The organism is Actinoplanes sp. NPDC051851, from assembly GCF_040681165.1.
In the GTDB taxonomy this organism is placed as follows: domain Bacteria; phylum Actinomycetota; class Actinomycetes; order Mycobacteriales; family Micromonosporaceae; genus Actinoplanes.
The window spans coordinates 110,726-168,396 of the sequence record NZ_JBFAYF010000006.1; the positions used below are offsets into that span (position 1 = coordinate 110,726).

Here is a 57,671-nt window from a genome sequence, read left to right on the forward strand (position 1 = left end):
GTGCCGGTGCTGCTGGCCGTGGTGAGTGGACTCATCCGGCCGCTGCACCGGCGTCAGCAGGAGTACCGGGTCCAGCAGGGACGGCTCACCGGTCAGGCGGCCGACCTGGTCGCCGGGCTGCGGGTGCTGCGCGGGGTGGGCGGCGAGGCGGTGATGGCCGAGCACTACCGCGCCGAGTCGCAGGAACTGCGGTGGGCGGGCGTACGCACCGCGTCGATCGAGTCGCTGCTGGAGGCGGCCCAGGTGCTGCTCCCCGGGGTCTTCCTGGTGCTGGTCACCTGGATCGGCGCCCGACTCGCCCTGCGGCACGAGATCAGCATCGGCGAGCTGGTCTCGTTCTACGCGTACGCGGCCTTCCTGGTCACCCCGGTGCGGCAGCTCACCGAGGCGATCGACAAGCTGACCCGGGGACACGTCTCGGCCCGGCGGGTGGTCGACATGCTCGGCGTCCCGGACGACCTGCCGGATCCGCCGGTGCCGCAGCCGGCGCCGCGCGGCGACCTGGCCGACCCGGAGACCGGTGTGGTGGTGACGCCCGGCCGGATCACCGCGATCGTGGCCACCGAGCCGGCCGAGGCCGCCCTGGTCGCCGAGCGCCTCGGCCGGTACGCCGAGGGCGCCACCCTGGGCGGCGTACCCCTCTGCGAACTGGCCCTCCCCGCGATCCGGGAACGGATCCTGGTCGCCGGTAACGAGGACCGGCTCTTCTCCGGCACGCTGCGCCGGGACCTGGACCCGGACGACCGCGGCACGCTCGGCGCGGCGCTGACCGCGGCCGCCGCCGACGAGATCGTGGCCGGTCTGCCGGACGGGACGGAGAGCACGGTCGCCGAGCGCGGCCGGTCCTTCTCCGGCGGCCAGCAGCAGCGGCTGCGCCTGGCCCGGGCACTGGTCGCCGACCCGGAGATCCTGGTGCTGGTGGAGCCGACGAACGCGGTCGACGCGCACACCGAGGCCCGGATCGCCGAGAGCCTGCGGAGCGCGCGCGCCGGGCGGACCACGGTGATCTGCACGACCAGCCCGCTCGTGCTGGACCGCGCCGATCGGGTGCTCTTCCTGGCGGAGGGCCGGGTCGCGGCCACCGGCACCCATCGCGAGCTGCTGGAGTCGGTACCGGGATACGCCCGGGTGGTCGTCCGCGGGGACCGGCCGTGAGCCTCCCCCTGCCGGTCGCGGGCCGCGCCCGGGCCTGGCGGTACGCCCGTGACCTGATCCACCGCTACCCCGGTCTGTTCCGGATCGCGGTCTGCCTGCACCTGCTCGCCGCGCTGACCGGGCTGGCCGGCCCCCGGCTGCTCGGTGACCTAATCCAGGTGATCCAGCTGGGACGGCCCGAGGGCGACCTGGACCGGCTCGCCGCGGCGCTCGCCGGGTGCGTGGTGCTGCAGGCGGCGCTGACCCGGTTCGCGTACCTCGCCTCGGCCCGGCTCGGCGAGCGGGTGCTGGCCGAGCTCCGCGAGGAGTTCGTCGAGCGGGTGTTCACGCTGCCGTTGAGCACGGTCGAGGCGGCGGGTACCGGGGACCTGCTCACGCGTACCACCCGGGACGTGGACGCGCTCTCCCGGTGCGTGCGGTTCGCCGTACCGGAGACGCTGATCGCGCTGCTGACCGCGGCCCTCGTGGTGATCGCACTGGTGGCGCTCGACCCGGCGCTGGCGGTGCCGCTGCTGGTCGGGGTGCCGCTGGCGACCGCGAGCACGCGCTGGTACCTGCGCCGCGCGCCGGAGGGCTACCTGCGGCAGAGCGCGGCCTGGGCGGTGGTGACCGACGGACTCACCGAGACCGTCGAGGGCGCCCGGACCGTCGAGGCGCTGGGCCGGCAGTCGCAGCGGGTGGAGCGGACCGACCGGGACCTGGACGAGTCGTGGGACGCCGAGTCGTACACGCTGAACCTGCGGACCGCCTGGTGGCCGGTGGTCGAGGTGAGCTACGTGGTGCCGATGGTGCTCACCCTGCTCGCCGGCGGCTGGCTCTACCTGCACGGCCGGGTGACGCTGGGGGAGACCACGGCCGCGCTGATCTACGTGCAGCAGCTGATCAACCCGCTCGACCGGCTCCTCTCCTGGCTGGACGAGCTGCAGGTGGGCGCCGCCTCACTGGCCCGCCTGGTCGGGGTGTCGGCCGGGCCGGAACCGCGCCGCGAGCCGCCGGAGAATCCGGAGGACACCCGGATCGAGGTACGCGGGGTGCACTTCGGCTACCGCCCGGATCGCGAGGTGCTGCACGGCGTCGACCTCGTCCTGGAGAAGGGGGAGCGGCTCGCGATCGTCGGCCCCTCCGGCGCCGGCAAGTCCACCCTGGGCCGCCTGCTCGCCGGGATCCACCAGCCCACCGCCGGGAGCGTCACGGTCGGCGGCGTGCCCCTCGGCGACCTCGCCCCGGACCGGCTCCGCGCCCATGTGGCCCTGGTCAGCCAGGAGCATCACGTCTTCATCGGCACGCTGCGGGACAACGTCGCGATGGCCCGGCCGGAGGCGCCGGACGCCGAGGTACGCAAGGCGCTGGCCGCCGTGTACGCCGCGGACTGGGTGGAGACCCTCCCGGAGGGCCTGGACACCGCGGTCGGCACCGGCGGGCTGACGCTCTCGGCCGCGCAGGCGCAGCAGGTGGCGCTGGCCCGGCTGGTGCTGGCCGGCCCGCACACCCTGGTGCTGGACGAGGCGACCGCGCTGCTCGACCCACGGACCGCCCGGGACCTGGAGCGCTCGCTGGCCGGGGTGGTGAACGGCCGGACCGTGGTGGCGATAGCGCACCGGCTCTTCTCGGCGCACGACGCCGACCGGGTGGCGGTGGTCGAGGACGGCCGGATCACCGAGCTCGGCTCGCACGAGGACCTGCTCGCGGCGAACGGAACGTACACCGCCCTCTGGCGGTCGTGGACGGGAAACTAGACGGGGGCGTGCTCTATCAAGAGCACGCCCCCGCCGTGGAAGACCGGATCAGAAGCCCGGGCCGTGCTGGTGGCCGTGGCCGTGACCGCCGTGGCTGTGACCGTGACCGCCCGCGGCGGCGGGAGCGGCCTCGGCCGGCTTCTCCACCACGAGGCTCTCGGTGGTCAGCAGCAGAGCGGCGATCGAGACGGCGTTGGAGACCGCGTTGCGGGTCACCTTGACCGGGTCGATGATGCCGGAGGCCGCCAGGTCCACGTACTCGTCGGTCGCGGCGTTGAGGCCGTGGCCCCAGCCGAGAGCGGCGACCTTGCCCACCACGACGTAGCCGTCGTGACCGGCGTTCTGCGCGATCCAGCGGAGCGGCTCCACCAGCGCCTTGCGGACGATCGAGACGCCGATCGCCTCCTCGCCGGTGAGGCCGAGGTCGCCGTCGAGCTCCTGGGAGACCTGCGCGAGGGCCGCGCCGCCACCGGGGACGGTGCCTTCCTCGACAGCCGCCTTGGTCGCCGCGATGGCGTCCTCGATGCGGTGCTTGCGCTCCTTCATCTCGACCTCGGTCGCGGCACCGACCTTGATCACCGCGATGCCGCCGGAGAGCTTGGCCAGCCGCTCCGAGAGCTTCTCACGGTCCCAGTCGGAGTCGGACGCCTCGATCTCCTTGCGGATCTGCGAGACCCGGTCGGCGATGTCGGCCGTCGTGCCGCCACCGTCGACGATGGTGGTGTTCTCCTTGTCGACGACGATGCGCCGGGCCTTGCCCAGCTGCTCGACGCCGACCTGGTCGAGCTTGTAGCCCAGCTCGGGGGCGATCAGCTCGCCGCCGGTCGCGATCGCGAGGTCCTGCAGGATCGCCTTGCGGCGGTCCCCGAAGCCGGGGGCCTTCACCGCGGCGACCTTGATGGTCTTGCGCAGCGCGTTGACCACCAGGGTGGAGAGCGCCTGGCCCTCCACGTCCTCCGCCACGATCAGCAGCGGCTTGCCGTTCTGCAGCACCTTCTCCAGCAGCGGGAGGAGCTCCTCGATGCTGGAGATCTTCTGGGTGGTGAGGAGGATGTACGCGTCCTCCAGCACCGCCTCCTGCGACTCGGCGTCGGTCACGAAGTTCGGCGAGATGAAGCCCTTGTCGAACTGGAGACCCTCGGTGACCTCGAGCTCGGTCTGCAGCGCCGAGCCCTCCTCGACGGTGATGACACCGTCGCGGCCGACCCGGTCCATCGCCTCGGCGATCAGCTCGCCGATGGTGGCGTCCTGGGCCGAGATGGTGGCCACGTTGGCGATCGCCTTGTGGTCGGCGACCTCGACGGCCTTGGCCAGCAGCGACTTGGAGACGGCCTCGGCGGCCTGGTCCATGCCCCGCTTGAGGCCGATCGGGTTGGCGCCCGCGGTCACGTTGCGCAGGCCCTCGCGGACCAGCGCCTGCGCGAGCACGGTCGCGGTGGTGGTCCCGTCGCCGGCGACGTCGTTGGTCTTGGTCGCCACCTCCTTGACCAGCTGCGCGCCAAGGTTCTCGTACGGGTCGGTGAGCTCGATCTCCTTGGCGATGGTGACACCGTCGTTGGTGATCGTGGGGGCGCCGAACTTCTTGTCCAGGACGACGTTGCGGCCGCGCGGGCCCAGGGTGACCTTGACCGTGTCGGCGAGCGTGTTGACGCCGTGCTCCAGCAGGTGCCGGGCGTCGTCGGAGAAACTCAGGATCTTCGCCATGAATGGTCCCTTCACGCACTACCGCCCCGGTCCGGTTACCCGGACCGAGGCGGTCGCACTGTCAGTAGGTCACTTCTCGATGACCGCGAGGACGTCGCGGGCGGAGAGCACCAGGTACTCCTCGCCGGCGTACTTGACCTCGGTGCCGCCGTACTTCGAGTAGAGGACCACGTCGCCGACCTTGACGTCGAGCGGAACGCGGTTGCCCTTGTCGTCGATCCGGCCGGGGCCGACGGCGAGGACGGTGCCCTCCTGCGGCTTCTCCTTGGCGGTGTCGGGGATCACGATGCCGGAAGCGGTCGTGGTCTCAGCCTCGTTCGCCTGGACCACGATGCGGTCCTCGAGCGGCTTGATCGCAACCTTGGTCGCGGTAGTCACGGGCATACCCTCCTGGGTACAGGTTTCGCCGGCCATGAAACAGGCCGGTCAGATGCCTCATGCCACCGGGCGGGGCCGTCGTCGCGGGTGCCGGTCCGCCTGGTGCCTAACCTCCCGGGCCGGGGCCCGGTCGGCTGGCACCCTCATGTTGAGAGTGCTAACCGGAGATTATGCCGGAACTAGCACTCCGTCAACCAGAGTGCCAACCTGTCACGCCGGGGAGAATGCCTGGTGTGACCCCTGAACTCCTCGCTCTGTTACAGACCCCGGAAGGGGCGGAAGCCCTGGCCGCGGCGGCCTCGATCGGCGACGGTGAGCCGCTCGCCGCGGCCTCGGCGCTGCGTTCCCGGGGCTTCGGCGCGGAGCTCGCCGCCGCCGCACTCACCCAGGCTAGTTTGCGCCGCCGGGCCGCGATGAAGTTCGGCGCGGACGCCGCCGGAATGTTCTTCACCCGGGCGGGTCTGGAGCAGGCGACCCGGGCGGTGGTGGCGGAGCGCCGGGCCGCCCGCCTCGCCGCCTCCGGCGTCTCGTCCCTGGCGGATCTGGGGTGCGGGCTGGGCTCCGACGCTCTCGCCGCGGCACGTCAGGGCATCTCCGTGTACGCCGTGGAGGCCGACCCGGTCACCGCGGAGGTGACCGCCGCGAACGCCCGGGCGCTGGGGCTGGCCGGGTCTCTCCGGGTGGCGTGCGCCGACGCGACCACGGTGCCGGTGGAGGAGTTCGACGCGGTCTTCGCCGACCCGGCGCGCCGGCAGGCCGGACGGGGCCGGGTGTTCGACCCGAAGGCGTACTCGCCGCCGTGGGACTTCATCGCCGGGCTGGCCGACCGGGTGCCCCGGACCGTGCTGAAGCTGGCGCCCGGGATCGACCACGGGCTGCTGCCGCCGGGCGCGGAGGGGGAGTGGGTGAGCGTCGGCGGCGACCTGGTCGAGGCGGCGTTCTGGTGCGGCCCGCTCGCCGCGGCGCCCCGGCGGGCGACCCTGATCCGCCCCGCGGGCGTGGTGGAGCTGACCGGCTCGGGGGAGGAGCGGGCGGGGACCGGTCCGGTCGGCGCCTACCTCTACGACCCGGATCCGGCCGTGGTCCGCTCGCACCTGGTCGCCGAGTTCGCGGCCGGGATCGGCGGGCGGCTGGCGGACCCGGAGATCGCGTACGTGTACACCGACGGCCCGGTGGAGACGCCGTACGCCCGGCGCCTGGCGGTCACCGACGTGCTGCCGTTCTCGTTGAAGCGGCTGCGGGCACTGCTGCGCGAGCGGGGCGTCGGCACGCTGGAGATCCGCAAGCGCGGGTCGGCCCTGGTGCCCGATCAGCTCCGTAAGGATCTCAAGCTCTCCGGGCCGAACGCCGCCGGGCTGGTGCTGACCAGGGTGGCGGGGGCGCCGACCGCCCTGCTGACGGCGTACTCCTGAAGGGTCGTGAAGAATTTGATCTTGAAAGGTGCGGCGAGGGGCCTGACGTCGTAACGGGACCGAAACGTCGCAACGGGTCCGAATCGGGCGCGAGTGAAGATCGTCACGGGAGTACCGTGCCGCGCATGCCGAAGAAAGCGGCCGGTACCCCGGCCACACTGCTGCTGGCCAAGGAACGGGTGCCGCACACGCTGTACCCGTACGACGTCTCGCCGGACGCACCGAACTACGGGGCCCTGGTCGCGCAGGCGCTCGGGGTCGCACCCGGGATCCTGTTCAAGACCCTGGTCGCAGAGGTGGACGGCGGGCTCGTGGTCGGGGTCGTGCCGGTCACCGGTGACCTCGACCTCAAGGCGCTGGCGCAGGCGGCAGGCGGGAAGCGCGCGATGCTCGCGGACCGAGCGGTGGCCGAGCGCAGCAGCGGGTACGTCCGGGGCGGAATCAGCCCGCTCGCCCAGCGCAGGACACTGCCCACCGTGGTGGACGACTCGGCGTCCGGCCTGGACCTGATGTACGTCTCCGCGGGCCGCCGCGGTCTCCAGGTCGCCCTCGCGCCGGCGGACTTGATCCGCTTGACGGCGGCGACCGTAGCAACCATCAGGACGTGATCATCAAGCCCGGCGGCGCTCGTGTGAGCCGCCGGGATGATGCCGACCGTCCTCGCGGTTTCCGCCCACTCGGCGATCACATCTTACTTAGCGTTACATCATGCGCGGTGAGAGGCGACTGAGTGCCCCGCTCAGAAGGCATTCGGGCACAACCGTGTTGCCGGATTGTTATCCCCGGTTACGAGATAGATCGTGAAGGGCGCTTGTGTTCTAGGCCACCGGCGGAATACGTTGCCGGGCACAACAAACCGGTTCCTGATCCATCGGCCCCACAGGGGAGCGACACTCCCAGGCACGCATCACCCCTGACAAATCCGAAAAAGGCCCCGGATTTACCCCCCGAAAGGACATAAGTAATGCGTAAGGGACTGTTCGCCCTTGCCGCGGTCGGCCTCGTGGCCACCGGAAGCATGGCAGCCTGTGGTGACAGCAGCGGTGACAGCGCGAGCTCCAGCAGCAGCGCCGGCACGTCCGCCGGCAAGGTCGGCGTCATCCTGCCGGACACCAAGAGCTCGGCCCGGTGGGCGACCGCCGACGTCAAGTACCTGACCGACGCCTTCAAGGCCGCCGGTGTCGAGGTCGACATCCAGAACGCCCAGGGTGACAAGACCCAGTTCCAGACGATCGCCGACGGCATGATCTCCAGCGGCGTCAAGGTCCTGGTCATCGCCAACCTGGACTCGGGCACCGGTGCGGCCGTGCTGACCAAGGCCAAGCAGGCCGGTATCGCGACGATCGACTACGACCGCCTCACCCTGAACGGCGGCGCGGACTACTACGTGTCGTTCGACAACGTGAAGGTCGGCGAGCTGCAGGGCCAGGGTCTGGTCGACTGCATCACCGCCAAGGGCTACACCAAGCCGGTCATCGCCGAGCTCAACGGCTCCCCGACCGACAACAACGCCACGCTGTTCAAGCAGGGCTACGACTCGATCCTGCAGCCGAAGTTCGACTCGGGCGAGTACGTCAAGGGCCCGGACAACGCGGTTCCGGACTGGGACAACGCGCAGGGCGGCACCATCTTCGAGCAGCAGCTGACCTCGAACAAGGACATCAAGGGTGTCCTCGCGGCCAACGACGGTCTCGGCAACGCCGCGATCGCCGTGCTGAAGAAGAACAAGCTGAACGGCCAGGTCCCGGTGACCGGCCAGGACGCGACCGTCCAGGGCCTGCAGAACATCCTCGCGGGTGACCAGTGCATGACGGTCTACAAGGCCATCAAGAAGGAGGCCGACGCGGCCGCCGAGCTGGCGATCGCGCTGGCCAAGGGCCAGACCCCGACCACGGCGACCGGCACCGTGACCGACACCGAGTCGAAGAAGGACGTCAAGTCCGTTCTGCTGACCCCGGAGGCGATCACCAAGGCCAACGTCAAGACCGTTGTCGACGACGGCTTCGTCACCAAGGACGAGCTCTGCACCACCGACTACGCCAAGGCCTGCACGGAGGCCGGCATCAGCTGAACCGGCTGATTCCACCCCCAACCGTTAACCACGGCTGAGGACGGCGCCGCCCACCCCGATCGGGTTGGGCGGCGCCGGAGTCGGTTGACAGCCTCTCAACGTGGAGGGGCGGCCAGCTGCGATGTAACCGGTCACCGAACGAAGGAGAACCATCCGTGGCCGCGACACCCCTCCTGGAACTGCGCGGGATCGACAAGAGCTTCGGTCCTGTCCAGGTCCTGCACGACGTCGGCCTCGACGTCTACCCCGGCGAGGTCACCGCCCTGGTCGGTGACAACGGCGCCGGTAAGTCCACGCTGGTCAAGTGCATCAGCGGTATCTACACGATCGACTCGGGCACGGTCACCTTCGAGGGCAAGCAGGTCGCGGTGCACAGCCCCCGTGACGCCGCCGCCCTCGGTATCGAGGTCGTCTATCAGGACCTCGCCCTCTGCGACAACCTGGACATCGTCCAGAACATGTTCCTCGGCCGTGAGAAGAAGCGCGGCATCGTCCTCGACGAGGCGACCATGGAGCAGATGGCCGGCGAGACGCTGGCCAGCCTCTCGGTCCGGACCGTCAAGTCGCTGCGGCAGCTGGTCTCCAGCCTCTCCGGCGGCCAGCGGCAGACCGTGGCGATCGCCAAGGCGGTGCTCTGGAACAGCAAGGTCGTCATCCTGGACGAGCCGACCGCCGCCCTCGGCGTCGCGCAGACCGCCCAGGTGCTCGAGCTGGTCCGCCGCCTGGCCGACAACGGCCTCGGCGTGGTGCTGATCTCGCACAACATGAACGACGTCTTCGCGGTCTCGGACCGCATCGCCGCGCTCTACCTGGGCCGGACGGCCGCCCAGGTCAAGTCCAGCGACGTTACCCACTCGCAGGTGGTCGAGCTGATCACCGCGGGCCGGAGCGGGAACCTCGGCCTGCCGCCCGAGAAGCCCGCCGACTTCGCCGACATCACGCCGGGAGACGCCCAGTGAGCACGACCACCCTCGAGAGCGCCGGCGGCGTCAAGGTCGTGAAGCCGACCGTCGCCAGCCACGTCCGCGACTACTGGGGACGGGTACGGGGCGGCGACCTCGGCACCCTCCCGGCCGTACTCGGCCTGATCGTCCTCTCCATCGTCTTCGGCGTGGCCCGGGACGAGACCTTCCTCTCCGGCCGTAACTTCGCGAACCTGTTCAACCAGAGCGCGCAGGTCGTCTTCATCGCGATGGGCCTGGTCTTCGTCCTGCTGCTGGGCGAGATCGACCTCTCCGCCGGCTTCGCCAGCGGCGTCTGCGGCGCGGTCACCGCGATCGCGCTGACCAACCACGGCTACTCCTGGTACGTCGCGCTGCCCGCCTCGATGCTGGCCGGCATCGTGATCGGCCTGCTGCTCGGTGTGCTGGTGGCGAAGATGGGCATCCCGTCCTTCGTCGTCACGCTGGCGGCCTTCCTGGCGTTCCAGGGTGTGCTGCTGAAGATGCTCGGCGAGGGCACCAACATCTCGATCCGCGACGAGTTCGTGGTCAAGCTGAACAACGGCACCCTCTCGCCCGGCCTGAGCTGGGGCCTCGCGGTCGCGGCGATCGTGATCTTCGCGGCGGTCCAGCTCAACCGGATCCGGTCGCGCTCCAAGCGCGGCCTGATCACCGAGCCGATCGGCATCGTGGGGCTGCGCATCGCCGGTCTCGCGGCGCTGCTGCTGATCACCACCGCGATCCTCAACCAGGAGCGGGCGATCAACCCGGCGATCAACTCGCTCAAGGGCGTGCCGATCGTCGTCCCGATCATCGGGGTGTTCCTGGTATTCTGGACCTTCATCCTGGGCCGCACCACGTACGGCCGGCACGTCTACGCCGTCGGTGGCAACACCGAGGCGGCCCGCCGCGCCGGTATCCCGGTCGACCGGATCCGCATCTCGGTCTTCGTGATCGGCTCGTTCATGGCCGCGATCGGCGGCGTCATGGCCGTCAGCCGGGCCACCTCGGTCGACCCGAACACCGGTGGCTCCAACATCCTGCTCTACTCGGTCGGTGCCGCGGTCATCGGCGGCACCAGCCTCTTCGGCGGCAAGGGCAAGATCATCAACGCGGTGATCGGTGGCGCGGTGATCGCGGTCATCGACAACGGCATGGGCCTGATGGGCTACCAGGCCGGTACGAAGTACATCTTCACCGGTCTGATCCTGCTGCTCGCCGCGAGCGTCGACGCGCTGGCCCGGCGCAGGGCAGCAGCCACGGGCAACAAGTGAGCCCGAGCCGGGGGCCGGGGACGGAGCGCTGATGCGTGCCGGCCCCAGCCAGGAAGAGGTTCGCCGGCACAATCTCGGGACGCTGCTGAGGTACGTACACGTCCACGGCGCCACCTCCCGGGCGGAACTCACCACCCGGCTCGGACTCAACCGCAGCACCATCGGGGCACTCACCGCCGAGCTGATCGGCGCAGGTCTGGTCAGCGAGGCGGTCCCCAGGGAGACCGGCCGGGCCGGGCGACCCTCACTGGTCGTCCGGCCCGAGTCGGCGAAGGTCTTCGCGTACGCCCTCAGCATCGAGGTGGACCGCCTGCGCGCGGCCCGGGTCGGTCTGGGCGGCGCGATCCTGGAGCAGTACGAGACCGAACGCCCGCCCGGGATGGGCGCCGAGGACGCGGTCCTGCCGCTCGCCCGCTTCGTCCGGGCCATGCACGACCAGGTGCCGGACGACGTGCGCTGCATCGGCAGCGGTCTCGCGGTGGCCGGCATGGTCCGCCGCGACGACGGCATGGTCCGCCTGGCGCCGACCATAGGGTGGGTCGAAGAACCGGTCGGCGAGGCGCTCCGCGCCGAGCTCGGCGAGTCCGGGCGGCTCAGCATCGGCAACCACGCGGACGTCTGCGCGCTCGCCGAGCACGCCCGGGGCGCCGCGATCGGCAGCGACAACGTCATCTACCTCTACGGCGACGCCGGTGTCGGCGCCGGGATCGTGGCCGGTGGCCGCCGGGTGACCGGGCACGGCGGGTACGGCGGTGAGGTCGGACACATGGTCGTCAACCCGTACGGCCGTCCCTGCGAGTGCGGTTCCCGGGGCTGCTGGGAGACCGAGATCGGCGAGCACGCCCTGCTCCGGCTCTCCGGCCGGGCCGACCGCTCCGGCCGCGAGGCGGTGTTCGAGGTGGTCGACGCCGCGGTGCGCGGGGACAGCCAGGCCCAGCACGCGCTCCGGCACGTCGGCGACTGGATCGGCTTCGGCGTCGGCAACCTGGTCAACATCTTCAACCCCGAGGTGGTCATCTTCGGGGGCACGCTGCGCGACGTGTACCTGGTCTCGGCGGCGCAGATCCGCAGCCGGCTGAACGCGGTCGGCCTGCCCGCCTGCCGGGAGCACGTCCGGTTGCGTACGCCCGAGCTCGGATCGGACGCGGCGCTGATCGGTGCCGCGGAGCTCGCGTTCGAGCATCTTCTGGACGATCCGCTGGTTTCGTGATCACCCGGCAGACGATGGTCATCGCGCGAGATCTATGCTGCCGCGCATGTTCCTGCGCCACCCGGGTCACCCGGATCTGGATCCGGCCGTCGCGTACCCGAAGGCCGCCCACCTGCGTACCGCCCTCACCGGCCGGGACTGGGCGGCCGGCCGGGAACTCCTCGACGACGCCGAACCGGTGGAGCGCACCTCGCTGATCCAGATCTGCGGCCGGACACCGGAGATAGCCGACCTGCTCCGCGGCGTGCTGCGCGAGAACCCGGCGGACGGTGCGGCCGGGGCGCTGCTCGGTACCCACCTGACCGCCGCGGCCTGGGCGCCCCGGCGCCGGGGGCGGGTCCGGGACCTCGCCGCCGGGCTGCGCGAGGCCGAGCGGGTGCTGATCGACGCGGCCGCGCGTACCCCCGCGGACCCGGCGGTCTGGACCGCCCGGCTGACCACCGCCCGCGGCCTGGAGCTCGGGCAGTCCGAGGCGCGCCGGCGCTACGACCGGGTCGCCGCCGTCGACCCGCACCACCTCCCCGCCCAGCGCCGGATGCTGCGGCAGCTCTGTCCGAAGTGGGGCGGATCCTGGGCGGCGGCCGAGGCGTTCGCCCACGAGGCATCCGCCGCGGCGCCGGCCGGCTCGCTGAGCCCGGTCCTCATCGTCGACGTCCACCTGGAACGGTGGCTGACCGAGAAGGCCCATCTCCGGGCCGACGCGGTCCGGACCGAGGTGTACGACGCCGCCCGCCGGTCGGTCTGGCACAGCGACTTCCGGCCCACACACGGCTGGGTCGAGGTGATGAACGCGTTCGCCGTGGCCTTCGGGCTGCTCGACGACCAGCCCGCGGCGGCGACGCTCTTCACCGTGCTCGGTGAGCTCGCCACCGAGTCGCCCTGGATCTACCTCGGTGACCCGGCCGGCACCTTCGTGAAGTACCGGGACCGTGCCCTGAGCTCGGTGGGAGGAGCCCGATGACCGAGCAGTTCGACGTCGGCGGCGTACCGGCGGTCTTCGCCCCGGCGGCCGGCCCGACCCACGCCGGCCTGGTCTTCCGGGTCGGCGTCGCGGACGAGCCGCTGCCGCACCGCGGCATCACCCGGCTGGTCGAGCACCTCGTGCCGGCCGGGCACGGCGCGACCGGGACCGAGCACACCTTCTTCCACGTCCACGGCACCGCCGACGAGGTGCGGGCCTTCCTCGCCGAGATCTGCGCCACCCTGCGCGACCCGTCGGCCGAGCGGATCGTGATCGCCAGGGAGCGGATGCGGTCCGGCCGTCCCGGCGCCGACCTGCTGCCGATGTGGCGGTACGGCGCCCGCGGCTTCGGCATGCCCAGCTACCCGGAGTTCGGCCTGGAGGGCGTCGGCGACGAGCGGCTGCGGGACTGGATCGGCCGGTACTTCACCCGGGGCAACGCCGCGCTCTGGGTGGCCGGCGACGCGATCCCGGACGGGCTGACCCTGGACCTGCCGGACGGCGAGCGCCGCCCCGCCCCCGCGCCGTCGTCCGCGCCGCTGGTCACGCCGGCCTGCTTCACCGGGCCGGGCGACGGCGTCGCGTGGGACACCGTGGTCCGCCGGGAGCCCCGTGCCGCGGTCTTCGCCAACGTGCTCGAACGCCGGATGCTCCAGGAGTTGCGGGACCGGGACGGGATCTCGTCCACGGTCACCACCGACTACGAGCCCCGGGCCGACGGGAGCGCGCGGATCACGGCGCACGCCGGTGCCCCGCCGGAGAAGCGGGACGCGCTGCTCGGCGGCATGGTCGACGTGCTGGCCGGGATGCGGGCCGGCCGGTTCGACGAAGAGGACGTGGCCGCGGTGGTCGCGCTGACCCGCGACGGCCTGCGCGACGCGGAGTCCCGCGGCGGCCGGCTGCCCGGTCAGGCGTTCAACCTGCTCGCCGGGCGCCCGGTGCAGAGCCTGGAGGAGGCGCTCGCCGAGCTGGACACGGTCACCCGGGACGGGGTGGCCGAGGTCGCCGGTGCGGCGTACGAGGCCGGCCTGCTGATGGCGCCGACCGGGACCGGCGCCGACTGGGCCGGGTACACCGAGGTGCCGGCCACCTCCGACTCCGTGGTCGAGGGCACGCCGCACCCGGCGATCAACCGGACCGACTGCCGCCTGGTGCACGGCGCCGAGGGGATCAGCGTGGTCTCCGGCGAGGACCGGGCGACCGTCCGGTACGCCGAGTGCGTCGCCCTGCTCGCCTGGGCGGACGGCGGCCGCCAGCTGATCGGGCCGGACGGGATCGCGGTCCGGGTCGAGCCGACGCTGTACGAGGACGTCGCGCCGGTGCTCCGGGACGTGGACGCCCGGCTCCCCGCCGAGCTGCGGGTCGACCTGCCGGCCCGGCCCGCCGACCGGATCCCGTCCCCACCGCCGTCTCCCGCCGAGCCCGTCGGTCGCCCCTGGTGGCGCCGGCTGCGGCGACGTCGGGCGAACGGCTGAGGTGCGATCCCCGATACGTCGGTTCTCCCGACCACCTATGCTGCGCCAGCCCGTGTTCCGGCTCCGAAACACGGGCTGGCTCGGAGGCGTTTGATGATCACCCAGGTCGAGGTCGGCGGGATACCGGCGGTGCTCGCGCCGACCACCGGGCCGATGCAGGCGGGACTCGCCTTCCGGGTGGGTGTCGCGGATGAGCCGTTAGCCAAACGGGGCATCACCCACCTGATCGAGCACCTTGCGCTGCACTCGTTCGGGCCGGTCGATCACCATCACAACGGCGCGACCGGGGTGGAGTACACGTACTTCCACACGCAGGGCACCGCCGAGGAGATCGTCGCCTTCCTGAACGGGGTCTGCGCCGGGCTCAGCGATCCGCCGATGCCCCGGCTCGCGGTGGAGAAGGAGATCCTCCGGACCGAGCAGAGCAGCCGTGGTGAGGGCCCGACCGACGCGCTGGCGATGTGGCGGCACGGCGCCCGTGACTACGGCGTGGCCACCTACCCCGAGTGGGGGTTGACCGGGATCGACGAGGACGACCTGCGCGACTGGATCGCGACGTACTTCACCAGGGAGAACGCCGCGCTCTGGATAGCCGGTCCGGAGGTTCCCGCCGGGCTCGAGCTTCGCCTGCCGTCCGGCGAGCGCCGATCGGTTCCGGTCGCTTCCTCCGCTCTTCCGGTACGCCCGGCGTACTTCCCCGGACCCTCCAACGTGGTCGCGTGGAATGCCGTGGTGCGACGGGAGGCGCGCGCCGCGGTCTTCGCCGGTGTGCTGGACCGTGCCCTCCTGCGCTCCCTGCGCCAGGAGAGCGGCCTCTCCTACACCGTGATGGCCGGATACGAGCCCCGGGCCGACGGCACCGGCGTGATCTCCGCGTTCGCCGACGCGCTCGCCGAGAAGCAGTCCGCGGTGCTCGACGGCTTCGTCGGCGTGCTGGCCGCGGCCCGGCTCGGCGAGGTCGGCCCGGCCGAGGTGACCACCGTGATCGAGGCCCGCTGCACCGAGCTGGCCCAGGCCGAGGAGACCGGCGGGCGGCTGGCCGGACAGGCGTTCAACCTGCTCGCCGGGCGCCCGGTGCAGAGCCTGGACGAGGCGGTCGCCGAGCTGCGCGCGGTCACCCCGGCGGACGTGGCCGAGGTCGCCGCGGCCGCCGTCGCGGACGGGCTGCTGATGACGCCCGGCCGGACCACCGCGGACACGGCCGGATACGTCCCTGCGCCGGACTCCTCGGAGAGCCTGGTCGAGGGCGCCGAGCACGCGTCGCTGCAGGAGCCGGGGCTGCGCCTGATCGCCGGGGCGGACGGGGTCAGCCTGGTGAACGAGTCGCAGGCCACGGTCCTCTTCGACCGGTGCGCCGCGGTGCTCGTCTGGCCGGACGGCGCCCGCCGCTTCGTCGGCGAGGACGGCATCCAGGTGCACCTGGAGCCGACGCTCTTCGGGGACGGCCACGCCGTGATCGCGGAGCTGGACACCCGGATCCGGCCCGAGACGCGTACGCCGATGCCACCCCGCGACCCGAAAGCTATACCCGTCCCGCCGGCTTCCGTCCCGCAGGCGAGGCGGGGCCGCCGGGCGCGGACCCCGCTGACCGGCGTGCGAAGGGTGCTGACCCTGCTCGTCCTGCTCCTGCAGATACCGGTGGCGCTGCTCTTCGGCGGCGGCGGGATCCTCCTCGAGACCCGCGCCTCGTCCGCGCCGTACGACCAGGACCTGGTCCTCGCCATGGCGGTGTTCTGCCTGGCGGTCGCCGTCGTGATGACCTTCGGCGCGATCGGCTCGATCCGCCGGCTCCGGGGCCTCCCCTAACGGATCGCGGCTCAAAGGGGGCTGTCCACCGGCTCAGGACACGCTGAGTCGTTCGCCGTTCCCGGCCAGGTTGTTCTCAGCAACCACGGGCAGGATGGCCCGGTGAGGACATCGATCCGGGCCGGGCTCTCCGGCGTCGCGGCCGCGGCGGTCGCCCTCGGCGTCGCCGAGCTGCTCGCGGTGGTCGCCGGGGACCGTTCGGCACCGCTGGTCGCGGTCGGCGGCGTGGTGATCGACCACGTGCCGGCGGCGGTCAAGGACGCGGGCATCGCGCTCTTCGGCACGCACGACAAGACCGCGTTGCTCACCGGTACGGCGCTGCTGCTGACGCTCTACGCGTACGGCGTCGGGGCGGTCGCCCGGCGGTCGTGGCCGGTCGCGATGGCCGGCGTCGCGCTCTTCGGCGCGATCGGGGTGGCGGCCGCCCTGACCCGCAGCGGCGCAACCCCGGCGGCCGCGCTGCCGTCGGTGGGGGGCGCCCTGCTGGCCGCCTTCGTCCTCCGCCACCTGCTCCGCCTGGCCGACGCCGCCAGTCCGATTCCGATCACCCCATCCGCGCCCGCGCCCGCCGCGCCCGCGCCCGCGTCCGCCGTGCCCGCGCCCGCGCCCGCCGCGCCCGCCATGCCCCCGGTCCCTCCTGGCTGGCGCCCAGGGGTGTCTCCGGACGTCTTGGACACCCCTGAGGACCAGCCACCGGCCGGAACCGAGCCGGAGAGCGCGGCCGAGCCGGAGAGCGTGGTTGAGCTGGAGAGCGTGGTTGAGCTGGAGAGTGCGGCCGAGCCGGAGGCTGCGGTCGTCCGGGTTCAGGATGCGTACCTCGAAGGCAGCCGGCGCCGATTCCTCCGGGATCTGGGGATCGTGGTCGGTCTCGCTGCGGTGGGTGGGGTGGCGGGCAGGTGGCTGACCGGCAGAAACACCGTCAGTGCCGCCCGTGAGACGCTCGCCCTGCCGGAGCCGTCACAGCCGGTGCCGACCGTGCCGGCGGGCGCCCAGGTCGAGGGAGCGGTGCCCTACGTGACGCCGATCGAGGACTTCTACCGGATCGACACCGCGCTGGTCACCCCGCAGCTGGACCCCTCCACCTGGACCTTGAAGATCCACGGGATGGTCCGGAACCCGATCACCATCACCTGGGCGGAGCTGCTGCAACGCCCGATGATGGAGCGGTACGTGACGATCGCCTGCGTCTCCAACGAGGTCGGCGGCGACCTGATCGGGAACGCGCTCTGGCTCGGCACCCCGATCAAGGCGCTGCTCGACGAGGCCGACCCGCTGCCCGAAGCTGATCAGGCCGTGCAGCGCTCCTCGGACGGCTGGACCTGCGGTACGCCGACCGCCGTGCTCCGCGACGGACGCGACGCGATGCTCGCCGTCGGGATGAACGGCGAGGCGCTCCCGGTCGAGCACGGCTTCCCGGTCCGAATGATCGTTCCCGGACTCTACGGCTACGTCTCCGCATGCAAGTGGATCACCGAGATCGAGCTGACGAGGTTCGCGGACTTCGACGCCTACTGGGTGCCGAGGGGGTGGGCGGCGCAGGCTCCGATCAAGACCGAGTCCCGGATCGACAGCCCGCGCGACGGCGCCTCGAAGAAGGCGGGCACCATCGCGGTGGCCGGTGTCGCCTGGGCACAGCATCGGGGCATCGCCAAGGTCGAAGTGCAGGTGGACGACGGTCCGTGGGAGACCGCGACGCTCGCCCCGGCGGTCTCCGCGGACACCTGGCGCCAGTGGACGCACCCGTGGCAGGCGACCGCGGGCGACCACGTCCTGCGGGTCCGGGCGACCGATCTGGACGGCGCGACCCAGACGGAGACGTACGCCGAACCGGCCCCCGACGGGGCCACCGGATGGCACGAGATAGCGGTCACTGTCGACTAGCCGGAAAGCGCACTTTCGGTCCGACTCGAAAACGCAAGTCGCTCATACGGTGGGTTGCATGTCCACCGATGCGGTTGAAGAACCGCTGAACCACTCGACACGGTCTTCCGGGGAGGACCGTGTCGCGAGCCGCGTGGTTATGCCGCGTGCCGGGCGCCGTCAGGCCGCCGGTGCCTGCCGCTGTGCGGGCACCGCGGACTTGTGGGGCAGGCCGAGGCGAGCCTCGAGCCGGACAAGGTCGACCCGTCCGTGACGATCGGCCAGATCCTCCCAGCCGACCGCGAGCAGCCGCAGCCGCTCCGATTCGCTGAACCCTCCCCACACCCCGTACGGCTCGCGCACCGCGAGGGCGTGGGCGGCGCATTCGGCCCGGACCGGGCACGCGCCGCACATGGTCTTGGCCTTGGCCTCGCGGCGGTTGCGGGACGACCCGCGCTCGCCGTCCGGGTGGAAGAACTGTGCGCTGTCCCGGCCACGGCAGAGTCCCAGCCTCTGCCAGTCCCAGAGATCAGCGATAGGCCCGGGCAGTCTGCGAACGTTCGACATATCAAAACCCTCCTCACCGCGCGGCACCGCGGAGCGTTCGTCATGGGGGGCCTGACACAGGCCTTGCGCGCATGTACCCCGGCACACGCCGGCTCACACGCCCCATGTCGATGTGTTCCCGGGTCGTGTGGCAAAGAGGCGGCAAGTCATACCTTTCTTTCCCGTTTTTTCCATCTAAAGCGCGTAATGCTGCGGCCCTCGCGTGATCTCCTCTGAGAGAGAAGGAGGATCACTGTGCGTACCGTCCTCGTGTGCGTCCGAACCCCGCTGGCGGCCCAGACCGTCGCGTCCACCGCGGCCCGGCTCGGCATGACCGGTGTCGTCCGGACCGCCGTCAGCGAGACCGAGGCCATGATCCGACTGGCGGAACGCCCCGCCGAAGTGGTCCTGGCCGACACCGCCGTGACCCGTCCGGACAGCGTCGGGTTCACCCGGCGGGTCCTGGCCCGCGCGCCCCAGGCGCAGGTGGTGCTCTTCGGTGCGGAGGACCCCCGGGTCGCCGCCGCCGCGGTCGCCGCCGGAGCCCGTGGTGTGATCCGCGGCGTCGAGCACGACCTGGTCAGCGTCGTTGCGAAGGCTCTGCTCCTACTGCTGTTGCCGGTACGCCCGCAGGGCATGCCGATCAACGGCGCCAACGCGCAGCCGGCCGGAGTGGCCGGTGGCGTCCGGAACAGCAACGCTCCCGGGACCCGTGGCCAGTACGGCATGGGCATGGGCCACCCGAACGCGGCCGCGGTCCCGGCCATGCTGCCCAACTCGCCGATGGTGCCGGCTCAGCGCGGCGACGCGCCGATCGACCCGGCGACCGGCCGGCCCATGGTGGCCTGGCCGGGCAATGAGGGCGTGCCCGACGCGGCTCCGGCCGGGCGCCGGTTGACGCTCACCGAGCGTGAGCTCCAGGTGCTGCGCGGGATGGCCGACGGCAAGAGCAACGCGGAGATCGGCCGTGAGCTCTTCGTCTCCGAGGACACCGTCAAGACGCACGCCCGGCGCCTCTTCCGCAAGCTCGGCGCCCGCGACCGCGCCCACGCGGTCGCCGCCGGCTTCCGCGCCGGCCTGGTCGCTTAATCAGGGTTGCGGGGGCGGGTCACTCACCTGCCCCCGCTTTTGCGGTACGCCAACGTGTGGTGAACAAGTCCAGCCCCGCCACCCGCAAAACGCCGCCGGTGAGGAGGCAAGTGATTTGTCGACGCCCGCGGGGTTTGCGGGTGGCGGGAAATCGCCTGCCTCCTCACCGGTTACAAGGCGTTTTGCCGCGGAGCGAAGCGCAGCAATCAGGCATCGTCGTCGGTGCCCTCGGTCAAGGTGTCGTGGACGCCGTCGGCGTAGCCGCGCGCGTATTCCCACGTGACGTAGTGATCGGGGTCCGGGTCGTAGGCGGGCTCGTGGACCCGTGGGCGGCCGCTGCTCAACAGGTGGCGCAGGTTGCCCCGGAGCAGGTCCCAGTCGAAGTAGTGCGGCTCGTGGCAGTCCTCGCACTCGATGACCAGCCCGCGGATGCCGGTCGGACTCAACAGGGCCTGGTAGATCTCCAGGTCGGAGAGGTCCTCCAGGACGTCCTGTCGCTCGTCCTCGGTCAGCGGTTCGCTCTCGGCGTCCTCATTGAGGTCGTCGAGTTCCGCGGCCGGGTCGGCGGGGTCGCCGTTGAACGGGTCGATGGGCTCTTCTTGCACCCCCATACCGTACTCACCTCCGGCCCAGGTGTGCTGGCCCGCACGTTCTGTCCGCCGCCCGGGTGCCCCGCTCTTGGTGGGTACGATGATGTACTCCGCCTCTTCTCTAGGGATGATTTGTGGAAACTGACAGCGCTCGCACTGTTCCTCTCGGTCTGACCTTCGACGACGTGCTGTTGCAGCCCGGTGAATCGGACGTCGTGCCCAGCCGGGTCAACACGGTCACCCGGTTGACGCGCAACGTCGAGCTCTCCATTCCGCTGCTCTCCGCGGGCATGGACACCGTGACCGAGGCACGGATGGCGATCGCCATGGCCCGCCAGGGTGGCATCGGCGTGCTGCACCGCAATCTCTCGGTGGAGGACCAGGCGGCCCAGGTCGACCTGGTGAAGCGCTCCGAGTCCGGCATGATCACCAACCCGATCACCTGCAGCCCGGACGACACCCTCGCGCAGGTCGACGCGCTCTGTGGGCGGTACCGGATCTCCGGCGCCCCGGTGGTCGACGCCCAGGGCTTACTCGTGGGCATCGTCACCAACCGCGACATGCGCTTCGAGAGCGACCACAACGCCAAGGTCCGCGACGTGATGACCAAGGCGCCGCTGATCACCGCGCGGGTCGGGGTGAGCAAGGACGAGGCGCTCACGCTGCTCGCCAAGCACAAGGTGGAGAAGCTGCCGCTGGTCGACGAGGCCGGCCACCTGCGCGGGCTGATCACCGTGAAGGATTTCACCAAGTCCGAGCAGTACCCGAACGCCGCGAAGGACCCGCAGGGCCGGCTCCGGGTGGCCGCCGCGGTCGGCGTCGGTGACGACTCCTACAAGCGGGCGCGGGCGCTCGTCGACGCCGGGGTGGACGTGGTCATCGTCGACACCGCGCACGGTCACCAGCGCGCCGTGCTGGAGATGGTCGCGCGGCTGAAGAAGGACGTCGCGATCGACATCGTGGGCGGCAACGTGGCGACCTACGCGGGCGCCAAGGCCCTGGTCGAGGCGGGTGCCGACGCGGTGAAGGTGGGCGTCGGTCCCGGCGCGATCTGCACCACCCGGATCGTCGCGGGCGTGGGCGTGCCGCAGATAACGGCGATCATGGAGGCCTCCCGGGCCTGCACCCCGGCCGGCGTGCCGGTGATCGCTGACGGCGGTGTTCAATACAGTGGCGACATCGCGAAGGCGATCGTGGCCGGCGCCAGCGCGGTGATGCTGGGCAGCCTGCTCGCAGGCTCCGAGGAGAGCCCCGGCGAGGATCTCAACGTGAACGGCAAACAGTACAAGTCGTACCGCGGAATGGGTTCTCTCGGGGCGATGCAGTCCCGTGGACAGGCCAAGTCCTACTCCAAGGACCGCTATTTCCAGCAGGATGTGAACGAGGACAAGCTGGTTCCCGAGGGGGTCGAGGGCATGGTGCCCTATCGTGGTCCCCTGTCCAGGGTGGCGCACCAGCTCATCGGCGGGCTGCGCGCGGCCATGGGCTACGTGGGTGCGGAGACCATTCCGGACCTGCAGGAGCGTGGACAGCTCATCCGGATCACCGCGGCGGGTCTCAAGGAGTCCCACCCGCACGACATCCAGATGACCGTCGAGGCTCCGAACTACCACTCCCGCTAAATGAGGATCTGAAACACCATGCGTGACGTAGTGGAGATCGGCCTCGGTAAGACCGCCCAGCGTGGTTACCACCTGGACGACATCGCGATCGTGCCGAGCCGTCGGACCCGGGACGTCGACGACGTCTCGACCGAGTGGAAGCTCGACGCCTACCCGTTCAAGATCCCCTGCGTCGCGCACCCGTCCGACGCGACCCAGAGCCCGGAATCGGTGATCGCCCTGGGCCGCCTCGGCGGCCTGGGCGTGCTGAACGCCGAGGGCCTCTGGACCCGCTACGAGGACCCCAGCAAGATCCTCGAAGAGCTCTCCGGGCTGGACGAGGAGGCGGACGCCACCAAGCGGCTGCAGGAGGTGTACGCCGAGCCGATCAAGCCGGAGCTGATCGCCGACCGGGTCCGGCAGATCCGCGACGGCGGCGTCACCGTGGCCGTCCGGGTGTCGCCGCAGCACACCCTGGCGCTCGCCCCGGTCATCCTGGACGCCGGCGTCGACCTGCTGGTCATCCAGGGCACCCTGGTCTCGGCGGAGCACGTGTCCACCACGGACGAGCCGCTGAACCTCAAGGAGTTCATCGCCGACCTGGACCTGCCGGTCATCGTCGGCGGCTGCACCGACTACAAGACCGCCCTGCACCTGATGCGGACCGGCGCGGCCGGCGTCATCGTCGGTGTCGGCGCGGACGAGTGGTCCACGACGGACACCGTCCTCGGCATCCGGGTGCCGATGGCCACCGCGATCGCCGACGCCGCGGCGGCCCGCCGTGACTACCTCGACGAGACCGGCGGGCGGTACGTCCACCTGATCGCCGACGGCGGGATCGCCACCTCCGGCGACATCGCCAAGGCGATCGGCTGCGGCGCGGACGCGGTCATGCTCGGCGAGCCGCTGTCACTGGCCGAGGGTGCCCCGGCCGGCGGCGCGTGGTGGCACTCGGCGGCGAGCCACCCGGCCCTGCCGCGCGGCGGCTTCTGCATCGCCGGCGAGCCGGACGGATCGCTGGAGCAGCTGCTCTACGGCCCGGCGAACCGCCCGGACGGCCAGCTGAACCTCTTCGGCGGCCTGCGGCGCGCGATGGCCAAGTGCGGCTACCGCGACGTCAAGGAGTTCCAGAAGGTCGCCCTGGTCCTCGATCACTGAGCTAGCTTGGCTTCGCTTCGCTCCGCGCACAAAACGCCTGGTAACCGGTGAGGAGGCAGGCGATTTCCCGCCGCCCGCAAACCCCGCGGCGTCGAGAAATCGGCTGCCTCCTCACCGGCGGCGTTTCGTGAGAAGCATGGGACTGCGGGGCCGCTGGGCTGGGGGTCATGGCTTTGCGGGGCGGGTGGGGTCGTACAGCCAAGCTTTGAAGAAGGTGGTGAGGTCTTTGCCGGAGACCCGTTCGGCGGTCGTGATGAACTCGCCGGTGCCGGCGTTGCCGTCCCGGTGGGTGCTGGTCCACTGCTTGAGCAGCCGGAAGAACGCGTCGTCGCCGATCGTGCGGCGCAGCGCGTGGACGGTCATCGCGCCCCGGTCGTAGACGGCCTCGCCGAACAGGCGCGCGGCACCCGGGTCGCCCGGCGTCTGCTGCCAGTCGAAGGCGGAGTACGACCTGTCGAACGCGGCCTGGGCCGTCTCGTCGCCCTCGTGCTCGGCCCAGAGCCACTCCGCGTACGTGGCGAAGCCCTCGTTCAGCCAGATGTCCTGCCAGCGCTCCAGTGCCACGCTGTCGCCGAACCACTGGTGCGCGATCTCGTGGGCGACCACACCGAGGTCCGTCCCGCCGGCGAAGAACGTGGCGCCGTAGACCGGACGGGACTGGGTCTCCAGGGCGTACCCGATCCGGTCGTCGTTGACCAGCACCCCGCCGTTCGCGTCGAACGGGTACGGCCCGAAGAGCGTGGCCAGGTAGTCGGTGACCTCGCCGGTCTCGTTCAGCGAGAGCACCGCCGGATCGTCGGCGGGCGTCGACTCGGGCACCGCGATGATCATGGGCTTGCCGTCGTGGGTGGTCGTGGCGATCCGGTACTGCCCGATCACCACGGTGGAGAGGTAACTCGCCATCGGGGCGGACTCGGCCCAGTGCCAGGTGGTCCAGCCATCGGCGGTCGTCCGCTCGCCGGGCACCCCGTTGCTGATCACCTCGAGCCCCGCGGGCACCGTCATCGCCAGCGCGAAGGTGGCCTTGTCCGAGGGGTGGTCGTTGACCGGGAACCAGGTGCTCGCCGCCTCAGGCTGACCGAGAGCGATGCCGCCGTCCGTGGTCTTGATCCAGCCGCCGTTGCCGAGCGACTTGTTCTCCAGTTCGCCGGGGGTGCCGCCGTACGTGACCACGACGGTGAACCTCCGGCCGTCGGTGATGCCGGTCGCGGGCGTGATCACGAGCTCGTTGCCGCTGGTGGCGATGGTCGCGGCGGTGCCGTCCACAGTGACCGTACCGGCGATGAGGTGCGCGAGGTCGAAGTCGAAGCGGGAGAGGTCCTGGGTGGCGGTGGCGGTGATCGTCGCGGTGCCGTTCAGCTTGCCGGTCGCGGGGTCGTACCGCAGGTCGAGGTCGTAGCCGGCGACGTCGTAGCCACCGTTGCCGTAGGTGGGGAAGTAGGGGTCGCCCGCGCCGCCTGCGCCGGGGCGGAACACGGGAGTGCTCGGTGCCGCTGACCGCTCCGGTTCAGGCCCGTCCGATGTGCACGCCCCGACCGTGGTGATCAGTAATACCGCCCCAACCGCCCGGATTCTCCGTCCTCGCATTCCCCGAGATTACGGACTCCCCGCCGCACCGTCCGTTTTGTCCCCCCACCACCCGGGTCGAAGTCCACCCGCTGTGTGACGTTGCGGCTCTCCTCACACCCGAACTCCCCGCACCGTGTCCGTGCCGAGCTGGCGATCCGGGCTGTCTCGGGATGGTGGGCTGGTGGTCCGGGGTGTCTCGGGCGGTCCGACAGGCCCGTGAACGCCGGCTAAGCCGGGAGAGCTGGCGGTCACGGGTCTCTCGAGGCCGCCGAGACACCCGTGACCGCCAGCCGAGAAGATCGCCCGCGGTCGATCATGAAATGTTGATCAATCCCGATGGGGCGGTCCGGGGAGGGCTACTTGTTGATCAGTTTGGGGTGGGCCTTCAGGTAGGCGGGGATCTTGTTCTTGGCGACGGCGGTGAGGAAGCCGCGGGCCTCGGAGTTGAGCTGCTCGCCGAGGTAGTTGCTGCCGCTGCCGACGCCGCCGCCCTCCAGCTCGACCATGGTGATCTTCGCGGAGGTGAGGTTGCGGAGGGCGTACGCGTAAGCAGCGGGTTGCTCGCCGCCGATGTAGACCAGCGTCTTGCCGAGCGCGTCGATGACCGACTGCAGCTTGGCCGGCTCGGTCAGGCCCTGGGCGAGCGCCTTGGTCAGGATGGCCTCGACGAGCTGGCGCTGATGACGCTGCCGGTCGTAGTCGCCGTTCGGCAGGCCGTAGCGCTGCCGGGCGTAGTCGATCGCCTGCCAGCCGACGAAGTGGTGCTTGCCGACGGTGTAGACGGCCTGCGCTCCGACGTAGTCGCCGCCGACCAGCTTGCGCATCTCGCCGTTGGGCTTGCGGTGCTTCGACGTGACCTTATGGTCGACCGTGATGTCGACGCCGCCGAGCTGATCGACCAGCTTCGACAGGCCGCCGAAGTTGAGGATGGCCCCGGCGGCGATGGTCTTGACGCCGGTGTAGTTGCTGATCGTCTTGGCCAGCAACTCGTAGCCGTTGGCGACGTTCGTGGTCGACGTGCCGGGTACGCGTGACCCGTACGCCATAGCCTCGGTGATCTTGTGTTTTCCGCCGGAGAAGCCCGCCTTGGCGAAGGCCGGGATCTGCACGCGGAGATCGCGGGGGAGCGAGTAGAGGTACGCCGAGTCGAGACCGGACTCGACGTGCAGCAGCATGATCGCGTCGGAGTGCGGCTGCCAGTCCGGGATGCTCACCCGGGTGTCGACGCCGAGCAGCAGCAGGTCGACCGGCCCCTCGAGGTCGGCGCCGGGCGAGGGCGCCGGTGACGCCGACGCGGACGGCGCGGCGAGAGAGGCCTGCGGAGCCGCCACCGGTGCCGAGGGGGAGGGGGACGGCGAGGAGCCCCGGCTGTAGGCGATCGCGATGCCCACCCCCGCGAGCAGGGCGACGACGACTCCAGCGACGACCGCCCATGTGATCTTGCTGCTCCGCATAGCCCGAACAGTAAATGAGCGGACGGCATCCCGGTAGATGAAAGGAGGATTGCAGGATTGAAGATCACCAGTACTCTGGCCGGGCGATTCGCCGGTCCGCGGCGGGTCGCCCACGGGGAGGCAACAGCTGATGAACCCAAGAATCCGGCGGCTGACCACTGGTCTCGTCGTCGCTGCCGTGGCGGCGGGACTGGGTGGCGCGGCCACCGGTAGCGCCGACGCGGCGGACTCGCTGCCGGTACGGCTGATCGTCGGGCTCAAGCCCGGTTTCGAGGCCACCACCCGGTTGTCCAGCCTGTCCCGGCTGGGCCTGTCCGGTGCCGAGGCACAGGGACAGGCGAGGCACGGTCTTCTCGCCGAACTCGGCGCGAAGTCCCTGAAGGTCCCGGCGAGCCGCGTGCAGACCACGCTCGCCGCGCTCCGGCAGGACCCGAGCGTCTCGTACGCGGCGGTGGACCTGCAGCGCAAGGCGACCGCGGTCTCGGTCGACGACCCGCTCTACACCGCCGGATACCAGCCGGAGCTCAGCCAGATCAAGGTGCCCACCGCCTGGGAGACCACGACCGGTTCCACGGTCAAGGTCGCCGTGGTGGACACCGGCGTCTCGGCGGTCGGTGACCTGGCGGGCAAGGTGCTGCAGGGCTACGACTTCTTCAACGGCGACAACGACCCCACCGACGACGCCGAGTTCCCGCACGGCACCGTGGTGTCGTCGCTGATCGCCGGCACCGGTGACAACGGGGCGGGCATCGCCGGCGTCTGCTGGCAGTGCCAGATCCTCCCGGTGAAGGTGCTCGACGACGAGGGCTCCGGGTACGACTCGGACATCGCCGACGGCATCGTCTACGCGGTGAAGAACGGCGCGCAGATCGTCAACCTGTCGCTGGGCGGCGCGGGCTCCAGCACGCTGCTGAAGAACGCGGTGGCGTACGCGAACGCGCGGGGTGCCCTGGTCGTCGCGTCGGCGGGCAACGAGGGCACCACCGAGAAGATGTACCCGGCCGCGTACACCGACGTGCTGTCGGTGGCCGCGACCACCACCGCGACCACCGGCCGGGCGAGCTGGTCGACCTACGGCGACTGGGTCGACGTGGCGGCGCCGGGCATCACGGCCGGCATGTGGAACACCGGGGAGTACTGCTACAACGACATCACCACGGCCCCGGCGAACTGTGTCGGCACCTACCAGGGTGTCCAGTACTACAAGGTGCAGGGCACGTCGTTCTCCGCTCCGCTGGTCTCCGGTGTGGCGGCGCTGATCAAGTCGGCTCACCCGTCCTACTCCGGGTGGAGCATCCAGAACGCGATCAAGACGACCGCCACCGACAACAGCTGGACCGACAAGGGCCTGGTGAACGCGGCCAGCGCGATCACGTACGGCGCGGACACCACGGCGCCGACGTACAAGAGCTGGACCCCGGCGAACAACGCGAAGGTGCACGGCACCGTCGCGGTGACCCCGTCCGGGCTGGCCGACAACTGGTCCGGGATCCGGGCGGTCGACCTGTACGTCAACGACAAGTGGAACAGCTGGGACTACACGTCCCCGTTCGCGCCCACCTTCAACACCTCGGGCAAGAACGGATCGTACAAGATCAAGCTGAAGATCACCGACAAGGCCGGCAACATCACGTGGACCGGCACGCGGACGATCGTCGCCGACAACATCACGCCGACCGTGTCGATCACCAAGGCTCCGAAGAACAAGGCCAAGGTGAAGGGCACCGTCAAGGTCTACGTCAAGGCCAGTGACAAGTCGGGCATCAGCAAGGTGCAGCTGATCGTGAACGGCAAGGTGGTGGCGACCGACGCCACCTCGGGCTACAAGCTCACCTTCAAGGTCGCGAAACAGAAGAAGACCATGAAGGTCCGGGTCCGGGCGTACGACAAGGCGGGCAACGTCAAGTACACGACGACCCGTACGTACTACCGCGCCTGATCGCACGGCGTGGCGAAGGGTCGGCCCTTGTCGGGTCGGCCCTTCGTCGTATCAGTAAACTCAACGGGTGAGTACCCCGCGTCCCGTCCTCGTCGTCGACTTCGGCGCCCAGTACGCCCAGTTGATCGCCCGCCGGGTCCGTGAGGCCCGCGTCTACTCCGAGATCGTCCCGCACTCGATGCCGGTGGCCGAGATGCTGGCCAAGGATCCCGCCGCGATCATCCTGTCCGGCGGTCCGTCCAGCGTCTACGAGCCCGGCGCGCCCTCGCTCGACGCCACGCTCTTCGACAGCGAGGTGCCGGTCTTCGGCATCTGCTACGGCTTCCAGGCGATGGCCCAGGCGCTCGGCGGCACCGTCGCGCACACCGGTTCCCGGGAGTACGGTCGCACCCTGCTGGCCGCTCAGGGCGGCACGCTGCTTCGCGACCTCCCCGCCGACCTGCCGGTCTGGATGAGCCACGGTGACAGCGTCGCGGTCGCGCCGCAGGGCTTCGCGGTCACCGCCTCGACGCCGGGCGCCCCGGTCGCCGCGTTCGAGGACCTCACCGCCAGGCGGGCCGGTGTGCAGTTCCACCCCGAGGTGGCGCACACCGAGCAGGGCCAGGAGATGCTCAAGCGCTTCCTGTACGACATCGCGGGTCTCGAGCCCACCTGGACGCCCGGCAACATCATCGAGGACCAGGTCGCCGCGATCCGCGAGCAGGTCGGCGACAAGCAGGTGCTCTGCGCGCTCTCCGGCGGCGTCGACTCGGCGGTCGCCGCGGCCCTGGTGCAGAAGGCCATCGGCGACCAGCTGACCTGCGTCTTCGTCGACCACGGCCTGCTGCGGTCGGGCGAGGCCGAGCAGGTGGAGAAGGAGTACGTCGCCTCCACCGGCGTCCGGCTCGTGGTGGTCGACGCCGAGGAGCAGTTCCTCGGGCACCTGGCCGGCGTCACCGACCCGGAGCAGAAGCGCAAGATCATCGGGCGCGAGTTCATCCGTACGTTCGAGTCGGCCGCCCGCGAGCTGGACTCCGAGCGGCACATCGAGTTCCTGGTCCAGGGCACGCTCTACCCGGACGTGGTGGAGTCCGGCGGCGGCACCGGCACCGCGAACATCAAGTCGCACCACAACGTCGGCGGCCTCCCCGACGACCTCCAGTTCTCGCTGATCGAGCCGCTGCGCACGCTCTTCAAGGACGAGGTCCGGGCGATCGGCAAGGAGCTGGGCCTGCCCGACGTGATCGTGCAGCGGCACCCGTTCCCGGGCCCGGGTCTGGCGATCCGGATCATCGGCGCGGTGGACCGGGAGCGGCTGGACATCCTGCGCCAGGCCGACCTGATCGCCCGCGAGGAGCTGACCCGCGCCGGGCTGGACCGCGACGTCTGGCAGTTCCCGGTGGTGCTCCTCGCCGACGTGCGCAGTGTCGGCGTGCAGGGCGACGGCCGGACGTACGGCCACCCCGTCGTGCTCCGCCCGGTCTCCTCCGAGGACGCGATGACCGCCGACTGGTCGCGCCTGCCGTACGACGTGATCGCCACCATCTCGAACCGCATCACCAACGAGGTTCGTGAGATCAACAGGGTGGTTCTGGACGTCACGAGCAAGCCCCCGGGCACCATCGAGTGGGAGTGACGCTGGGTAGTGGATCAATCGCTCAGGGCGGGTAAACCCGCCCTGAACTGCGATTACTCAGTGCGATTCAACTGTCAGGAACCCGACAGACGGAACGGCCAGGTAACAAAATCCGGGCAGAATGCCGTCCCGTGACCCCCGCACTGGAACCGCTCCGCAGGATCGCCGCCTACGCCGTCGCCTTCGACGACGAGGGCCGGGTTCTCCTGGTCCGGGCCTCGGCCAAGTCCGGCACCCCCGGCATCTGGTCGCTGCCCGGCGGCGCCGTCGACCACGGCGAAGACCCCAACCACACCGTCGTCCGCGAGACCGCGGCGGAGACCGGGCTCTCCGTCGCCGTCACCGGGCTGCGCGACGTCCTCGCCGACATGCGCGCACTGCCGCATCGAGGCGTCACGATCCACACCGACCGCCTGCTCTACTCGGTGTCGATACGTGGCGGCAACCTGGTGGACCGGGTCGGTCACAACACCGACCTGGCCCGATGGCACACCCTCGCCGAGGCGGAGCAGCTCAAACTGCGGCCGTTCGCGGCGGAGGCCCTCGGGTTGAGCACCGCCTCCGCCGACCTGCGCCCCGACGTGCCGCCGACCTTCCCCTCCTTCTACGCGTACGAGGGACCGGACGGGCTGCACCGGGCGCAGCGCTTCGCGGCGTACGCGATCGCCACCGACCCGTACGAAAACCTTCTTTTGACGCGAATCGCGCCGGGCTACCCGGGCGAGGGCTGCTGGCACCTGCCCGGCGGCGGCACCGACTACGGCGAACAGCCCGGCACGGCGCTCATCCGTGAGCTGGTCGAGGAGACCGGCCAGGCGGGGCGGCTGATCGAGCTGCTCGGCGTGGCCAGTCACCGGGACGCGGCCTCGCTCGGCCCGGAGGGCTACCCGATCGACTGGCACGGCGTCCGCGCGTTCTACCGGGTCGTCGTCGACGACCCGACCGAGGTGATCATCCACGACGTCGGGGGCTCCACCTCCGAGGCGAAGTGGATGCCGCTCAAGCAGGTCGCCGAGCTCGCCGCCGACCAGCTGACCGAGGTGACCGCCGACGCCCTCCGGGCCGCGAAACTGATCTGACTCGGTCGACAGGGGCTACTACCCTTGACCGGATGAAGATCAGGAGAGTGGCGGCGTACGGCGTGTGCCGGGCGGCCGACGGGCGGATCCTGCTCACCCGCGGCTCGGAGGCCGCCGCTTTCCCCGGTGTCTGGTCGCTGCCCGGCGGTGGCGTGGACCACGGCGAGCACCCGGACGACACGGTCGTCCGGGAGTTCGCCGAGGAGACCGGGCTGGTGGTGCGGATCACCGGCCTGCGCGCGGTGATCTCCGACGTGACGCCGCTGCCCGAGGCCGACATCCTCGAGCACACCGACCGGATCGTCTACGACGTCGAGGTGACCGGCGGTGAGCTGCGCGCGGAGACCGACGGCACCAGCGACGCGGTGGAGTGGGCGGCGCACGCGGACCTGCCCCTCCTGCCGTTCACCGCCCGGATCCTCGGCGTGCGCTTCGACGAGGCGGGGATCACGATCGGCGCCGACGAGCCGGTGCGCAGCAGCGAACGGGTGCAGCGGTTCGGGGCGTACGGGCTGGTCACCGACCCGGAGGGCCGCGTCCTGCTGGCCCGGATCTCCGAGGGCTACCCCGGCGGCGGCCACTGGCACCTGCCCGGCGGCGGCACCGACTTCGGCGAGACGCCCGAGGAGGGGCTGGCCCGTGAGGTCTACGAGGAGACCTCGCAGCGCGGCCGGATCGACGGGCTGCTCTTCGTGGGGCACCACTACAACCCGGCGGCCGTCGGACCCGAGGGTCGTCCGCTGGAATGGCACGTGCTCCGGGCGATCTATCGGGTACGCGTGGACGACCCGGTCGAGGCCGCGGTGACCGAGGCGGCCGGCGGCTCCACCGACCTGGCCTCGTGGTTCACCCCGTCACAGGCTGCCGGGCTACTGCTCACCGAGCTGGCGCGGGAGGCACTCGGCCGGACGGGCTAAAATCGTGGGCGAGCAGAGAAGGATGCCGCCCGCTAGGATCATTCGCCCTCTCGCCAAGGCCGTCCGGCTGTGCGATGGTGTAACCCGCAATTTCGCCGGGCTCGTGCGGTGCCGGTGACCACCGAACTCCATGGAGGAAGCACGTGCCGAGTACCCCTTGGCGCCGGCGTCGAACGACGGATAGTCCCCGTCCCGCCGGACGCCGCTGGGCTGGCCGTTTGCGCCGCGGCGGGACTCTCGCCCGGCAGGCATTGCTGGTTCGCGTGGGGCGCCGTGCCGCCGAGACGAGCCGGGCCGCGACCGCGACCCGCGCCGAGGTGCTCTACACCGGCCCCGAGCCGGGCATGAACAGTCTGACCGCGCCGGTCTCCGGGATCCCGCTGGAGGCCACCGTCACCGCTCCGATCGACGACGAGCCGACCGCGGCGACCATCCCGCTGCTGCCCGGTGACCCGACCATGGCTCGCCGGTTCCGCTTCGCGCTGGTCAACGGCTGCACCCTGAGCAGCCTCGGCCTCGGCCTGCTCGCGATCTTCCTGGCCATGGACGGCGAGACCCGGATCGCGGCCGCCTGCCTGGTCGCCTGCGTCGCCTTCGATGGCCTGGACGGCGCGCTGGCCCGCAAGCTCGGTGTCGCCAGCCCGTTCGGCGCGCAGATGGACTCGCTCGCCGACATGTGCTCTTTCGGTCTCGCGGCTCCGGTCGTGGTCTACGCGTCGCTGGCCGACTCGGTGCCCCAGTCGGCCGCCGCGATCGCCTGTGCCCTGGTCGCCGGTTGCGCCGCCATCCGCCTGGCCCGCTTCAACGTCTCGCCGAAGGACGGCCGTTTCTTCTCCGGCGTCCCCACCACGATGGCCGCCGCGGTGCTGGCCCTGGCCGTGCTGATCGGCCTGCCGCTGCCGGGCATGGCGCTGCTGGCCGGTGTCGCGCTGCTCGCTTTCGCGATGGTCTCCAGCTTCCCGTACGCGAAGCTCGCCCGGATCGTGAAGCTCCCCCCGTGGCTCTGGCTCCTGCCGATCGTCGGCGCCCTGCTGCAGCCCCGCATGACCTTCGTGCTGATCGTCGCCACCTACCTGGTCAGCGGCCCGATCCTCTGGATGCGCACCAGGCGCGTCTGACCTTCACACCCCGTTTTCCCGGGCCGTCCTTCTTTTTCTTGAAGGGCGGCCTTTCCACGTACGCCCCAGCCCGCCCCCGCCGCGCAGTGGATCAGTGGAAGAGCGCGGTAGAGGGGGTGGTCGGGCCGCTCGCAGGGGCTGAGGGTGCCTTCCACGAATGATCGAGATCGGCCAGCGGGGGAGACAGAGAACGGCCGGCCCCGGCGGAGGGGAGTCCGCCGGGGCCGGCCGGGAGAACGGTGCGGATCAGGTCCGGCGGGCGATCGCCGAAGCGGGGATCAGGTCCGGCGGGCGATCGCCGGAGCCGGGGTCAGAGCCAGCGGGCGATCACCGAGGTGCCGCCGACGACCCGCTCGCCGACCGTGACGAGCGGCTCGGCCTTGTCGGCCGGGAGGTAGACGTCGGTGCGGGAGCCGAAGCGGATCAGGCCGTAGCGCTCGCCGCGGGCCAGCAGGGTGCCGACCGGTGCCCGCTGGACGATGCGGCGGGCGATCAGGCCGGTGCGCTGGGCGACCGCCACCGTGCCGTGGTCGGTGTCGAGGACCGTGTATGCCGCGACGTTGTGCTCGGCGGCGGCGGTGGCGGCGTTCGCGTAGCCGCCCTCCTCGACGAAGTAGTCGGCGACCCGGCCGGCGACCGGGGTGCGGTTGACGTGGACGTCGAAGACCGAGAGGAAGACCGCGATGCGGAGGAACTCGCCGGGGCCGAAGCGCTCGTCGTGCATCCGCTCGACCGAGAGGACCTTGCCGTCCGCCGCCGAGACCACCGCGGCCGGGTCGGACGGGATGTCGCGCTCCGGGTCGCGGAAGAACGCGGCGACCGGGCCGGCGAGGAGCGCCGGGACCAGCCAGAGCTTCGACTGCGGCCGGGCGCGGCGGGCCAGGGCGGCCAGGCCGAGCGCGATGCCGGCGGCGGCGACGCCGTTCGAGTCGATGTGCATCGTCCGGGTCAGCGGAACGCTGGACGGCCGGTAGGCCGGGGCGAGCGACGCCGCGGTGGCCGGGTCGGCCGGGGTGAAGCGGAGCTTGTACACCCGGAGCGGCGGCTGGTTGCGGACCACCAGGTCGGAGCCGACGCCGAAGAGCGCGCTCTGCCGGAACAGCTCGGCGGCGGCGCCCGCCGTGCGGCCCGGACCGGCCGGGGCGGCGACGGTGAGGACCGCGCCGTCGGTGAGGTACTTGCCGAGGCCGTCGATCAGGAGGCGGGTCTCCTCGGCGGTGCCGGTGAGCGGCTCCGCGACGATCACCACGTCGGCGGGCTGGGCCTCCTCCAGGGAGCCGGCGATCCGGACCCGGTCGGCGACCCAGCTGCCCAGGCCGCCGATGTGGCCCTGGAGCAGCTCGGGACTGCTGTTGACGCCGGCGACCAGGGTGAGCGTGTCGCCCGGCAGCAGGGCCTCCACGGCCGCGGCCACCACCGCCGACGCGTGGTCGGCACCGATCATGAGGGCGGAGGTGGCCGTGTTCTGCCGGGCGAACTCGGCGATCAGGGTGCGTGCGGCCCGGGCTCCGACGGCCGGAACGGGCGTGGCGGACACGGCGGGAAACTGGGTCATTCCGCGAGCATATTGCGCGGCTTCTGACCTTCGGCCCCTGGGTGTTCCGCCTCGAAGCGCTGAGCCGGGTCGTCGAGGAGCTCCTGGACGATCGAAGCGTGCATTTCGGGCGGAACGTCCCCTTCGATCCGGGTCTCCGCCTGGACCGGCGGGGTCGGCTCGGCCGGCTGGTCGCGGCGGCCGGAGCGGATCGCCCCGAGCAGGCCGACCACCCCGAAGAGGATCAGGCCGGCCGCCACCGTCCAGCCCAGCGCGGGCAGTTGGAGGGTGACCACCCGGGAGAGCGCCCACCAGCCGGCGATCAGCAGGAAGAGCAGTCCGAAGGTCAGGGAGACGCCGTCCATCCGGTGCGGCTTCATCGGGTCACCTCCACGTTTCCGGTGTCCAGTTTCAGGTCGAGCCGGAGGCTGCCGCCGCCGGCACCGTCCGAGCCGAGGTCGGTGACCTCGTGGCTGCGCTGGTCACGAGTGCTGTTGTACTCCTCGCCGAAGAGCTCGGCACGGCCGCCGCCGACCTCGACCGCGGCGGTGGTGTCCACCTCCGGCGGGAGGACGACCCGGAGCTGCCCGACCTTCATGTCGACCGCGACGGTCTGGTCGGCCTTGCCGAAGTCGACGTCGCTGAGGTCCAGCGTGACGTTGCCGAGGGTGAAGTCGTACCGGTCGGCGATCTCGGCGAGACTCGCCGGGCGGTAGACGTTGTTCTCGAACTCGTTGCCGAAGCGCTCGGTGCCGGTCGAGATCAGCAGGCCCATGGTGGTGAGCAGGGCCAGGAAGATCAGCCCGCGGGCCCGTCCGAACCAGGTGCCGACGATCAGGCCGAGCGCGATGGTGATCAGGGCGGCCGCGAAGTACGCCGAGACCGAGACGCTCAGGCCGGACATGTCGGCCAGCACCATCACGCCCATCACGACCAGCAGCGCGAAGAAGGTGAGCCGGCCGAGGACCGAGCGCTCCTTCGGCGGCTTGGGCGGTTTCGGGGCGGGGGGCGCAGGCGGCGGCGGGGGCGTCGGCCCGGCGAACGGCCCGTACGGGGCGAACGGCGCCCGGTACGCGGGGTCCGGCGGCGGCGGGGCGTATCCCGGCGGCGGCGTGTACGCCGGCGGCGGGGTGAACTTCACCGTGGGCTCCTCCTCCGGCGAGGGTGCGGAGGACGGTGCGGAGGAGGGGGGCGAGGCGGGCGGCGGATAGTCCGTCGGCGGAGCCTTGAACGCGCCCGAGTGCACCCCGCCCCGCTTGATCAGCAGGAACGCGCCGACGATCACCGCGGCCGCGAGCATGCTGGCCCGTGCCCCGCTGCTCACGATGAACGCGAAGGTCAGCAGCGCCGCACCGCCGAGCAGGACGACGGAGAGCGGTTGCATCCCCGACTGCCCCTTGCCGAGCAGCGACTCCAGCGGGGAGGCGGCGTCCCCCTCGGACGGGATGATCAGCCAGCCGATGAGGTAGAGCAGCACACCCGCGCCGCCCAGGATGCCGAGTACGGCGAGGAGCACCCGCCACAGCACCGGGTCGGTGTTGGTGGCCCGGGCCAGCGCGCCGCAGACACCGGCGATGTACCGGGGGTGGCGGGGGCGGACCAGTTGCTGCCGGGTGAACGCCGCGTGCGCCGCGCTGACCCAGGGCGGGATGTTGGAACTGTTCGGTCCGGCACCGGGGCCGGCGCCGGGGCCCGGCGGGGTGCCGGGCGGGACGCCGGGCCCCGGGGCGGTGCCGGGCTCGGGAGCGGTGGTCGGCGCCGGCCCGCCCTGTGGGCCGGTGCCCGAGGCAGCTTCGTCGTTCATGCTTCGATCCTGCGGCCGGGAGCGGCGCAGGCGCCTCAGGAACCGACCCTGAGGACACCCTGAGATCCGGGGTCGGGAGGTTCCCCGTGGCCCGAGACCGCCGTACGTGTGACGATCGGTGGGTGACTACCGCAGCCGCCCCCGCACCGCCTCGCCGGTTGGTCCGCCCCCGCGACCACCGGATCGTGGCCGGGGTCGCCACCGGACTCGCCCGGCACCTGGGCGTGCCGGTCATCGCGGTGCGCATCAGCCTGGTGGTCCTGCTCGGCTTCAACGCGCTCGGCCTGCTGCTCTACGCGGCGTACTGGGCGGTGCTGCCGCAGGAGGCCCGGCAGGACGAGAAGCCCACCGAGCGGGACTGGGCCTCGCTGGTGCCGTTCACCGCGATCGGGCTGGGCGTGATCCTGCTGCAGGCGCTGGTCTTCGGTGACCAGGTGGCCACCACGGTGGGCTGGATGGCCGCGGTGATCGCGGTCGGCGCCGGGGTGATCTGGCACCAGTCCGACCCGACCCGCCGCGAGCTCTGGACCGACCGGGCGGCGCCGACCCCCTGGCTCGCCGCGATCGTGGCCGAGACCGACCGGCGCTCGTTCGTCTTCCGCTTCGTCGGGGGCGGGATCCTGGTCGCCGTCGGCATCATCGGCGTGGTCGCGGTGTACGCCCCGGCCGACTCCCTCTCCGCCGTACTCAATGGGATGATCTTCGCTCTCGTGGGTCTTCTCGGTGTGGGTGTGGTGGTGGCGCCGCTGGTCTGGCGGACCTTCGGGCAGCTGCGCGCCGAGCGGGAGGGCCGGATCCGGGAGCAGGAGCGCGCCGAGGTGGCCGCCATGATCCACGACCAGGTGCTGCACACGCTCGCGCTGATCCAGCGCAACTCCGCGGACATCAAGGAGGTCCAGCGGCTCGCCCGTGGCCAGGAGCGCAGCCTGCGCAACTGGCTCTACAAGCCGACCGCCTCGCCGACCGAGCGCTTCGCGGCCGCGCTGGAGCAGGCCGCGGCCGAGGTCGAGGACACGTACGCGATCACGGTGGAGACCGTCGTGGTCGGTGACACCCCGTGCGACGATCGGGTCGCCGCCCTGGTCGCCGCCGCGCGCGAGGCCCTGGTGAACGCGGCCCGGCACGCCGGAGTGCAGACCGTCTCGCTCTACGCCGAGGTCGAGGAGGACGAGCTGAGCGTCTTCGTCCGGGACCGCGGTGCCGGGTTCGATCTCAGCGGCGTGGCGGAGACACGGCACGGTGTCCGTGGTTCGATCATCGGGCGCATGCAGCGCCACAACGGGCGCGCCGAGATCCGCAGCGCGCCCGGCGACGGTACAGAGGTGCGCCTCACCCTTCCCGTGTCGCGGGAGAGCGTGGGCGCCGGTAAGGAGTCAGCACGATGACCGACGAGCCCCTGACCGTGTTCCTGGTCGACGACCACGCGATGTTCCGTGCGGGTGTCCGCGCCGAGCTGGGCGCGCACGTCGACGTGGTGGGCGAGGCGAGCACGGTGGCCGAGGCGATCAGCCGGATCGCCGCCGTACAACCGGACGTGGTGCTGCTCGACGTGCACATGCCGGACGGCGGCGGCCGCGCGGTGCTCGAGTCGATCCGCCGATCGCACCCGCAGGTCCGGTTCCTGGCACTCTCCGTGTCCGACGCGGCGGAGGACGTGATCGGGCTCATCCGGGCCGGCGCCCGGGGCTACGTGACCAAGACCATCTCCCCGGACGAGCTGGCGGCGGCGGTGCGCCGGGTGGCCGACGGCGACGCGGTGTTCAGCCCGAGACTGGCCGGGTTCGTGCTGGACGCGTTCGCCTCCCGTCCGGACGTACCGGTGGCGGATCCCGAGCTGGACCAGCTCACCAACCGGGAGCGCGAGGTGTTGCGGCTGCTCGCGCGGGGGTACGCGTACAAGGAGATCGCCAAGGAGCTGTTCATCTCGATCAAGACGGTCGAGACGCACGTGTCCAATGTGCTCCGAAAGCTCCAGATGAGTAACCGTTACGAATTGTCACGATGGGCGGCTGACCGCCGGCTCGTCTGAGGGGTGACCTCCACCGTCTGTCACCAAAGTTTCCACCAATGGCTGCGGACCGTGTACGTTCGGGTACGAGCTGGAGTACGCGCAGGTCAACACGGTCTAATCGGCCGAAAGGATGATCTTCGGAAGTGCGTACGGACGTAAACGGCTAATATCACCTTGATAACGGCGCTCTTGGGATTCGGTACCTCTGTGTCACAGTGGCAGCTACTCACACAACCCCTCGTGAGCGCCCCTGAAGGAGGCACTCCCATGCCTGGGAAAAGCCCATGGAAGATGGCGGTCGGTGCGACCGCCATCGCCTTGTTGGCCGCCGGTTGCGGTGGCGGCGGGTCCGATGACTCGTCGTCCACTTCCAATACTGTAGTGATCGGTATCGGCGAGCCGCAGCACCTCATTCCGACCAACACCACCGAGTCCAACGGTGCCGAGGTGCTGGACGCGCTGTTCTACCCGCTGGTCAACTTCGACTCGGACAACAACCCGGTCACGGTTGCCGCGGAGTCGATTACCTCGGCCAAGAACAACACCGTGTGGACCGTCAAGCTGAAGTCCGGCTTCACGTTCAGCAACGGTGAAGCGGTCACCTCGGACAACTACATCAACGCCTGGAACTACGGCGCCTACGGCCCGAACGGTCAGGGTGCGTCGTACTTCTTCGAGAAGATCAAGGGTTACGCGGACATGCAGTCCGTGGACCCGGACGGCGAAGAGGGCGCCCAGAAGGCACCCGAGCCGAAGGCGAAGACGCTGTCCGGCCTGGCCAAGGTGGACGACACCACCTTCACGGTCACCCTCTCCGCGCCGTTCGCGGGCTGGGAATCCGTCATGGGCTACACCGCCTTCCTCCCGCTGCCGAAGGCCGCCTGGGCGTCGGACGGCGTCATCGCCGACGGCTTCGAGGACGCCATCATCGGCAACGGCCCCTTCAAGCTGAAGGGAAAGTGGGAGCACGACTCTCAGCTGGTCGTGGAGAAGGTCGCCGACTTCAAGGGCACCGTTCCCAAGGTCGACGGGATCACGTACAAGATCTACCAGGACCAGCAGGCCGAGTACGCCGACCTGGTCGCCGGTAACGTCGACGTGCAGACCCAGATCCCGATCGAGAGCCTGGCCCAGGCCTCGGCCGACCTCGGTGACCGGTTCAAGAAGAGCGCGAACTCCGTCTTCCAGTTCGTCGGCTTCCCGACGTTCCAGAAGGAGTTCCAGGACGTCCGCGTCCGCAAGGCGATCTCGATGGCGATCAACCGCCAGGAGATCACCGACCAGATCTTCCTCGGTTCCCAGACCCCGGCGACGTCCTTCGTCTCCCCGGTGGTCGCGGGCTACCGCCCGGACACCTGTGGCGCCAACTGCGTGTACAACCCGACCGAGGCCAAGGCGCTCTACACCGCCGCCAAGGGCCCGTCGGAGATCAAGATCACGTACAACGTCGACGGTAACCACAAGGCGTGGGTCGACGCGACCTGCAACCAGATCAAGGCTTCGCTCGGTGTGAACTGCACCGGCGTCGGCGAGCCCAAGTTCGCCGACCTGCTGGCCAAGGTCGAGAAGAAGGAGAACGTCGGTCTGATCCGCCTCGGCTGGGTCATGGACTACCCGCTGATGGAGAACTACCTCGGCCCGCTGTACAGCACCGACGGTTCCTCCAACTACTACGGGTACAGCAACTCGACCTTCGACAACCTGGTCAAGGAGGGCTCCGCGGCGGCGACGCCGGAGGAGGCCATCAAGAAGTGGCAGGCCGCCGAGGACATCCTGGCGGAGGACATGCCGGTCATCCCGCTGCGTGTCGGCCAGAACGTCTACGGCTACTCGGAGAAGGTCTCGAGCGTGAACGTCGACCTGTTCCAGAAGGTCGACCTCTACAAGATCGAAGTCGTTTCCTGATCTGACCGTACGAACGGTGGTGGCGCCACGGGGAGTGTGAAACCGTGGCGCCACCGCTGTGTTAACCCCCTACCTAACGTCGCCGTGCTCACGAGGCCGGCGCTCTTCCGCGGAAGAGGCACACCCGTATGTTCCGCTATATCGTGCGGCGCCTACTCCAGATGGTCCTGACCTTCTTCGGGGCGACTTTCCTGGTGTTCGCGCTCATGTTCGCCAACCAGAAGGACCCGATCCAGGCCCTCGTCGGCGAACGTCCCGTGACCGAGAGTCAGCGCATCGCGCTGACCGAGAGGTACCACCTGGATGAAGGCTTCTTCATGCAGTACTGGTACTACATGAAGGGCGTGCTCACCGGGGACTTCGGTACCTCGATGACCGGCCGCAAGATCTGGGAGATGATGGCCGACGCCTGGCCGGTCACCCTGCGCCTGTCACTCATCGCGATCGTCATCGCGGCCACCATCGCCGTCACCGTCGGTGTCTACGCGGCGCTCAAGCGCGGCGGCCTCTTCGACAACGCGAGCCTGCTCATCACCCTGGTCCTGCTGGCCATGCCGATCGTCGTGATCGCGCCGCTGTTCCAGCTGATCTTCGGTATCTCGCTGAACTGGTTCCCGCCGACCGCGACCCGCGACGCCACCTTCTGGCAGCTGCTCCTACCTGCTCTGGTGCTGGCCTGCGTCGTCGTCGCCCCCGAGATGCGGGTGACCCGGACCTCGGTCGCGGAGAACCTGCGGTCCGACTACGTCCGGACCGCCCGGGCCAAGGGCCTCACCCGGATGCGCGTCATCTGGGTGCACGTGCTGCGCAACTCGCTGATCCCGGTCGTCACGCTGATCGGCGTCGACCTCGGCCAGCTCTTCGCCGGCGCCATCGTCACCGAACACGTCTTCAACATCCCCGGGGTCGGGTTCAACATCGCCCGAGCGATCAACACCGAGGACGGCCCACTCGTGGTCGGTTTCGTGAGCATCTTGGTGATCCTGTTCCTCTTCATCAACCTGCTCGTCGACCTTCTCTACGCCGCCCTCGACCCCAGGATCCGCTATGAGTGACGTCAACGCAGTGATCGACGCCGAGCCCGCCGGTAGCGGGACGCCGAATCACCGGGCCGGGAAGCCGGACAAGGCACGCAGCCTCACCGCCGACGCCTGGGCGGATCTGCGGAAGAGCAAGATCTTCTGGACCGCCATCGTGCTGGTGCTGATCATCGCGCTGATGGCGGCCTTCCCGTCGCTCTTCACCTCGGCCGACCCGAAGTCGTGCACGCTCTCGAACCAGTACAAGGGTCCGACCGGTGGCGCGATCTTCGGCTACGACTTCCAGGGCTGTGACGTCTACGCCAAGACGATCTACGGTGCCTACAACTCGCTATTCGTCGGGTTCATGTCGACCCTGATCGCCTCGCTGATCGGGTTGATCATGGGTCTCGCCACCGGCTACTTCGGCGGCTGGCTGGACGCCGTGCTCTCCCGGTTCATCGACGTCATGCTCGGCATCCCGTTCCTGCTGGGCGGCATCGTCCTCTCCCGGCGGCTCTCGTCCGACCCGGCGAGCGACGGCGTCTGGGCGGTGATCCTCACGCTCGGCCTGCTGACCTGGACCTCCGGTGCACGGGTGATGCGCTCCGCGGTCATCTCGTCGAAGAACCAGGACTACGTCGCGGCGGGCCGGATGCTCGGCGCCACCCCGGCGCGGCTGATGCTGCGACACATCCTGCCGAACTCGATCGCGTCCTTCATGGTGGTCAACACGCTGCTGCTCGGCGTGAACATCGGCAGCGAGGCGACGCTCTCGTTCCTCGGTGTCGGCCTCAAGGGCGATGCCATCAGCTGGGGCATCATGATCGCCGACGGCACGAAGTTCGCCCGTTCCGAGCCATGGCCGCTGGTCTGGCCGGCGATCTTCCTCGGCGCCACGGTGCTGGCCTTCATCATGCTCGGCGACGCCATCCGCGACGCCTTCGACCCGAAGTTGCGGTGACCCTGTGACTGATGTGAAAGCGCAAATCGATGTCCTACCGGGCCTCGACCCGCGCGCTCCGCTGCTCGAAGTGAGCGACCTGCACGTCGAGTTCCGCACCCAGTACGGCGTCGCCAAGGCCGTGAACGGCGCGAACTTCTGGCTCTCCCCGGGAGAGACGCTCGCCATCCTGGGCGAGTCCGGCTGCGGCAAGTCGGTGACCGCTCAGGCGATCATGGGCATCCTGGACTCCCCACCCGGGTACGTCACCCAGGGCCAGGTCAAGTACCGCGGCGTGGACCTGCTGCAGCTCCGCGAGGAGCAGCGCCGCAAGGTCCGGGCCAACCAGATCGCGATGATCTTCCAGGACGCGCTCTCCGCGCTGAACCCGGTCTACACGGTCGGCTTCCAGCTCGGCGAGCTCTTCCGCAAGCACCGGGGCATGTCCCGCGGTGACTCCAAGAAGCGCGCGATCGAGCTGCTCGACCAGGTGAAGATCCCGGCGGCGAACCAGCGGGTTAACGACTACCCGCACCAGTTCTCCGGTGGTATGCGCCAGCGCGTCATGATCGCCATGGCGCTCGCGCTCGACCCCGAGGTGCTGATCGCCGACGAGCCCACCACGGCTCTCGACGTCACCGTGCAGGCGCAGATCATGGGCCTGCTCGCCGACCTGCAGCGGCAGCGGAACATGGGCCTCATCCTGATCACGCACGACATGGGCGTGGTCGCCGACGTCGCCGACCGGATCTCCGTGATGTACGCGGGCAAGGTCGTCGAGGAGGCTCCGGTCTACGACATCTACGCGCGGCCGGCGCATCCGTACACGCGGGCGCTGCTCGAGTCGATTCCGCGGCTCGACATGAAGGGGCAGCAGCTCAACGTCATCAAGGGTCTGCCGCCGGCGCTGACCGACGTCCCGCAGGGCTGCGCGTTCAACCCGCGGTGTGCGTTCGCCAGGGACGCCTGCCGACAGGATCCGCCGCCCCCGCCGTACCAGGTTTCGGTTCAGCCGCACCGCACGGCCCGGTGCCACTTCTTCCGGGAGGTCATCGGTGAGTGACGTCGTCCTCGAGACCAAGGGACTGGTCAAGCACTTCCCGATCACCCAGGGCATCGTCTTCCAGAGCAAGGTCGGTGCCGTCCGAGCGGTCGACGGTGTCGACATACAGCTGCGCCGGGGCGAGACGCTCGGCGTGGTCGGCGAGTCCGGCTGTGGCAAGTCGACCCTGGCCAAGCTGCTGGTCGGCCTGGAGAAGCCGACCGCCGGCTCGATCATGGTGCGCGGCCAGGACATGGTGAAGCTCCGTGGCTCGGCGCTGCGCAAGGCCCGCCGCAACATCCAGATGGTGCTGCAGGACCCGTACACCTCGCTCAACCCGCGCATGACGGTCGGCGACATCATCGGCGAGCCGTTCGAGATCCACACCGAGGTGGTCCCGAGGGGCGGCCGGCAGCGCGCGGTGCAGGACCTGCTGGACACGGTCGGTCTCAACCCCGACCACATCAACCGGTACCCGCACCAGTTCTCCGGCGGTCAGCGCCAGCGCATCGGCATCGCCCGGGCGCTCGCGCTCAAGCCCGAGATCATCGTCTGCGACGAGCCGGTGTCGGCGCTCGACGTCTCGATCCAGGCCCAGGTGATCAACCTGCTCGAGCGCCTGCAGAACGAGTTCGGGCTGTCGTACATCTTCATCGCGCACGACCTGTCGGTGGTCAGGCACATCTCCGACCGGGTCGCCGTGATGTACCTGGGCAAGGTGATCGAGACCGGTCACGACCAGGCGATCTACGACCAGCCGACGCACCCGTACACCCAGGCGCTGCTCTCCGCCGTGCCGGTTCCGGACCCGCGCCTGCGCGGTCACCGTGACCAGATCGTCCTGGAGGGCGACGTCCCGTCCCCGGCCAACCCGCCGTCGGGTTGCCGCTTCCGCACCCGCTGCTGGAAGGTTCAGGACGTCTGCTCGCAGCAGGAGCCGCTGCTGCAGATCCGCGAGCGTTCCCCGCACCCCAGTGCCTGCCACTTCGCCGAGATCCGCGACGTCGTGCACGGCCACTGACCCACCACGAAGCCGGGCCGGGAGGCTTTCTCCCGGCCCGGCTCGTTTTTTTGAAGACCATGTCGCAGCGGGGTGGGTGGTACAGACCGTCGCTCCCGCCGAGGGTCGGTCGGGGGCCCAGCTTCGCTGGCCCTCTCCCTCCACCCGCGTGCGTGGTTGCGCCCCTTCCGAGCGGGGTCCTACAGCGGGCCGCGGCCGGAGCGGAGCAGGAGCAGGGCGACCTGGGTGCCGTCGGGGCCCAGAGCGGCGCGGAAACGGTCGACGATCTCCCGCTCGCGGGCCAGGACCAGCCGGGTGCCGCCGCTCGCCATCCGGGTCTTGCCGACCGTCTGGGAGAGCCGGGCGCGTTCCAGCCAGAGGTCGATGATCGCTTGATCGATCTCGTCGATCCGCTCGCGCATGCCACGGATCTCGTCGGCGGCCAGGGGCTGGCCGGCACCGGTGGACTGGTCCATCACATCGGAAGTCATCTCGTGCTCCTCGGGTGCTGGCGCCCCGGTCGAGCCGGCCCGGGCAGCATCAAGCCCCGGGCTCGGAAGCCCGGGGCTTGATGTAGGTCTGTCGTTCAGAGGCGACCTACGGCTGCCGGACTTCCGGGGCCGTAGTAAAAAATCGTGCCTGCTGAATCACGAGCCGAGTATGCCCCGCTCCGAGACCGGGCCGCAAGAAAACCGCCCGAACCGTGAGACGGGGACCGACGGTCAGCCGACGGTGGTGATCCGGTCGGCCGGGCCCGGCGCGACCGAGCCGGTGGCCAGGTACGCGGTGAGGGCGTCGATGTCGAAGCCCGGCGCGGTGACCCGGCCGGTGCCCGCCGTCAGGGAGGAGAAGCCGTCGCCGCCGTTCGCCAGGAAGTCGTTCGTGGTGACCTGGTAGGAGGCGGCCGGATCGATCGCGACCCCGTTCAGCGACAGCCCGGAGATCCGGGAGCCGAGGGCGGCCGACGCGCTCCAGGTGTAGGTGAGGCCCGCCGAGACCTGGAGGATCTTCGTCGAGGTCTGCCCGTTATAGCCCACGAACTGCTGCTCCAGCACCTCCGTGAGCTGGGCGCCGGTCAGTGTCTGGGTCACCACCAGGTTGTTGAACGGCTGGACGGTGAACGCCTCGCCGTACGTGACCTGCCCGTACGCCTCCCCGCCGGACGACTGGTCGGCGTCCAGGTCGGCACGGACGCCACCCGGGTTCATCAGCGCGATCTGCGCACCGGAGCCCGCGGTGTACGCGAGCTGGGCGTCCGCGATCACGTCACCGAGCGGGCTCTCCCCGGCCGCGGTGGCGGTCCGCACGATGTCCCCGGTGATGCTCCCGACGACCTGGTCGGCGATCGGCGCGACGGCCGTCCGGTACTTGTCGGCGACCTTCTTCGCGGCGGCGTCGACGGTGTCCGGGTTCTTCAGGTAGACGCCGCTCGCGTCCTTCTGCCAGCCCCCGTTGCCGTCCGCGACGCCGTTCTCCACGATCACGTTCTTCGCGGTGATGTCGGCGAACCGCCCGGTCCTCCTGTCGATGCCGAAGTCGATGTCGGTGATCAGCTGCCCGTTGCTGCCGGCGCTGGTCACGACGGTGTCGGTGCCCGCGGCGTTCGGCAGCTTGCAGGAGTAGAACCGGTGCGTGTGACCGGAGGCGACGATGCCGATCTCCGGGTTCAGGCCCTTCACGATGTCGACCACGGGACCCGAGAAGCCGTAGCAGTCCGAGACGCCCGGCGTCGGCGTGGCCGAGGCCTGGGTGCCGCCCTCGTGCAGGAGCAGCACCTGGGCCTTCACGCCCATCCGGGTGAGCACCCTCGACCAGTGGTTGGCGGTCTCGATCTCGTCGGTGAAGTGCACGTTCGTGATGCCGGCCGGGTTGACGATGCCCGCGGTGCCCTCCAGCGTCAGGCCGATGAAGCCGACCGGCACGCCCTGCACGTAGCGGATCTCGTAGGGCGGCAGGATCGACCGCCCGGTCGTGTTGTCGATGGTGTTCGCGGCGAGGTAGGTGAACTTCGCTCCGCGGTACGGGTCACCGTCCTGGCATCCGTCGGCCGGGTGACATCCGCCCTTCTGGATCCGGAGCAGTTCGGCCACGCCCTCGTCGAACTCGTGGTTGCCGACCGAGCTGACCTGCAGCCCGACGGTGTTCATCAGCTCGATCGTCGGCTCGTCGTGGAACGCCGCGCTGACCAGCGGGGTCGCGCCGATCAGGTCACCCGCGCCGGCCGTGATGGTCTCCCGGTGCTCGGCCGTGGCCTCGGCGCGCAGCTTCTTGAGGTAGGTGGCGAGATATTCGACACCGCCCGCGGGCGTGCTGGTGCCGCCCGCGTTGACCACCGCGCCGCTGCCCGAGGGCGGGTCGATCGCGCCGTGGAAGTCGTTGTAGCTGAGGATCTGGCCCTTGACCACCCCGCCCTGCGGGTGGCCGTGCGACGTGCTGACCGGGGCGAATTCCCCGGGCGACGCGGACGCGGCCACCGGCGTACCGGAGAGTGATCCTAAAACGGCGACGGCGACCGCCGGCAATGCGAGACGTTTCATCGTGTATCGATCCCTTGATCAAAGTGGACAATCACGAACCTGGATAGCCTGCTCGATCCCGGTGGGCCGCGCCACCTCACACAGGTGACATCGCGGTGTGAATCGGTGTCGGGGGGTCGGCATACACTGGCTGCGCGATGCGACCTTCCTCAGAACCTGCCGAGAGTGCCCTGTTCACGCTGCCCGTGGCCCGGGCTCCGGAGCCGCGCCGCCGGCTCGACCCCGAGTCCCTGCTGACCGGGCTGAACGGCCCGCAACGGGACGCGGTCACCCATTCCGGTTCACCGCTGCTGATCGTGGCCGGCGCCGGGTCGGGCAAGACCCGGGTGCTGACCCACCGGATCGCCTACCTGCTGGCCGAGCGGGACGTGCACCCCGGCGAGATCATCGCTATCACCTTCACCAACAAGGCCGCCGGCGAGATGAAGGAGCGGGTGGCCCAGCTGGTCGGCCCGCGCGCCCGGCTGATGTGGGTGTCGACCTTCCACTCGGCCTGCGTCCGGATCCTGCGCGCCGAGCACGAGCACGCCGGGCTGAAGAGCACCTTCTCGATCTACGACGCCGACGACTCGCGCCGCCTGATGACGATGGTCGGCCGCGAGCTCGACCTGGACCCGAAGCGGTACACCGCACGGTCCCTGGCGGCCCAGGTGTCGAATCTGAAGAACGAGCTGGTCGACCCGGAGGACTTCAAAGCCCGGGCGAACGGGCCGAACGAGCGGGCCCTCGCCGAGGCGTACGAGCTCTATCAGCGGCGGCTCCGCGAGGCGCACGCGCTGGACTTCGACGACATCATCATGTCCGTGGTGCACCTCTTCCAGTCGCACCCGATGATCGCCGAGACGTACCGCCGCCGGTTCCGGCACGTGATGGTGGACGAGTACCAGGACACCAACCACGCGCAGTACACGCTGATCCGCGAGCTGGTCGGCGTGCCCGGCGGTGAGGTCGCGCCGAGCGAGCTCTGCGTGGTCGGCGACGCGGACCAGTCGATCTACGCGTTCCGTGGCGCGACGATCCGCAACATCCTGGAGTTCGAGCGCGACTACCCGGACGCGCGGACCATCCTGCTGGAGCAGAACTACCGCTCCACCCAGACCATCCTCTCCGCGGCGAACGCGGTGATCGACCGGAACACCTCCCGCAAGCCGAAGCGGCTCTGGAGCGACCAGGGCGCCGGCGAACAGATCGTCGGGTACGTCGCGGACACCGAGCACGCCGAGGCGGACTGGGTGGCCCGGGAGATCGACCGGCTCACCGACAACCACGACGTGCGCCCCGGCGACGTGGCCGTCTTCTACCGCACCAACAACCAGTCCCGGGTGTTCGAGGAGGTGTTCATCCGCGTCGGGCTGCCGTACAAGGTGGTCGGTGGGGTGCGCTTCTACGAGCGCAAGGAGGTGCGGGACGCGCTGGCCTATCTCCGCGCGATCGTGAACGAGGACGACACGGTCAGCGTCCGCCGGGTGCTGAACACCCCGAAGCGCGGGATCGGCGACCGGGCCGAGGCGTGCATCGAGGCGCTGTCCAACCGGGACCGGATCTCGTTCGGTCAGGCGCTGCGGCACGCGAAGGGCGCGCCGGGCATCTCCACCCGGGCCGTGAACAGCATCGGCGACTTCGTCCAGCTCCTCGACGACCTGCGCGAGCTCGCCCGTACGGCCCCGCCGGAGGAGGTCCTGGAAGCGGTGTTGCAGCGCTCCGGCCTGCTCGGCGAACTGGAGGAGAGCCTCGACCCGCAGGACCAGGGCCGGGTGGAGAACCTCCAGGAGCTGGTCTCGGTCGCCCGGGAGTACACCGAGCGCGTCGAGTCCCTCGCACCCCCGTCGGAGGAGCCCGAGGAGGAGGACGTCCCGGTCGCCGGCCTCGCCGGGTTCCTGGAGCAGGTGGCCCTCGTCGCCGACGCGGACCAGATCCCCAGCGACGATCCGGACCACCAGGGCGTGGTCACGCTGATGACGCTGCACACGGCGAAGGGCCTGGAGTTCCCGGTGGTCTTCCTGACCGGCCTGGAGGACGGCGTCTTCCCGCACATGCGGGCGCTCGGCGACAACTCCGAGCTGGAGGAGGAGCGGCGGCTGGCGTACGTGGGCATCACCCGTGCCCGGCAGCGGCTCTACCTCTCCCGGGCGGTGACCCGGTCCAACTGGGGACAGCCGCAGTACAACCCGCCCTCCCGCTTCACCGACGAGCTTCCGGCGGAGCTGGTGCGCTGGGAGCGGACCGGGAGCTCGTACACCTCCTGGTCGGGCACGGGCGGCGGGGTGGGCGGCCGCGGTGGCGGCGACCGGCAGCGCGGCGGAGGCTTCTCCGGCGGTACGCCCAAGGCCCAGCGCCTGGCCGAGCGGCTGGGCATCGACGGGAGCAAGCTGACCACGGCGAGCGAGCTCAAGATGGGCCCGAAGGTCGAGGTCGGCGACCGCGTCAACCACCAGCGCTACGGCCTCGGCCGGGTGGTCGGCGTCGAGGGCCAGGGCGCCGGTTCCCGCGCGAAGATCGACTTCGGCGACCAGACCATCTGGCTGGTCCTCCGCCACGCCCCGATCGAGAAGATCTAGTCGAGGGACTGGTCGGATGAGGGTCTAGTAGGCCGAGCAGCCCGGGATGTCGACGCCGTGGGCGTGCATCCAGGCGGTGGGCTCGACCGGGTTCTTGTAGTAGCCCTCGTGGACCTCGAAGTGCAGGTGCGGGCCGGTGGAGTGGCCGGTGGAGCCCTCGTCGCCGATCTGCTGGCCGGCCTGCACGTGCTGGCCGACGGTCACCCGGATCACGGACATGTGGCCGTAGTGGGTGAGGTACCCGTCGCCGTGGTCGATCAGGACGGCGTTGCCGTAGCCCTGGGCCGCGCCGGCCGCAATCACCACGCCGGCACCGGCCGCGACGATCGGGGTGCCCCAGGCGGTGGCCAGGTCGACACCGGCGTGCAGCCGGCCCCAGCGCTGACCGAAGCAGGAGGTGACCCGGGCCTGCGGGAGCGGGTTCACCCACCGGGCCGCGACCACCGGGCGGGCCTTGCGCGTGACCGGGGCGGCGGCGGGCGCGGGAACCGGTCGTTTCCGGCGCAGCACCGGGTCGACGGCCGCGGCACCACCGGCCGCGGCACCGGTCAGCGCGGTACCGGTCAGCGCGGTACCGGTCAGCGCGGTACCGGTCAGCGCGGTGCCGCTTCGGGCGGCTTCGGTCAGCGTGGTGTCGATCCGGGTGGCTTCGGTCACGGCAGTGCCGCTGGGGAGATCAGGATCGGTCAGGGCGGCCGTGGTCTGGCCGGCGGCCCGGACCGGCTCGTCGAGGATGTAGTCGTCGCCCGTGATGATCAGCCGGGGATGGACCTTGCCGGGGGCGTCGTCGCCGGCCGGCGGGACGATCGGCAGCGAGGCCGGTGCGTGCGCGGCGGTGTGGCCGGCGGTGGAGCCGGACGGCGCGGCGGTGGCGGTGGCTCCGACGGCGCCGACACCGGTGGCGAGAGTGGCGGTCAGTGCGGTGATCGAGAGGGCGGCCCGGCCGCGGCTGGCGAAGAGAGCGGGGAACGCCGGTGCGCGGTGGCTGCCGTGGTGGTCCCGGCGGCGCCGGCCCTTCCCGGTACGAGGATCCTGTCCCACACTCCGCCCCCTCCGCCTGCCGGACGACATGCCGTCACGAATCCAGTCGGCCCGGTCGAGCGGGACACTGAGCGCGGAAAAGCGGGTTCAACCGATCTGCAACCGTCCGGGGCGACGCCTGCGGGACGGGGGCGCCTGCGGGGGCGGGAGAGCCTGCGCGGGACGTGAGGCCCTGCGCGGGACGGCAGCGACCGAAGTCAAAGGAGATGCACAGAGGAAATCAAGAAGATCATCAGGCGCGGAGGCCAGGATGGTAAGAGTCAGGAAGTGGCTGCCTCGGCAGCAGCCAGACCGGCGTAGACCGACTCCATCCCGAGTTTGATGTCGACGCCGCGGTCCCGGAGGAACGTGATCGGGTCGGTCGGGGTGCCGTTCACGTGCACCTCGAGGTGCAGGTGCGTGCCGTACGAGTATCCGGTGTTGCCGACCTCGCCGATGACCTGACCGGCCTTGACCGTGTCGCCCTTCTCGACCAGCAGGCGCCGGGAGTGGGCGTAGATGATCTCGGTGCCGTCGTCCTGCTTGACGGTGATGGCGTAGCCGTAACCACCCTGGTAGCCCGCGGCGGTCACCGTGCCGGCGTGCACCGCCTTGTAGGGCGTGCCGTCCGGGGCGGCCAGGTCGATGCCGGCGTGCAGTTTCCCGAAACGGACACCGTACGGCGCGGTGAACTGGTAGTCGTCCAGCGGGAGCAGGTAGATCTCGGAGGCTTCGACGTCCTCGTCGGTGCTGGTCTTCGCGGCGGCGTCGCGGTTCTCGCTGCGGGAGGCGCGGGTCGCGTCGTCTGAGCGGCTGTTCAGCGCGTCGGTGGCGACCTGGGACGTCTTGTCGAGACCCTGCAGGACCTCGGGGTTTATCGCCTTGTTGTCCGGGAGATTGGAGGCCGCGCCGATGGCGACGACGCCCGCTCCGATGAACGCCGAGGTGACGACGACCGCGTAGCGGCTGCGCGGAGGGGTCGGGACGCGGCGCCGGCCGCGATAGCGATCGGGCTCAGACGACAAGCGCTGGCGCACGAAGGACCCTCCGTCGATGGCATTGCGGCGGCAACCACCCTGGCCGGAACTGGTTAACGGTGGTCGACCGGGCTGGCGCTTCGGGGTGAACCGGTGCGGCAGCCGTGGCCACGGTAACGAAAGGGCAGGCTCCTCACAAGTCGCAGCGCTAATTACGTGACAGTTTATGGTGAGCATTGATCATCGATTGTCCGAATTAGTTACCTTTCTCGTCTCCCGATATGGCGACCCTCCGTGATCGCCCATAAAACGGAAAGTAATGTGACCGGGGTAACCATTTCATGGCTGCGTCGCTGCTCGAGGTGCTACCTCCGGCCCGGTGCGGCAGGTTACCGTTCGTTCAGGTGGACGCCGAGGTCCTCAGTCCGGAGGGGTCAGTCATGCAGGCACGGATCAGGGTCGTCGTCGCGAAGCCCGGGCTGGACGGGCATGATCGCGGCGCGAAGGTGGTCGCGCGGGCGCTGCGCGACGCCGGCATGGAGGTCGTCTACACCGGGCTGCACCAGACGCCCGAGCAGGTCGTGGAGACCGCGATCCAGGAGGACGCCGACGCGATCGGCCTCTCCATCCTCTCCGGCGCGCACATGACGCTGTTCCGCCGTGTCCTGGAGCTGCTCCGCGAGCGCGACGCCGCCGACATCGTGGTTTTCGGCGGCGGCATCATTCCGGAGGACGACATCACCGAATTGGAATCACTCGGTGTATCCAAGCTATTCACCCCGGGTGCCACTACCGCGTCGATCGTCGAATGGGTTCGCGCCAATGTGACCACCCAGGTCGCCTGAGACCAGGGGAAATGGCGAAAAAGGGAGAGGCCGGACGCACCCCTCACACGTCCGGCCCCTCTATGCGCGATGCCCCGCCGCCACCCCTCGACCGACAGGGCATCGGCCGTTCTCACCGGGCGCCGTAGCGCTCCGACATCACAATCAACGACCCCTCCATCGGCGGGTTACGTGTGCGTGCGTGACTTTTTCCGCACACTCGCGCATCAGGCCGTCTAGATCTCGTACGGCACCCCGGCCGATGGACGAAACGTCACAGCGCGCTCACTGTCCACACACGTCCCGCGCGTCCCGGACCTGCGTTTTCGTCCCTCCGGTGTGTGGTCTTGCACACCGCGTACCCGCGCGGGCACAGAGCCCGTTTCGGTCGCTAGTCTGCGGATGAAGGCCATTCGGCAGTGCGGAGTGGCCGGACGATCCTCACGCTGGCGGCGCCGCTGCGACGCGCCGCGCACACAACAGGTCGGGACGCAATGGTGCGGCTTGCCGGCGCTTGGCGTCGCGAGCGAAAGGAGACACGTGGACCTGTTCGAGTATCAGGGGCGCGACCTGTTCGAACGGCACGGGCTGCCCGTGCTGGGCGGCGGCGTCGCCGAGACCCCGCAGGAGGCCCGGGCGATCGCCGAGCGCCTCGGTGGCAAGGTCGTTGTCAAGGCGCAGGTCAAGGTCGGTGGCCGCGGTAAGGCCGGTGGCGTCAAGCTGGCCGACGGTGCGGACGAGGCCGAGGCCCGCGCGACCGACATCCTGGGCATGGACATCAAGGGCCACACGGTCCACAAGGTGATGCTGGCCGAGACGGCCGACATCAAGGACGAGTACTACTTCTCGTACCTGCTGGACCGGGCCAACCGGACCTTCCTCTGCATCGCCAGCGTCGCCGGCGGCATGGAGATCGAGACCGTCGCCGAGGAGGACCCGGACCGGGTCGCCAAGGTCGCCATCGACGCCAGCAAGGGCGTGGACGAGGCGAAGGCGCGCGAGATCGTCACCCTGGCCAAGTTCCCGGCCGACGTCGCCGACCAGGTCGTCGACATCGCGGTGAAGCTGTGGCAGGCGTTCGTCGCCGAGGACGCCCTGCTGGTCGAGGTCAACCCGCTGGCCAAGGTGGGCGACGGCCGGGTGCTGGCGCTGGACGCCAAGGTCACGCTGGACGAGAACGCCGGCTTCCGGCACCCCGACCACGAGGCGCTCGAGGACAAGTCCGCGGTCGACCCGATCGAGCAGGCGGCCAAGGCCAAGAACCTCAACTACGTCAAGCTCGACGGCGAGGTCGGCATCATCGGCAACGGCGCGGGCCTGGTCATGTCGACCCTGGACGTCGTCGCGTACGCCGGTGAGAACCACGGCGGCGTGAAGCCGGCCAACTTCCTCGACATCGGCGGTGGCGCGAGCGCCCAGGTGATGGCGAACGGCCTGGAGATCGTCCTCGGCGACCCGGCCGTCAAGTCGGTCTTCGTGAACGTCTTCGGCGGCATCACCGCCTGCGACGCGGTGGCCAACGGCATCATCCAGGCCCTCCAGCTGCTCGCCGACCGCGGCGAGACGGTGACCAAGCCGCTCGTGGTCCGCCTCGACGGCAACAACGCCGAGGCCGGCCGCGCCATCCTCGACGGCGCCAACAACCCGCTGGTCGAGCGGGTCGACACGATGGACGGAGCGGCCGCTCGCGCCGCCGAGCTCGCGGCTGCGGGGAAGTGAACTAATGGCTATCTGGCTCACCAAGGACTCCAAGGTCATCGTCCAGGGCATCACCGGTGGCGAGGGCTCCAAGCACACCAAGCGGATGCTCGCCGCGGGCACCAACGTGGTCGGCGGCGTGAACCCGCGCAAGGCCGGCACGAAGGTCGACTTCGACGGCGTCGAGCTTCCGGTCTTCGCGACCGTGGCCGAGGCGATCAAGGAGACCGGCGCGGACGTGTCGGTCATCTTCGTCCCGCCGGCGTTCACCAAGGCCGCCGTGGTCGAGGCGATCGACGCCGAGATCGGGCTGGCCATCGTGATCACCGAGGGCGTACCGGTGCAGGACTCGGCGTCCTTCTGGTCGTACAACGTGGCCAAGGGTGAGAAGACCCGGATCATCGGCCCGAACTGCCCGGGTATCGCCTCGCCGGGCGCGTCGAACGCCGGCATCATCCCGGCCGACATCACCCCGCAGGGCCGGATCGGCCTGGTCAGCAAGAGTGGCACGCTGACCTACCAGCTCATGTACGAGCTGCGCGACTTCGGCTTCTCCACCGCGGTGGGCATCGGCGGCGACCCGATCATCGGCACTACCCACATCGACGCGCTGCGGGCCTTCCAGGAGGACCCGGACACCGACGCGATCGTGATGATCGGCGAGATCGGCGGCGACGCGGAGGAGCGGGCGGCGGAGTTCATCAAGAACAACGTCACCAAGCCGGTGGTCGGCTACATCGCGGGCTTCACCGCCCCGCCCGGCAAGACCATGGGTCACGCCGGCGCGATCATCTCCGGCTCGGCGGGCACCGCCGACGCGAAGAAGACCGCGCTCGAGGCGGCCGGCGTCAAGGTCGGCAAGACGCCGAGCGAGACCGCACGGCTCATGCGCGAGGTCATGAGCTGACAGGGGTACGCGCGGCGCGCCGTCGGCCGGGTCTCACGATCCGATCGGCGGCGCGCCGCTGTTTCTGCGTCGCCGTGAGCGCCACGGCGTGACAAGGTAGTCGCGATGCCGAGCACAACCGACCGTCCCGACGGCTCGGAGGACCCGTTCGCGGTCGCCGAGGCGGTGCAGTCTGTCGTGCGCGACACCGCACCCCCGGAGATCCGCCCGGGCGTTCCCGAGGCGCCGCGGCTCGACGAGACCCAGGACGTCAACGAGCGGCGGGAGACCGGTCACCGGGACACCGTCGTGATCGACGACGAGGTGCTCGGCCGCCGCGAGACCGTACGCGTCCCGGCCCAGCGCCGTCCGCCCGCCACCAGGAGCGGGGCGCCGCTGCCGGTGGCGGTGGTCTTCGCCACGCTCTGGGCGGCCCTGCTGACCTATCTGCCGGTCGCCGCCGTGATCGGTCTGGCCCGGACGCTGGAGGGCGCCGGGGGCCTCTCCGGTGCCGCGCGCGCCGGTGCCGCGGGTTGGCTGCTCGGCCACGGCGTGCCGATCGGCACCTCGATCGGGCCGCTCGCCCTCGCGCCGCTGCTGCTCTCGGTGCTGGTGATCTGGCGGCTCAACCGGGCCGGTCTGCACGTCACCCGGGCGATAGGGGCCCGTCGCACCGGGTCGGTCGGTGCCGCCCTGGTGGTCGCGATCGCGGTCGGTACGGCGTACGCGATAGTGGGTGCTCTGACCGCCCGCCTGATCGACGGCCGCGGCACCGAGGTCTCCCTCACCCAGGCCGCGTGGCACTTCCTGGCGCTCGGCGTCGCCGGGGCCCTGCTCGGATCGCTGCGCGGCACCGACGCGGTCTCCACGCTGGCCCGGAAGGTGCCCGAGCCGCTGCGCCACGGGGTGCGGACCGGGCTGGTCGCGGCGTTCCTGATACTCGGCGCCGGTGCGGCGGCCGGAGGGCTGTCGGTCGCGCTCGGCGGGGGGCAGGCGGCCGACATCATCTCCGCGTACCACACCGGTGTCGCCGGTCAGGCCGGGTTGACCCTGGTCAGCATCGCCTACGCGGTGAACGCCGCGGTCTGGGCGGCGGCCTACCTGCTCGGGCCGGGGTTCGCGCTCGGTGTCGGTTCGACGATCCGGCTGACCGAGGTGAACGTGGGCAACCTGCCGACGCTGCCGCTGCTCGCGGGCCTGCCGGCCGGTCCGATGGGCGCGGCCGGGACGCTGCTGCTGATGCTTCCGGTGATCGCCGGCGCGGTGGCCGGCTGGGGCCTCACCCAGCGGCTGCGGTACGGCCGTGCGCACGCCTGGCGCCCCGGCTCGCGTCCCGGTGCGGACGTCCCGGAGCCGGGCTGGCCGCTGCTGCTGGGCACGAGCGTGCTCGCCGGACCGGTCGCGGGGGCGGCCCTGGCGCTCTTCTCGTGGATCGCCGGCGGCGGGGTGGGCAGCGGACGGCTCTCCGAGATCGGCCCGGACCCGCTTCCGGTCGGCCTGATCGGCGCTCTGGTCACCGTGATCGCCGTGCTGATCGGCGCGGCGACCGCCCGGATCTTCGCAGCACCACGGCGCCGGGGGAAAAACCCGGGACGATAGGGTGCGAAGGTGACTGACCCCGCGCCCGCCCGCCTGGTCGTCCTCATCTCCGGATCGGGCAGCAACCTGCAGGCTCTTCTCGAAGCGGCCAGAGACCCGGCGTACGGCGCCCAGGTGGTCGCCGTCGGCGCGGACCGGGACGGCATCGCCGGCCTGGATCACGCGGCCGCGGCCGGCGTGCCGACCTTCGTCGACTCCGTGAAGGCCTACCCGACCCGTGACGACTGGGACGCCGCGCTCACCGGCCACGTCGCCGAACACCGTCCCGACCTGGTCATCTCGGCCGGCTTCCTGAAGCTGGTCGGCAAGCAGTTCCTGGACGCGTTCGGCGACCGCTACATCAACACCCACAACGCGCTGCTGCCGTCGTTCCCCGGGATCCACGGCCCGCGTGACGCGCTCGCCTACGGCGTCAAGATCGCCGGTGCGACGCTCTTCTTCGTCGACGCCGGCGTCGACACCGGGCCGATCATCGCCCAGGTCAGCGTCCCGGTCTTCGACAACGACACCGAGGACACGCTGACCGAGCGGATCAAGGTGGCCGAGCGGGCCCAGCTGGTCGAGTTCGTCGGCCGCCTGGTCCGGGACGGCTGGACCATCGAGAACAGGAAGGTACGTATTCCGTGACCACCGATGAGGGTCGTCGTCCGATCAAGCGGGCGCTGCTGAGCGTGTGGGACAAGGCGGGCATCGTCGAGCTCGCGACCGCGCTGCACGCCGCCGGGGTGGAGGTCGTCTCCACCGGCTCGACCGCGGCGACCGTGGAGAAGGCCGGCATCCCGGTGACCCGGGTCGAGGAGCTGACCGGCTTCCCGGAGATCCTCAGCGACCGGGTCAAGACGCTGCACCCGAAGGTGCACGCCGGTCTCCTCGCCGACCTGCGGCTGGAGAGCCACGCGCAGGAGCTGCGGGAGCACCGGATCGAGCCCTTCGACCTGCTGGTGAGCAGCCTCTACCCGTTCAGCGAGACGGTGGCCTCGGGCGCGGGCGAGGAGGAGTGCATCGCCAAGATCGACATCGGTGGCCCGGCGATGGTGCGTGCCGCCGCCAAGAACCACGCGTCGGTGGCCGTGGTGGTCTCCACGGACGGCTACCCGCTGATCATCGAGGCGCTGGCGGCCGGTGGCTTCACCCTGACCCAGCGCAAGGTGCTCGCCTCCCGGGCGTTCATCAACATCGCCGAGTACGACATCGCGGTGGCTAACTGGACCGCGTCCACGCTGGCTCCCGAGGAGTGGCCCGCCTTCGCCGGCATCGCCCTGCTCCGCGAGAACACCCTCCGGTACGGCGAGAACCCGCACCAGCAGGCCGCGCTCTACGTCGACCCGAACGCGCCCGCCGGGCTCGCCCAGGCCGAGCAGCTGCACGGCAAGGAGATGTCCTACAACAACTACGTCGACGCGGACGCCGCCTGGCGCAGCGCGAACGACTTCACCGACCCCGCCGTGGCGATCATCAAGCACGCCAACCCGTGCGGCGTCGCGATCGGCGCCGACGTGGCCGAGGCCCACCGCAAGGCCCACGAGTGCGACCCGGTCTCCGCGTTCGGCGGCGTGATCGCGGTCAACCGCGAGGTCACCGTCGAGTTGGCCCGGCAGGTCGCCGAGATCTTCACCGAGGTGATCGTGGCGCCGTCGTACGCGCCCGAGGCCGTCG

The 57,671-nt window shown here is 70.6% G+C and carries 47 protein-coding genes (2 of these 47 running past the window's edge); 34 read left to right on the forward strand and 13 right to left on the reverse strand.

Annotated elements, in window-relative coordinates; translation table 11 throughout:
* Both AB0M08_RS08650 and AB0M08_RS08655 read left to right on the forward strand, forming a co-directional pair.
* Positions 1–1,155: the 3' portion of an ABC transporter ATP-binding protein gene (locus AB0M08_RS08650; RefSeq protein ID WP_364490574.1), read on the forward strand. 531 nt of this gene lie to the left of the window's left edge; only the last 1,155 of its 1,686 coding nucleotides appear in the window; the start codon falls outside the window, past its left edge; the stop codon is at positions 1,153–1,155.
* Positions 1,152–2,891, forward strand: a complete 1,740-nt coding sequence (locus AB0M08_RS08655) for an ABC transporter ATP-binding protein (protein WP_364490576.1) — start codon at positions 1,152–1,154, stop codon at positions 2,889–2,891. The genes AB0M08_RS08650 and AB0M08_RS08655 overlap by 4 nt, the downstream gene beginning before the upstream one ends.
* A gap of 48 nt (positions 2,892–2,939) precedes the next feature.
* Here the strand turns inward: AB0M08_RS08655 and groL are convergent, their stop codons facing one another.
* Together groL and groES are read right to left on the reverse strand one after the other, a co-directional pair.
* Positions 2,940–4,595 carry a chaperonin GroEL gene (gene groL / locus AB0M08_RS08660; protein WP_364490578.1) on the reverse strand — a complete coding sequence of 552 codons (1,656 nt, stop codon included), beginning with the start codon at positions 4,593–4,595 and terminating at the stop codon, positions 2,940–2,942.
* A 69-nt stretch (positions 4,596–4,664) separates the two neighbouring features.
* Positions 4,665–4,979: a co-chaperone GroES gene (groES, locus tag AB0M08_RS08665; protein ID WP_014440794.1), complete on the reverse strand. Its 315-nt coding sequence runs from the start codon at positions 4,977–4,979 to the stop codon at positions 4,665–4,667.
* Between the two features lie 218 nt (positions 4,980–5,197).
* Here groES and AB0M08_RS08670 point away from each other — a divergent pair, with 218 nt between their 5' ends.
* The 10 genes from AB0M08_RS08670 to AB0M08_RS08715 all read left to right on the forward strand — a co-directional run bounded on the left by AB0M08_RS08670 (position 5,198) and on the right by AB0M08_RS08715 (position 18,004).
* A complete protein-coding gene (locus tag AB0M08_RS08670) occupies positions 5,198–6,385 on the forward strand; it encodes a methyltransferase domain-containing protein (protein ID WP_364490580.1) in 1,188 nt (395 codons plus the stop codon).
* A 125-nt stretch (positions 6,386–6,510) separates the two neighbouring features.
* Entirely contained in the window at positions 6,511–6,993 is a 483-nt protein-coding gene (gene ybaK, locus AB0M08_RS08675) for a Cys-tRNA(Pro) deacylase (RefSeq protein ID WP_364490582.1), read from the forward strand.
* A gap of 356 nt (positions 6,994–7,349) precedes the next feature.
* Positions 7,350–8,456 carry a substrate-binding domain-containing protein gene (locus tag AB0M08_RS08680; protein ID WP_364490584.1) on the forward strand — a complete coding sequence of 369 codons (1,107 nt, stop codon included), beginning with the start codon at positions 7,350–7,352 and terminating at the stop codon, positions 8,454–8,456.
* 155 nt (positions 8,457–8,611) lie between these two features.
* A complete protein-coding gene (locus AB0M08_RS08685) occupies positions 8,612–9,415 on the forward strand; it encodes an ATP-binding cassette domain-containing protein (RefSeq protein ID WP_364490586.1) in 804 nt (267 codons plus the stop codon).
* Entirely contained in the window at positions 9,412–10,671 is a 1,260-nt protein-coding gene (locus AB0M08_RS08690; RefSeq protein WP_364490588.1) for an ABC transporter permease, read from the forward strand. The genes AB0M08_RS08685 and AB0M08_RS08690 overlap by 4 nt, the downstream gene beginning before the upstream one ends.
* 31 nt (positions 10,672–10,702) lie before the next feature.
* Positions 10,703–11,881: an ROK family transcriptional regulator gene (locus tag AB0M08_RS08695; RefSeq protein WP_364490590.1), complete on the forward strand. Its 1,179-nt coding sequence runs from the start codon at positions 10,703–10,705 to the stop codon at positions 11,879–11,881.
* A 46-nt stretch (positions 11,882–11,927) separates the two neighbouring features.
* Positions 11,928–12,842, forward strand: coding sequence for a hypothetical protein (locus tag AB0M08_RS08700; protein WP_364490592.1), 915 nt, complete (start codon positions 11,928–11,930; stop codon positions 12,840–12,842).
* The gene (locus tag AB0M08_RS08705) at positions 12,839–14,317 is read left to right on the forward strand and encodes an insulinase family protein (RefSeq protein ID WP_364490594.1); all 1,479 of its coding nucleotides are present in this window, start codon (positions 12,839–12,841) and stop codon (positions 14,315–14,317) included. The genes AB0M08_RS08700 and AB0M08_RS08705 overlap by 4 nt, the downstream gene beginning before the upstream one ends.
* Positions 14,318–14,410: 93 nt before the next feature.
* Complete coding sequence (locus AB0M08_RS08710) at positions 14,411–16,123, forward strand: insulinase family protein (protein ID WP_364490596.1); 1,713 nt, start codon at positions 14,411–14,413, stop codon at positions 16,121–16,123.
* Between the two features lie 102 nt (positions 16,124–16,225).
* Positions 16,226–18,004 (forward strand): molybdopterin-dependent oxidoreductase, encoded by a 1,779-nt coding sequence (locus AB0M08_RS08715; RefSeq protein ID WP_364490598.1) that lies wholly within the window; start codon positions 16,226–16,228, stop codon positions 18,002–18,004.
* Between the two features lie 159 nt (positions 18,005–18,163).
* Here AB0M08_RS08715 and AB0M08_RS08720 read toward each other — a convergent pair whose 3' ends face one another.
* Positions 18,164–18,550, reverse strand: coding sequence for a WhiB family transcriptional regulator (locus tag AB0M08_RS08720; protein ID WP_364490600.1), 387 nt, complete (start codon positions 18,548–18,550; stop codon positions 18,164–18,166).
* Between the two features lie 234 nt (positions 18,551–18,784).
* Between AB0M08_RS08720 and AB0M08_RS08725 the strand changes: the two genes are divergently transcribed.
* Positions 18,785–19,618 carry a helix-turn-helix transcriptional regulator gene (locus AB0M08_RS08725; protein WP_364490602.1) on the forward strand — a complete coding sequence of 278 codons (834 nt, stop codon included), beginning with the start codon at positions 18,785–18,787 and terminating at the stop codon, positions 19,616–19,618.
* A gap of 206 nt (positions 19,619–19,824) precedes the next feature.
* On the opposite strand, the gene AB0M08_RS08730 is transcribed toward AB0M08_RS08725, so the two are convergent.
* Positions 19,825–20,223 (reverse strand): DUF5319 domain-containing protein, encoded by a 399-nt coding sequence (locus AB0M08_RS08730; protein ID WP_364490604.1) that lies wholly within the window; start codon positions 20,221–20,223, stop codon positions 19,825–19,827.
* 119 nt (positions 20,224–20,342) lie between these two features.
* On the opposite strand from AB0M08_RS08730, the gene guaB reads away from it, so the two are divergent.
* A complete protein-coding gene (gene guaB / locus AB0M08_RS08735; RefSeq protein WP_364490606.1) occupies positions 20,343–21,830 on the forward strand; it encodes an IMP dehydrogenase in 1,488 nt (495 codons plus the stop codon).
* 18 nt (positions 21,831–21,848) lie between these two features.
* Positions 21,849–22,967 carry a GuaB3 family IMP dehydrogenase-related protein gene (locus AB0M08_RS08740; protein ID WP_364490608.1) on the forward strand — a complete coding sequence of 373 codons (1,119 nt, stop codon included), beginning with the start codon at positions 21,849–21,851 and terminating at the stop codon, positions 22,965–22,967.
* Between the two features lie 165 nt (positions 22,968–23,132).
* Here the strand turns inward: AB0M08_RS08740 and AB0M08_RS08745 are convergent, their stop codons facing one another.
* Together AB0M08_RS08745 and AB0M08_RS08750 are read right to left on the reverse strand one after the other, a co-directional pair.
* Positions 23,133–24,554 carry a M1 family metallopeptidase gene (locus AB0M08_RS08745; RefSeq protein ID WP_364490610.1) on the reverse strand — a complete coding sequence of 474 codons (1,422 nt, stop codon included), beginning with the start codon at positions 24,552–24,554 and terminating at the stop codon, positions 23,133–23,135.
* 338 nt (positions 24,555–24,892) lie between these two features.
* A complete protein-coding gene (locus AB0M08_RS08750; RefSeq protein ID WP_364490612.1) occupies positions 24,893–25,990 on the reverse strand; it encodes an LCP family protein in 1,098 nt (365 codons plus the stop codon).
* A gap of 130 nt (positions 25,991–26,120) precedes the next feature.
* Between AB0M08_RS08750 and AB0M08_RS08755 the strand changes: the two genes are divergently transcribed.
* The 5 genes from AB0M08_RS08755 to AB0M08_RS08775 all read left to right on the forward strand — a co-directional run bounded on the left by AB0M08_RS08755 (position 26,121) and on the right by AB0M08_RS08775 (position 32,658).
* Positions 26,121–27,929, forward strand: a complete 1,809-nt coding sequence (locus AB0M08_RS08755; RefSeq protein ID WP_364490614.1) for a S8 family serine peptidase — start codon at positions 26,121–26,123, stop codon at positions 27,927–27,929.
* Positions 27,930–27,996: 67 nt separating this feature from the next.
* Positions 27,997–29,544, forward strand: coding sequence for a glutamine-hydrolyzing GMP synthase (guaA, locus tag AB0M08_RS08760; RefSeq protein WP_364490616.1), 1,548 nt, complete (start codon positions 27,997–27,999; stop codon positions 29,542–29,544).
* A 131-nt stretch (positions 29,545–29,675) separates the two neighbouring features.
* Positions 29,676–30,623 (forward strand): NUDIX domain-containing protein, encoded by a 948-nt coding sequence (locus AB0M08_RS08765; RefSeq protein ID WP_364490618.1) that lies wholly within the window; start codon positions 29,676–29,678, stop codon positions 30,621–30,623.
* A gap of 32 nt (positions 30,624–30,655) precedes the next feature.
* Positions 30,656–31,540, forward strand: coding sequence for an NUDIX domain-containing protein (locus AB0M08_RS08770; protein WP_364490620.1), 885 nt, complete (start codon positions 30,656–30,658; stop codon positions 31,538–31,540).
* A gap of 218 nt (positions 31,541–31,758) precedes the next feature.
* Positions 31,759–32,658, forward strand: coding sequence for a CDP-alcohol phosphatidyltransferase family protein (locus AB0M08_RS08775; protein ID WP_364490622.1), 900 nt, complete (start codon positions 31,759–31,761; stop codon positions 32,656–32,658).
* Positions 32,659–32,968: 310 nt separating this feature from the next.
* Here AB0M08_RS08775 and AB0M08_RS08780 read toward each other — a convergent pair whose 3' ends face one another.
* From AB0M08_RS08780 to AB0M08_RS08790, 3 genes are read right to left on the reverse strand one after another with little or no spacing between them, the layout of a single operon-like run.
* Entirely contained in the window at positions 32,969–34,213 is a 1,245-nt protein-coding gene (locus AB0M08_RS08780) for a phosphatidylserine decarboxylase (protein WP_364490624.1), read from the reverse strand.
* Entirely contained in the window at positions 34,210–34,572 is a 363-nt protein-coding gene (locus AB0M08_RS08785; protein ID WP_364490626.1) for a phage holin family protein, read from the reverse strand. The genes AB0M08_RS08780 and AB0M08_RS08785 overlap by 4 nt, the downstream gene beginning before the upstream one ends.
* Complete coding sequence (locus tag AB0M08_RS08790; RefSeq protein WP_364490628.1) at positions 34,569–35,996, reverse strand: PspC domain-containing protein; 1,428 nt, start codon at positions 35,994–35,996, stop codon at positions 34,569–34,571. The genes AB0M08_RS08785 and AB0M08_RS08790 overlap by 4 nt, the downstream gene beginning before the upstream one ends.
* 122 nt (positions 35,997–36,118) lie before the next feature.
* Here AB0M08_RS08790 and AB0M08_RS08795 point away from each other — a divergent pair, with 122 nt between their 5' ends.
* The 7 genes from AB0M08_RS08795 to AB0M08_RS08825 all read left to right on the forward strand — a co-directional run bounded on the left by AB0M08_RS08795 (position 36,119) and on the right by AB0M08_RS08825 (position 43,937).
* Complete coding sequence (locus tag AB0M08_RS08795) at positions 36,119–37,381, forward strand: PspC domain-containing protein (protein WP_364490630.1); 1,263 nt, start codon at positions 36,119–36,121, stop codon at positions 37,379–37,381.
* Positions 37,378–38,025 carry a response regulator transcription factor gene (locus tag AB0M08_RS08800; protein WP_364490632.1) on the forward strand — a complete coding sequence of 216 codons (648 nt, stop codon included), beginning with the start codon at positions 37,378–37,380 and terminating at the stop codon, positions 38,023–38,025. The genes AB0M08_RS08795 and AB0M08_RS08800 overlap by 4 nt, the downstream gene beginning before the upstream one ends.
* 249 nt (positions 38,026–38,274) lie before the next feature.
* Positions 38,275–39,912 carry an ABC transporter substrate-binding protein gene (locus AB0M08_RS08805; protein ID WP_364490634.1) on the forward strand — a complete coding sequence of 546 codons (1,638 nt, stop codon included), beginning with the start codon at positions 38,275–38,277 and terminating at the stop codon, positions 39,910–39,912.
* A 128-nt stretch (positions 39,913–40,040) separates the two neighbouring features.
* Positions 40,041–40,967: an ABC transporter permease gene (locus AB0M08_RS08810; protein WP_364490636.1), complete on the forward strand. Its 927-nt coding sequence runs from the start codon at positions 40,041–40,043 to the stop codon at positions 40,965–40,967.
* A complete protein-coding gene (locus AB0M08_RS08815; RefSeq protein WP_364490638.1) occupies positions 40,960–41,895 on the forward strand; it encodes an ABC transporter permease in 936 nt (311 codons plus the stop codon). The genes AB0M08_RS08810 and AB0M08_RS08815 overlap by 8 nt, the downstream gene beginning before the upstream one ends.
* A gap of 4 nt (positions 41,896–41,899) precedes the next feature.
* Positions 41,900–42,937, forward strand: coding sequence for an ABC transporter ATP-binding protein (locus AB0M08_RS08820; RefSeq protein WP_364490640.1), 1,038 nt, complete (start codon positions 41,900–41,902; stop codon positions 42,935–42,937).
* Positions 42,930–43,937, forward strand: coding sequence for a dipeptide ABC transporter ATP-binding protein (locus tag AB0M08_RS08825; protein ID WP_364490642.1), 1,008 nt, complete (start codon positions 42,930–42,932; stop codon positions 43,935–43,937). Before AB0M08_RS08820 ends, AB0M08_RS08825 begins: the two co-directional genes overlap by 8 nt.
* A 179-nt stretch (positions 43,938–44,116) precedes the next feature.
* On the opposite strand, the gene AB0M08_RS08830 is transcribed toward AB0M08_RS08825, so the two are convergent.
* Positions 44,117–44,407: a chorismate mutase gene (locus AB0M08_RS08830; protein ID WP_364490644.1), complete on the reverse strand. Its 291-nt coding sequence runs from the start codon at positions 44,405–44,407 to the stop codon at positions 44,117–44,119.
* A gap of 231 nt (positions 44,408–44,638) precedes the next feature.
* Positions 44,639–46,453: a bifunctional metallophosphatase/5'-nucleotidase gene (locus AB0M08_RS08835; protein ID WP_364490646.1), complete on the reverse strand. Its 1,815-nt coding sequence runs from the start codon at positions 46,451–46,453 to the stop codon at positions 44,639–44,641.
* A gap of 137 nt (positions 46,454–46,590) precedes the next feature.
* On the opposite strand from AB0M08_RS08835, the gene pcrA reads away from it, so the two are divergent.
* Entirely contained in the window at positions 46,591–49,011 is a 2,421-nt protein-coding gene (pcrA, locus tag AB0M08_RS08840; protein WP_364490648.1) for a DNA helicase PcrA, read from the forward strand.
* A 24-nt stretch (positions 49,012–49,035) separates the two neighbouring features.
* Here the strand turns inward: pcrA and AB0M08_RS08845 are convergent, their stop codons facing one another.
* Together AB0M08_RS08845 and AB0M08_RS08850 are read right to left on the reverse strand one after the other, a co-directional pair.
* Positions 49,036–50,052, reverse strand: coding sequence for a M23 family metallopeptidase (locus tag AB0M08_RS08845; protein ID WP_364490650.1), 1,017 nt, complete (start codon positions 50,050–50,052; stop codon positions 49,036–49,038).
* Between the two features lie 260 nt (positions 50,053–50,312).
* The gene (locus AB0M08_RS08850; RefSeq protein WP_364490652.1) at positions 50,313–51,068 is read right to left on the reverse strand and encodes a M23 family metallopeptidase; all 756 of its coding nucleotides are present in this window, start codon (positions 51,066–51,068) and stop codon (positions 50,313–50,315) included.
* Positions 51,069–51,448: 380 nt separating this feature from the next.
* Between AB0M08_RS08850 and AB0M08_RS08855 the strand changes: the two genes are divergently transcribed.
* The 6 genes from AB0M08_RS08855 to purH all read left to right on the forward strand — a co-directional run.
* Positions 51,449–51,853, forward strand: a complete 405-nt coding sequence (locus AB0M08_RS08855; RefSeq protein ID WP_364490825.1) for a cobalamin B12-binding domain-containing protein — start codon at positions 51,449–51,451, stop codon at positions 51,851–51,853.
* 519 nt (positions 51,854–52,372) lie between these two features.
* Positions 52,373–53,551, forward strand: coding sequence for an ADP-forming succinate--CoA ligase subunit beta (sucC, locus tag AB0M08_RS08860; protein WP_364490654.1), 1,179 nt, complete (start codon positions 52,373–52,375; stop codon positions 53,549–53,551).
* 4 nt (positions 53,552–53,555) lie between these two features.
* A complete protein-coding gene (gene sucD / locus AB0M08_RS08865; RefSeq protein WP_364490656.1) occupies positions 53,556–54,437 on the forward strand; it encodes a succinate--CoA ligase subunit alpha in 882 nt (293 codons plus the stop codon).
* Positions 54,438–54,542: 105 nt separating this feature from the next.
* The gene (locus AB0M08_RS08870; protein ID WP_364490658.1) at positions 54,543–56,015 is read left to right on the forward strand and encodes a DUF6350 family protein; all 1,473 of its coding nucleotides are present in this window, start codon (positions 54,543–54,545) and stop codon (positions 56,013–56,015) included.
* Positions 56,016–56,024: 9 nt separating this feature from the next.
* Complete coding sequence (purN, locus tag AB0M08_RS08875) at positions 56,025–56,642, forward strand: phosphoribosylglycinamide formyltransferase (protein WP_364490660.1); 618 nt, start codon at positions 56,025–56,027, stop codon at positions 56,640–56,642.
* On the forward strand, positions 56,639–57,671 hold the 5' portion of the coding sequence (gene purH, locus AB0M08_RS08880; protein ID WP_364490662.1) for a bifunctional phosphoribosylaminoimidazolecarboxamide formyltransferase/IMP cyclohydrolase. Its footprint extends 527 nt past the window's final position; 1,033 of the gene's 1,560 nt are visible here — the first part of the coding sequence; the start codon lies at positions 56,639–56,641; its stop codon lies beyond the right edge, outside the window. The genes purN and purH overlap by 4 nt, the downstream gene beginning before the upstream one ends.

What these genes read in the sequence shown, in the direction of transcription:
- AB0M08_RS08810 (WP_364490636.1), top strand. Translation starts at nt 40,041, where the DNA reads ATGTTCCGCTATATCGTGCGGCGCCTACTCCAGATGGTCCTGACCTTC.
- AB0M08_RS08745 (WP_364490610.1), bottom strand. Translation starts at nt 24,554, where the DNA reads ATGCGAGGACGGAGAATCCGGGCGGTTGGGGCGGTATTACTGATCACC.
- AB0M08_RS08815 (WP_364490638.1), top strand. Translation starts at nt 40,960, where the DNA reads ATGAGTGACGTCAACGCAGTGATCGACGCCGAGCCCGCCGGTAGCGGG.
- AB0M08_RS08680 (WP_364490584.1), top strand. Translation starts at nt 7,350, where the DNA reads ATGCGTAAGGGACTGTTCGCCCTTGCCGCGGTCGGCCTCGTGGCCACC.
- AB0M08_RS08805 (WP_364490634.1), top strand. Translation starts at nt 38,275, where the DNA reads ATGCCTGGGAAAAGCCCATGGAAGATGGCGGTCGGTGCGACCGCCATC.
- AB0M08_RS08780 (WP_364490624.1), bottom strand. Translation starts at nt 34,213, where the DNA reads ATGACCCAGTTTCCCGCCGTGTCCGCCACGCCCGTTCCGGCCGTCGGA.
- groL (WP_364490578.1), bottom strand. Translation starts at nt 4,595, where the DNA reads ATGGCGAAGATCCTGAGTTTCTCCGACGACGCCCGGCACCTGCTGGAG.
- AB0M08_RS08720 (WP_364490600.1), bottom strand. Translation starts at nt 18,550, where the DNA reads ATGTCGAACGTTCGCAGACTGCCCGGGCCTATCGCTGATCTCTGGGAC.
- AB0M08_RS08835 (WP_364490646.1), bottom strand. Translation starts at nt 46,453, where the DNA reads ATGAAACGTCTCGCATTGCCGGCGGTCGCCGTCGCCGTTTTAGGATCA.
- pcrA (WP_364490648.1), top strand. Translation starts at nt 46,591, where the DNA reads ATGCGACCTTCCTCAGAACCTGCCGAGAGTGCCCTGTTCACGCTGCCC.
- AB0M08_RS08750 (WP_364490612.1), bottom strand. Translation starts at nt 25,990, where the DNA reads ATGCGGAGCAGCAAGATCACATGGGCGGTCGTCGCTGGAGTCGTCGTC.
- AB0M08_RS08695 (WP_364490590.1), top strand. Translation starts at nt 10,703, where the DNA reads ATGCGTGCCGGCCCCAGCCAGGAAGAGGTTCGCCGGCACAATCTCGGG.
- AB0M08_RS08700 (WP_364490592.1), top strand. Translation starts at nt 11,928, where the DNA reads ATGTTCCTGCGCCACCCGGGTCACCCGGATCTGGATCCGGCCGTCGCG.
- AB0M08_RS08855 (WP_364490825.1), top strand. Translation starts at nt 51,449, where the DNA reads ATGCAGGCACGGATCAGGGTCGTCGTCGCGAAGCCCGGGCTGGACGGG.
- AB0M08_RS08785 (WP_364490626.1), bottom strand. Translation starts at nt 34,572, where the DNA reads ATGAAGCCGCACCGGATGGACGGCGTCTCCCTGACCTTCGGACTGCTC.
- groES (WP_014440794.1), bottom strand. Translation starts at nt 4,979, where the DNA reads ATGCCCGTGACTACCGCGACCAAGGTTGCGATCAAGCCGCTCGAGGAC.
- AB0M08_RS08830 (WP_364490644.1), bottom strand. Translation starts at nt 44,407, where the DNA reads ATGACTTCCGATGTGATGGACCAGTCCACCGGTGCCGGCCAGCCCCTG.
- AB0M08_RS08710 (WP_364490596.1), top strand. Translation starts at nt 14,411, where the DNA reads ATGATCACCCAGGTCGAGGTCGGCGGGATACCGGCGGTGCTCGCGCCG.
- AB0M08_RS08800 (WP_364490632.1), top strand. Translation starts at nt 37,378, where the DNA reads ATGACCGACGAGCCCCTGACCGTGTTCCTGGTCGACGACCACGCGATG.
- sucD (WP_364490656.1), top strand. Translation starts at nt 53,556, where the DNA reads ATGGCTATCTGGCTCACCAAGGACTCCAAGGTCATCGTCCAGGGCATC.
- AB0M08_RS08790 (WP_364490628.1), bottom strand. Translation starts at nt 35,996, where the DNA reads ATGAACGACGAAGCTGCCTCGGGCACCGGCCCACAGGGCGGGCCGGCG.
- AB0M08_RS08740 (WP_364490608.1), top strand. Translation starts at nt 21,849, where the DNA reads ATGCGTGACGTAGTGGAGATCGGCCTCGGTAAGACCGCCCAGCGTGGT.
- AB0M08_RS08705 (WP_364490594.1), top strand. Translation starts at nt 12,839, where the DNA reads ATGACCGAGCAGTTCGACGTCGGCGGCGTACCGGCGGTCTTCGCCCCG.
- ybaK (WP_364490582.1), top strand. Translation starts at nt 6,511, where the DNA reads ATGCCGAAGAAAGCGGCCGGTACCCCGGCCACACTGCTGCTGGCCAAG.
- AB0M08_RS08770 (WP_364490620.1), top strand. Translation starts at nt 30,656, where the DNA reads ATGAAGATCAGGAGAGTGGCGGCGTACGGCGTGTGCCGGGCGGCCGAC.
- AB0M08_RS08670 (WP_364490580.1), top strand. Translation starts at nt 5,198, where the DNA reads ATGCCTGGTGTGACCCCTGAACTCCTCGCTCTGTTACAGACCCCGGAA.
- AB0M08_RS08870 (WP_364490658.1), top strand. Translation starts at nt 54,543, where the DNA reads ATGCCGAGCACAACCGACCGTCCCGACGGCTCGGAGGACCCGTTCGCG.
- AB0M08_RS08755 (WP_364490614.1), top strand. Translation starts at nt 26,121, where the DNA reads ATGAACCCAAGAATCCGGCGGCTGACCACTGGTCTCGTCGTCGCTGCC.